Raw genomic sequence first — 57,671 nt, 5'->3', positions numbered from 1 at the left:
AGACTACAACATCTGTTAATCTCAGTGCTTGTTTAGCTGATGCAGGTAAAAAGGTGTTATTAATAGATTTGGATCCGCAGGGTAATGCTAGTTCTGGATTAGGTATTGAAAAAGATGATTTGGAATTATGTATTCACGATGTGTTGATAGATGGCGAAGACATTGCTAATGTTATTCAACCTACAATGCTTTCAAAGCTTTTTGTAGCGCCTGCAACGATTCAATTGGCTGGTGCTGAAGTAGAATTAGTAGGGATTGTTTCACGTGAAACAATTTTGAAAAAATCCATTGCTTCTGTACGTGATGAGTATGATTTTATCATCATTGATTGCCCGCCATCTCTTGGTTTACTAACATTGAATGCTTTCACAGCGGCTGACAGTGTTTTGATTCCAATTCAAACTGAATTCTATGCCTTGGAAGGTGTTAGTCAACTTGTTAAGACGATTACAATCGTGCAACAAACTTCTAATAAAGACCTTGTAATTGAAGGTGTGTTACTCACTATGTTTGATGGACGTACTAATTTGTCTGTCCAAGTGGCAGATGAGGTAAAATCGTTCTTTGGTACTAAGGTGTATAAAACAATTATTCCTCGAAATGTTCGCCTCAGTGAAGCACCAAGTTATGGGGAACCGATTATTGTGTATGATTCGAAATCAAAGGGTGCAGCTGTTTACACTAAATTAGCTAAAGAGGTTATTCGAGATTCTAAGAAAACGAAATAATTGGTATAGAATAGACTAAATAAATATGATTATGTAATGTAAGCACAAACTGTATATTGGTTTGTGCTGCATTTTATATATGCGGTGTGAAAGTACTAATAGATTGGGGATTATTATGGCGATGAAACAGAAAAAGGAACGAAAAACATTAGCAACAATGATGGGAGAGCAGTCCATAGAGACGGCTTTACCTGAACGTGAAGTTCACGAGTTGCCTATAGGGGATGTAATTCCTAATGAGGATCAACCACGTAAGAATTTTGATGAACAAAGTTTAGCTACTTTGGCTGAGTCCATTAAGAATCTAGGCATTTTTCAACCAATCGTCGTTCGCAAGCAAAAGGATAAATACCAAATCGTAGCCGGTGAGCGCCGCTATCGCGCGGCATTGATGGTGGGCCTAGAAACAGTACCTGTAGTTGTAAAAAATTATAATACAGAGGAAATGACAGAAGTCGCTTTGGTAGAAAATCTCCAACGTGAAGGCTTGGATCCTATTGAAGAAGCTTTGGCGTATCAAGGTTTGATGAATACGTATAAGCAAACTCAGGAGATGATTTCTGCACGCCTTGGACGTAGCCGTTCATATATTGCCAATATGATGCGCCTTTTGAAATTAGCTGCATCTGTTCAAAAAGATTTAATTGAAGGCGATTTAACTGTTGGTCAAGCTCGACCTTTGTTGGCTCTACGTAGTGCAGCGCAACAAGTAGAAGCCGCAGAGCGCATTAAAGAGGGCGAGTTAAGCGCTCGTCAAGCAGAACAGCTTGTGAAAGCCATGATGTCTAAAAAGACTAAGTCTAAAGACACTACAGAGCCACATGATACAGCTGAGGTTCGCGCATTGGTAGATCGTTTAAAATTGAGCCTAGGTTCTCCAGTATCTATTAAATTTAGAGCTGGTAAGAAGGTACAAGGTAAAATTGAAATTGCCTTTAGCTCTGAAACTGAATTAGAACGTCTTATTGCATATATGGATGCTCAGGAGAGCACAGAACATGAAGAAACAATGGAGTTTCGCGTATAATGGAACAAACACCAAAGGCGAATCGCATACACATCGGCTTTTTTGGACGTTGTAATGCGGGTAAGTCGACCTTAATTAATATGCTAACGGATCAACCAGTATCCCTTGTGTCTGAAGTGGCAGGTACTACGACCGATCCCGTTAGCAAGTCTATGGAAATATTGCCTCTAGGCCCTGTGGTCATTACCGATACGGCGGGTATTGACGATACATCGGAACTGGGCGCTCTCCGCATTGAAAAATCCGAAGAAATTATCAAAAAAATCAATCTCGCTGTCTATGTGTTGCGTAATGATGAAGCGCCCACTGCTGATGATATGATGTGGCTTAATAAGTTGAAACAAAACAATGTGCCTATCGCATTATTCATCAATGAAATTAACGCTTTTGATAGTGAAAGCACTCATGATAATGATAGCAATGGTAATGATACTAACCTAAATTATGTAGATACATATCCCGATTTGTCCGCTATTGCCACTGTCGTAGGCTCTACGGATTTTACATCGAATCGGGATCGTCTTACATTGCTCGATTTGCTAGGAGGGTTAACACCGCTTGATGTAGAAGGCGAGCAATCTTTATTACAAGGGTTAGTTGATCCAGGGGATACTATCATTTTGGTATGTCCTATTGATTCGGCGGCGCCAAAGGGTCGTCTAATCTTGCCTCAGGTTCAGACAATTCGTGAGATTTTGGACCATAAAGGCCTTGCCTTGGTGTGCCAAACAGAAGAGCTACCGACCATGCTCAATAAGCTTTCACAAAAACCAAAACTTGTCATCACCGATTCGCAAGCCTTTGAAGCGGTGAATGCGTTGACGCCTGCGGATATTCCATTAACATCATTTTCAATCTTAATGGCTCGGTTCAAGGGAAAATTGCAGGATTTAGTAACGGGGGTGAAAGCCCTTAACAACTTGAAACCTGGTGCGCGTGTGCTCATCAGTGAGGGCTGCACACATCGTCGCCAATGCGATGATATTGGAACCGTTAAAATTCCGATGTGGCTTAAAAAGAAGGGGCATACGGATCTACAGCTTGAATTTACCAGCGGTGGTGCGTTCCCTAAGGATGTGAGCAGTTATGATCTTATCATCCATTGCGGGGCTTGTATGTTGACGCGTCGTGAGGTGTTACGGCGCATTGATTGTGCCGTTATGCAAGGTACGCCTATTGTGAATTATGGTGTACTTATTGCGTCATTACATGGTATACTAGAACGTGCTATTAGTCCGTTTATGGACGAATTAGATAGAAAGGGTTTTGAATGTTAGAATCTATACAACCCTATATCGGTGTATTAGGATGCGTATTAGCCGTTATTTTATTGGTATATTGCATTATCCTACACATTAGATTAGGGAGCTTAACGAAGAAGTTCAATTTCTTCATGCAAGGTGAAAATGGGGCTAGCCTAGAACGTAAACTTTCAGTAGAAATCACTGAAATTCGCGAGGCTGCAAAGGGATTGCAGGATATGATTGAGGAACAAACTCAAATTCGCAATATTCAAGGCAACACATTGCAAAAAATCGGCTTTAAGAAGTATAATGCATTTGATAACATCGGCAACGATTTGTCCTTTGCCCTTACATTGCTTGATGGCAATAATAATGGGGTTTGCATTTCCAGTATCTATGGCCGAAATGACTCTCGTATTTTCAGTAAACCGATTGTGAAAGGTAAAAGTCTCGTTAATCTTTCACAAGAGGAATTAGAAAGTTTAAATGAAGCGCTTGGGGAACGTACGAATGAGGAAGCGTTAGCAAGCGTTATCCATTCTCAATAGCCAAATCGCCTTGTCGTGTTCATATAGGACGCACATGCATGATGAGTTGAGGAATGATTAAAAGTAAGGAAGGCATTTTGAAAGTACCAAGTATTTTGAGTTCTGTAGTGTCTCAGAATGGTGATAATTGCACCATTACATTGAGTCATAAACAAGCGAAGATTGTAGCTGTAGTGGCCGTAATCTTATTTGTAGCAGCACTTGTTTTATCCATTTGGGGCATTGCACGACAAGCAGAAATCGTTCAATTGCGTCAACAAACACAATTGCAAACAGAACAACTAAAACTGTTACAACAAAAAACAGAAGTTTTGGATAAGAAAATCCAAAACTTAAATCAAATTAGTGAAGAAAACAAACAAATGTTGAAGGGTGCTGAGTCCGGCACACCATCTAAAGGTGGTAGCGATGGCTCTGACCCAAAGCAGGAAGCCGCTAGCGATGAGATTAGTCCCACGCTAAGTGCGGCGCAACTTTCAGCAAGACTATCTAAATTAGATAAGGATGCACAAAAATTATTGGTTAGCTTCTACACGATGCGAAACATTTTGCGCGATGGTGGGGCTCAAGACATCGCTGCATTGCAACAATTGAACTACACCACAGGTTCTGGTGGATATACGAATAGTACAACGCCAAGCATCTGGCCAAGTAAGGGTGTTATTACATCCCCTTATGGCACTCGTGTCGATCCTGTGACCGGTGCTGCTAGCGCATTTCACGAAGGTGTTGATATCGCTGACGATTACGGCACACCTATCGTTGCTACTGCAGCGGGTACCGTAACATTTGCAGGCTACACCGAAGGAGGTTATGGTAACCTCGTAGAAATCGATCACGGTAACGGATTTGTGACTCGCTATGGCCACAATAGCGCCGTTCTCGTTACACCGGGCATGACCGTAAAACAGGGCCAAGTCATCGCCCTTATGGGCAGCACTGGTAAAAGTACTGGTGCACACGTACACTACGAAGTACGGATTAATGGGTCCGCGGTAGATCCCATGGTATTTTTGCCAATTAGTAATTAAATATGCTATAAGACGGGATACCCCCTGTTCGAAAGCCGACACGCTACTGCGCTTACGCGGAGCCCGAAGTCGTTTTCGAACAGGGGGTATCCCTTTTGGCGTATTACTAATTACTAAACTGGCGGGAGTGGGGAAGCTACTGCGCTTACGCGGAGCCCGAAATCATTTTCAGAAGGGGTCTATCTTTTTTCTATCTAAATTTAGTTGACTAATTGGCATAAAATACCATTGTACAACTTAGCATAAGGGAGAGCTCGAAGTCGTTTTCGAACAGGGGGTATCCTTTTTGGCGTATTACTAATTACTAAACTGGCGGGAGTGGGGAAGCTACTGCTCTTCGCGGAGCCCGAAATCATTTTCCGGAGGGGTCTATCTTTTTTCTATCTAAATTTAGTTGACTAATTGGCATAAAATATCATTGTACAATTTAGGATAAAGAAGTGTACGAGATTGGCTTATATATGCCTTATAAAAAATTAGAACATGAGTGTTCTAATTCTGACTACCTAATATATGTGCCCTAAAAAATAGAACAGGCGTGTACTAATTCTGGGGACCTAGTATATGTGTCTTAAAAAATAGAACAGGCCTGTTCTATTTTTTAAGACACATTATAAGGAATCTATCTAACAAGTATTCATTACATCTCTTCCCAAACGGCTGGGTTGGTAGTAATTCATATACCATAATTGCTACGATTACTGTATAAGGGATGGAATAGATATCCTTTTTGTGAATTAAGGCAGGTAATAAATCTGTTCCTCATATATGATTTGTATACTAATAAAAAGGGTTGAGGGGCCTGAAAAAACGACTTTGGCCCTGCGAAGGCCGTAGGCCGGAGTCAGACCCGGCCGGTGGAGTTTTTTCGGGACCCTCATCCCTTATGTTTATGTATGTAATTGTAATAAGGAACAGATTTTTATGTATTATATTGCATAATAAGGATATCTATTCCTTTTCGTCTATAAATATTGTACAATTATGGTATATGAACGGAGGTATATCTATGAAGGCCTATGTACAAGTTTATACCGGCGAAGGCAAGGGTAAAACGACGGCTGCGATCGGCCTCGCTATACGAGCTATAGGCGCTGGCAAAAAGGTTTTATTTTTACAGTTCATGAAGTCTAAAGTGTATAGTGAACATAATATTTTACCGACCCTCAAAAATATTACATTAGAAACTGTAGGTAAACCGTTTTTTATCATCAAGGAAGGCATGAAGAGCAAGGATGAGCTCGCCAAATGGGGTGATGAGGTGGTTGTATTTGAATCGGGAAATCCGCCTAAGGATTATGTAGCGCTTATTGAAAAGGGCTATGAACGCGCGTTAGAGGCTGTATCTAGCGGCGACTATGATTTGGTGGTTCTCGACGAATATAACATGGCTTTGTTCTTTGAACTCATTGATTGGAAAAAAACGGAGGCTCTATTAGAGGCTCGTAATCCGGAAACCGAAGTGGTGTTTACGGGGCGCGGGGCACCGCAAGAACTTCTTGATGTGGCCGATCTTGTGACGGAAATGAAGGAAGTTAAGCATTATTACATGCAAGGTGTAATGGCTCGCAAGGGCATTGAAAATTAGAGTATACTTTCACAAATCCCATAACCTAAGGAGGTGATGTGGTTGAGTATAGTCGCTATTGTGGCACTCGTCGTAGTGCTTCTCATCGTAGCGCTGATCATGATTATCCTACTAACGCCAATCACATATAGCATCGAATGGAACGGCAGGACGCCGTACCGCGTAGAATTGTCGGTTAAATGGCTGTGGCGCGTATTGTCGCTGCATCTCGCATATTTTCAGGGCAAACCATTTTTTAAACAACTGTATGTATTAGGTATGCAGAAAATAGGCCCTGTGAAAGAATACGATGAATGGATTCAACAACGGGTTGATGACGAATATCAGAAGGCTGTTGACGAATTTGAAAATGATCCGATGGCTGCGCAGGCGGAAGCGATGATGAAAGCCATGCAAGGTGATGGCCAGGGCGGTACTGAACCGACTGAGCCGACGACCGTTGGTGCTTCTGGTGAAAGCCTAGATGCTACGCGCAGTGCAGGGCAAACATCAGATGCACAAGGTAAACAGGTTCGCGTTGAACGTGTTGATACATCTAAGGGTGATAATAAGGGTGCTGAAGCGCGGGCTGCACAATATGATTCAATTCGCGATAACCCGACGATGAAACCTGATGATGAAGTGGTAGAAAAGGTTACTTTCAATAGTGATGGCACCGTAAAAGAGAAGGTATTTACGAAAATAGACGGCTTGAAAGATAGCGTAAAATCGCGCTTTCAAAAACCAGATCCTAATGATCCGGTGGCTAGCTTTAAATCGAAAATCCCGACCTTTTGGTTCATGAAACATGTGACGAATACGGAATTGTGGCGTCAATTGTTGCTTGTTTCTAAGCGGTGTTATGACCATTCTAAACCACGAGATATCGCTGTAGAAGGGCGTATCGGCATCGGTGATCCTTTTAAGGGTGGCATGTTTGCTTCGATGTTGTACAGTATTTGGCCTGAACAGGCTGAACATATCGAGATTGATTATTTGAATTGGCATTTAGAAGGTAGCGGCCACATTAAAGGGCGCATTATTCTAGGCGCATTGGCATGGCACGGCACGCGATTCGTGCTTTCACAACCAATGCGTGCACTCATAGCTGAAACGGTCAAGGTCGTTTGGGTTAAGCGCAAAGAAAAGAAAGAATTAGAACGATTGAAAGCGGAACAAGCCGCTAACGCATAGTTGACATCAGTGGAGGTACTACGATGGAGAACAGTAACGTAAAAGAAAATTTAGAAGTCCTTTTTGAGAAGTTCAAAAATATGATTAAGGTGGAAACTGTAGTCGGTGAAGCGGTGCAAATCGGCGATACTACATTGGTTCCATTTGTGGACGTAACATTTGGTTTCGGCACTGGCACAAACCACAATACATCTGGCAAGAACCATGAATGTGGCGGCGGTGGCGGCGGCGCTCGCATGGAACCAAGCGCTGTGCTCGTGATCAAAGGCGAACGCATCGAGTTGTTCAACATTAAAGGCAATCCTTACAGCAATAGCTTTGATCGCCTTATCGGCTTGGTGCCTGACCTCGTGTCTAAATTGAAATCCGATAAATATATCTATCTTAATGACGAACAATAATAGATAGTAAATTTTTAATAAGGGTTCATGATGAATTCATGGGCCCTTATTATTATTTAATAGTATACAATTTAATTATTAGATGCTATATCTCATCTATGATTTTTGAGGGTTTTTACTTGTGAAAGCAAGTTAGATTTGATATAGTAAAAATAGTGCATTACATGTTTGTGTAATGAAACTTTACTGTTCAGGAGGATCTCAAATGAAATTAACTAAAAAATTGACAACATTGGCTATCGTTGGTGCTATCTCCGCTACCACTGCTGTGGCAAGCGCTGCTAACATTGGTTTAGTGCAAATGAGTCAAGTTGTAAATAGCTATCCTGGTTACGGTGCACTCGACATGAAAATGCAACAAGTAGATGCACAATACCGTCCACAAATTGAAAAGAAAATGCAAGAAATTGACAAAATTAAAGATCAAGCTCAAGCAGAAGCAGAATTCAATAAATCCGTAGCTCCATTGTTACAAAAAGAAAATGACGAAGTGAATAAAATTGCACAACCTATGATGCAAAACATTCATAACGCTATCGAATCCGTTCGCGTTGAAAAGAAAATGGACGTTGTATTAGACGACCCATACACAATCCGCGCAGCTGATGCAAATAGTAACGTTGAAAATATTACAGATGAAGTAATTAAACGTCTAAAAAAATAATATCTTATCTAGCGTTTTAACGTGTGGTAAAAGGGATACCCCTCTGAAAGCCTCCACCGGCCGGGTCTGTTCCTTCGGAACAGGGCCAAAGTCGTTTTCAGAGGGGGATCCCTTTTTTCGTTAATCTCTTTGGATAAAATATTATTTTTTTAGACTGTAGGGGAAAAGGAGCAAGTCGTTTTTCGAGAGGGGGCTGTTTTCCCTATCAGAGATAGATATTAATTTTTTTAGACTAAGAAACAGAGGGGACGCAGGGTGTTTTGTGTTGGTTGGTTTGTTATGGTATGGTATGATTTAGTTGTAATTGAGGGCGGCGAAGGAGGTTTTGTAGATGTCTTTTATGCAGGTTTGTTGGAGTTTGATGCGGTATCCGCGGTCTAAGGGGATTCCGTATATTATGGAGAATGGTACGTTTGATCAAGCTCTAGTTTTTATGTTGCGTTTGTTTGGCATTATGCTTGGTTTGTCGGTGGTGGAAAATGGTATCATATTTTTTATCACGCCTGCGACCATGCTAGATACGATTGTATCGATTTTAGGTTTTATTTTTGCCTGGTTTTTCCTAAAAGGGCTTTGGTTGATATTGGTCTATTTTTATGTGAAAGCCACTAGTAATCGTGATCTTATGTTTAAGGATACGTTCATGGCCGTTTCGTATGCGATGGCCTTTGATTTACCTATAACCGTATTGTCCTTACTCGGTGCGGTACTTGTTATTATATTGAGCCTTGCTGGAGCAGGTATGATTGCGTTTGGTGTTCAATTTATTTTAGGCCTCATTACGTTTGTATTGGCCCTATATTATATACTTTGTTCACTTGGATTATACCGCCAAATGTTAAAGACCACATCAATGCATATTATTATCATTGCTATTGTATATACTGTACTTTTAATAAGTGCATCTATGATGTTACGAGTATAGGTGAAAGTTATTTCATAAATATTAAACAATACAATACGTGAAAGCAAAAAAACGAGCTTAGAATAAATCCAGGCTCGTTTTATTTTATGTGCTAAATGGGCAGATAAAGAATTTAGTATTTTATTTAGTCAATCGATAGCTCATGTCGAGGAGCATTTTTATTTTTTCAGTAGGCACAGAGCCATCCAAAGAAACGGTTAGCCAATTGGCCTTATTCATATGATAGGCTGCATATATGCCTGGTTCCTTACGAAAGGCACCAATCATGGTGGGCTCGCATTTGATGTTTAACACATCGATAGGCCGAATGTTTGACCATCCTAATTTATCGGTAGTAATATTCATGACTAGGGCGAACCATTTATGATTACTTTGATGGCGGTACACCTTGTAATGCGGGAACTGCGTCCAAGGAGTATTGGTGGTAGTATCCTCAAATTGATTGTGAATATAGGTTTCTAAATCTTCGCGTGTCATGTAAATCCTTCTTTCTCTCTTACATAATTAGTATATTCTCTTATGAAAGCAACTGCAAGCGATAATAATATATTCTATAGAAATACAGTTATGAAATTAAGATATTAGGACTAAGAATGTAAAAAAACACCTATATATGGTAATAGTTACTGTTTTATATAACTTACCACTTATAGGTGTTTTTTATATATAGACACTAAGGAGAGGAGGAGGTCATATCTATATAATCTTATTCAGGTTTATGAACGAGGTTTACGATGAATTCGCTATCTTCAACAAGCGTTGCTTGAATGTAGTTATCGCCATTAAATTCGAGAACTTCACCCGGTACGAGTACATGTTCTTCTGTTTCGTTAAGGAATACTTGAACTGTGCCCTTAACAACAGTAAAGATAACATTGGCTTCAGGATGATTATGTTTTTCTACCTTTTCACCTGCTTTGCCACCTTTTTTTACGATTACGTAGTTAGAGCCTTGGAATAATAAACCTAGATCTTTTTTTACTGTGCCTGCCATGATGCTGCACCTCCTATATTTGAAAGTATATGAGTAATGATTTACCTTATGGTTCTATTATAACTGATATTTCTTATCAATTCTGTGTCTATAGCTACACTTTTATAAGGAATTTTAAAATAGAACAGGCCTGTACTATTTTTAAGACACATATACTAGGTCCCTAGAAATAGAACACGCCTGTTCTATTTTTTTAGACGCATATATTAGGTGCCTGGAAATAAAACAGGCCTGTACTATTTTTTTTAGACACATATACTAGATCTCCAGAAATAGAACACGCCTGTTTTAATTTTTTAGACGCATATATTAGGTGCCTGGAAATAGAACACGCCTGTTCTAATTTTTTTAGGCACATATATTGGATCATTAGAAATAAAAAACGCGAGTGTAAAATTTTACACCCGCGCTTTCGTTCGTTTTTTGCACGTTTTCGTCCATTTTCAGTCGTTTTTCGTCCGTTTTAGCGAACGAAATGGTATTTATTTTTTAGCGATTGTATATAATCGGGTGCCATTGTCTTCGGTGGTGATAAGCTCGAATTCAGGATCGATAGCTTTCACAAAGGCCTCAAACCATGTTTGGTATGCGAGCATCATGAATTTAGGATCAACACCTGCAGTGCGCCAGTAGCCAGCTTGTAAGCGGTGATCGCCGACCCATGTGAAACGGTCAGCGCTGTCCTCAACGATTTGGTCGCCGCCGTCGCAAGGCATGCCGTTTACATAGAAGTTTTGAAGGGCATTGTAGATGGCTGGCGCCGTATGTTCTTCGAGGCTATCTTGGGCCACAACGCCGCATGCTTGACCTTGTACAGCGAAGGCATCGAGAATAGCGGTTACTACGTGAATAGCATTTTCATCAGCATTTGTATCGAGCATGTCTTTGATGAAAGCCGCTTCGCGGACGGATGCTATGTTGATTTGGTTGGAGAGCCAACCGTGAATGTTGTTGTGGTCGATAATGTTTTCCAATGGAATGCTAGGGTTAATTGGTTCGCCGTATGTATCTACGGAGATGGAATGCAATTCCTCAGCAAGGTCATCTACGACCTTTGTCGTTTTTTCAAGAATTAAGTTTTCACGCTCTACGAGCAATTGGATTTTGCGGTATAACCAGTAGTGAATGTGGCCTAAAAATGCGGACATGTGAAACTCCTTTATATTAATTATGCACCTTTGCGGGCAGTTTCTAGTTTGTTAAGTAAATCGTACACGTTGACGCCGTGGATTTCAGCGGCTTGCCATAGTGGTTCCATCGTAGAGGATGGACAACCGAGGCAACCCATGCCGATGCTTTGCAGTACAGGTACTGTATTTGGATAGATGTCCACGATATCGCGGATGATTGTATCCGGTGTAATTGGTTGACCTGGTTCAAGGCGTGGCGTCTCAACCTCTGGATCATTGCCGTGACCTGGCAAGTTAACAATAGGTTCTGCTGCTTTTACTTCTGTAGGAGCCCCTTCAAGGTCGCCTAGTACAGCTTCTTTGAAAGCATCTAAGCCGATGCGATCGATGAATTCACCCATTCGTTCGATTTGTGCATTTGCTTTGTAATATTCGATGATGCGGTCCACAAGTGCAAGGGCTTCTTTTTCTGTTGTTACCTCTGCAATGAGGTCGCCAATGCGTGGATGCGCACCACCGCTGCCGCCAGCGTAGACGCTCCAGCCCTCAACAGAACCGATAACGCCAACGTCCTTCATGCGGCTTTCAGTACAAGAATTAATGCAGCCGGACACGCCGATCTTCATCTTGCTAGGCATTTCTTGGGACAAATATTTGCGTTCCAATTGCATGCCAAGATGCACGCTATCTTGTTTAGCCCGTTTACAGAACGTTGTGCCTGGGCAAATCTTGACGCTGCGCACGCGGTTGGACACCATGTACGCCGGCTCCATGCCGAGCATTTCCCACGCTGCGTCTACGTCCTCAGCTTTCAAATTCGTAATCATAATGCGTTGGCTGCCGGTTAGTTTAAGAACAGCGCCAAATTTGTTCGCCACATCAATATATTTTTGCAATTGATCTGGTTGAATAAAACCTGCTGGAATGCGCGGTGTAATAGCATAACGGCGTTGGCCGTTTTTAATTCGTTGTAAATTTCCTGCGATTTGAGCCATTGTAATCCCCTCTAAATTGTAATGAACTACTTATATTCTATCATATATTTTCACTGTGAAAGTCTCTATTAGCACATGCTAGAGATGATGCGTTTCGACGATGATGTACGTCCAAACGATACATGTTCTGGAGAGCTAGTAAGAGATTGTTATGAAATGATTGTTATCATCATTTCAAATTACATATACTAGTATAATTCATTTTACAATAAAATAATGTGTCCCAAGCTACAAAAAAGCAAAAATTTTTGACCCTGTTTCACGTGAAACTAAATACAAAAGTACGGCCCTAAACCTTGATTTGGGGTCGTTTTTTCATGGGGAAAAATATTATTCCTCTTTTTGAAACAAATTTGCTTGTCACGAGCCTCCTTTTGGAATGTATATAGGTGAAAGGAGGTGATCAGATGGCTGAACTAAAACGCACAAAGTTAGTGTTACGTTTTAATATCGGTACGGAAGAAAAACCGAAGTACAAAGACGTCACTTTCACACGCGTCGCTGAAGAAGCTACTGATGATGCGGTCAAAATCGTCGGTACCGCATTGGCTGGTCTCTATGAGAACACCATTGCTGACGTAATACGCGTCAACGAAGTATCCCTTGGTCATTAATGTGCTTTCACTCGTAATAGTTAGCACATAATGGCTGCGTGAAGGTTCGTAGTAATCCAAACCCTGTGGACCTATCGCGATCATTCCCATCCTTATGTATATGAATTAGAAAGGAGTGCCCAACATGGCTGATAAACGTGTGGTATATCTTAAATTTGCTACAGTCGATGGTAAAAGCGCATCGATCACAATTAGTGGACCTCGCACTGGCCTTACTTTGGAGCAAGCTAAAACGGCAGCTAATGCGCTAGTAGCGAACAAGGTAATCTTAGGCTTTGGCGACGCTCCATTGGCAAGCTTTACCTCTGCCAGTGAAGTATCTACGCAAAGTAAAGATTTGCAATAAAACAACATATCGCTAATGCATAGATAATTCTATCCCATCTGTGCTTAGCACAACTATCGCTGTTATGCGATGAATATCTTATCTCTGGTCATATGATAGCCTCGGAACCTGTCATATGACGCCTCCCAGCGGGCCGCTCTTCGGAGTGGCCCGTTTTGTTGTATAATGAACCTAGAATTATCTTGATGTAGGAGGAACGATGAAGGTTCTATACGATACAATTTTGAAAGCAACTTATACAGGTCGTCCCAATCGTTTTGTGGTGACCTTGGATCTTAATGGTGAAATCGTACTTGCTCATTTACCAAATCCAGGTCGTATGTGGGAATTGTTATTTACAGGTGTTACGATGTACATCGTGCCTCATGATAAGCCTGATGCGAAGACGAAGTATCGCGTTGTAGGCATTGAACGTGATGGCGTTGTTATCATGCTCGATACGAATTATAGCAATGATGTAGCAGAGCATTTGATTGAAAACAAACTCATTCCTGGTTGGGAACAATGGCGTGTTGTACGTCGCGAATATACGGTAAAACTACATGGGGCGACATCACGCTTTGATTTACTCCTCACTAACGACGATGGTGAAGAATTCCTGTTAGAGGTTAAGTCCTGCACCTTGTTCTCCAAGACCGGTGCCATGTTCCCCGATGCCATTACAGAACGGGGACGCAAGCATTTATTGCACTTACGGGAACTTCAGGATGAAGGATATCATACGGGCGTGCTATTCCTTGTACAATGGGACCAAGCTAAATGGTTCTTGCCAGACTACCACACGGATCTAGAATTCGCTATGACCTTTAAAGAAGTGGCCCCATTCCTCGACTGGAAAGCCGTTGCTGTGGCGTGGGATGAAACTTTCACCATGCCTACCGTGACGCGCGCCTGTACCTATCCGAGCTATGTTCTCGACAGCGAAGCGCACGATAGCGGCGTATACATCATGGTGATGCACCTTGACCATGAGCTAGATCTCGAAATCGGATCTAAGGGCATGATGCATTTTAATGCAGGTTATTACATGTATGTCGGCTCCGCCAAGACGAACCTTACGAAACGCATTGAGCGCCATAAGAGAAAACGCAAGAAAATGCATTGGCACCTCGATTACTTCCGCGGCCATTGCGAAATGATTGCCGGCGTGCCTATTCGTACGAGCGGACTACCCCTTGAAAGCTGGAGCCTTACTCACGAACCATACCCATCCATGCCGAGCATGCCAGACCCTGATGATGTAGACGTGAGCGTCGAATGTGCTTTAGCTGATGCGGTACGTGCCATTTCCGAGTGGGACGTGCCAAAATTTGGCTGCTCCGACTGTGATTGCACGAGCCATTTGTTTGGTATGACTGAAAATCCAATACATAATAAGGCCTTTATGGATGTGGTAGAAGAATTTAGGATGAATCAACTGGATTCCATAATTGTTGAGAATTAATAAAGTAGCATATCATCAGTAGTTATTTCCAAAATGGAAATAACTACTGATGATATGCTGATAAAAGGACGTGTAAATCAATTTGATTTGCACGTCCTTTATATGTATTGAATTTGTATAATTTATTATTCTATATTTTAATTTACCTATTAGGTAAATTTCCATTTACAATTTGTTACAAAGGAGTATAATAGAATTAACCTAATAGGTAAATTATTATAGATGGCCATTTATATTGTATCTAGTCTCGTTAGATAGAGAGTCGGTGAGGTATTGAAGATACGATATAAGAATAATAAAATACGCAAGGTATGTACGGACATTAATGTAGCACAGAAAAAATATAATCTTAGAATGGCAGTGAAAATAAATGAACGTTTAGATCAACTTACTTATGCTGAATCAATTGAAATGTTAATTTGTTTACGATTAGGAAGATGTCATCCTTTATACGGTGCTAGATTAGGTCAATATGCAATGGATTTAATCCATCCATATCGTTTAATTTTTACTCAGTATGGTGATACTGTAGATATTGTAGAGATTCAAGAAATCGTGGATTATCATTAATTAGGAGCACGAATGATATGAAAATTTATAGGAGTAAGACCTTTATAGCGATTCCACCAGGCATGACTATTAAAGAAGTTTTAGAAAATAGACATATGACTCAAAAAGAGTTGGCTTCTCGTATGGATATGAGTGAGAAACATATTAGTAAATTGATTAATGGTGAAGTACCTCTAACACAGGATGTAGCGTTACGTCTAGAACGTGTATTTGGCGTAGATGCAAGTTTCTGGAATGGCTTAGAAGCTGGATATAGAGAGAAAATACTAAAGGTAGAGTATGAAAATTCTATTGATGAGGAAATAAATTTTGCCAAGCCTTTTGGGTATGCTAAATTGGCTCGGTTGGGCATTGTACCAGAAACTAAAAAGAAAGCGGAACAAGTTAATAATTTACAAAAGTTTTTTGAGGTAGCATCTTTGAAAACTGTGGCTGATGAAATGGTTATGCCTTTGGTATATGAGAATATAAAGGATATGGATAAAGCAAAACAGAGTGCTATTTATACATTGGTACAAATTACAAAAGGTGAATCTCGATTTGTGGAGGTAAATCCTTATGATTGTGAATTACTTAAAGCCTTTATTCCTCAAATAAAAGAACTTTCACAAGAATCTTTGACTGTGGCTAAAGAGCCACTTAAAGATATGCTAGCGGCATCTGGTGTTATTATTGTATATTTGCCTATCATTGATGATATAACATCCACATGTATTACGTATTCTAAAGGGAACTCCATTGTATTGGGAATACCAGCAGATGATAATAAGGATTTTTGGCGCTTATTAGATGAAGCTTTAAAAGGTTTGGTAGAGCGAGATCATCCTCATACGAGTCGTAAATATCGAAATAATGATCCTGTGACTGTAGTGAATTATTAAAAGGGAGCATAGGATATAACTAAGGCTAAGTATAATTGTCGGAGGGAATTATATGAAATCTTTAGAAAATGCGATTACCGGAAATGTTATTGTATATCAAGCAGAGAATGAGTCTGTTTCCACCAATGTGTTATATAAAGATGAAACATTCTGGATGACTCAAAAGGATATGTCGAAATTATTTGATGTTAATCCACAAGCTATATCAAAGCATTTAAGCAATATTTATGCTGAAGGAGAGTTAGAAAAAATTGGAACTTGTTCCAAAATGGAACAAGTTCAAATAGAAGGCTTACGTACTGTAAAGAGGCTTACGGATTTTTATAATCTCGATGCCATCATTGCGGTAGGGTATCGTGTAAACAGTAAAAAAGCAACTCAATTCCGTATATGGGCTACGGGCGTATTGCGTGAATATATTATAAAGGGTTTTGCCCTTGATGATGATATGCTAAAAAATGGACGCGCATTTGGCCAAGATTATTTTAAAGAGTTGCTACGAAGAGTCCGTTCAATTCGTGCTAGTGAACGTCGTATATATCAACAAGTGACAGATATATTTGCAGCGTGTGCAATCGATTATGATGCACAATCACCTATAACTAGAGATTTTTTTGGAACGATACAGAATAAGTTTCATTATGCTATAACTGGTCAAACTGCTGCAGAAATCATTCATAGTCATGCGGATGCTACAAAGAATCATATGGGATTGACTACTTGGGAATCTGGACCGGAAGGACGGATTTATAAAAAGGATGTAATTGTAGCAAAAAATTATTTATCCATTGAAGAGATTGAACAATTAGAGCGAACTATATCTTCGTTTTTTGATTATATAGAGCGTATTATCGAACGACGTGAAACATTTACTATGAAAGCCTTTATTGAAAGTGTTGATAAGTTTTTAGACTTTAATGAGTATCATATCCTAACAAACAAGGGTAATATTTCTATGACACAGGCTCAAAAGAAAGCTGTTAGTGAATATAAAGTGTTTAATACGCATCAGAAGGTAATTTCTGATTTTGATAAGTTTGTAAAAGAACATAGTTAAATTGTATCCAGATAATGGCTGAAATCTTGGGTAAGTGAAATTTTGAATTCTGATTATCCATATGTATCTCCTCTCTGTACATTCTATTTATAAAATTCCATAGAATATAGAATAATGAATAAAAACAAAATTATTGTAACAAGGATAGATATATTTTTAAATAGGTAATTACTATTGTGCAGGTATTCAATTCATAGTCGGATATTAGATTTATATTCATAATTGTGTTTAGGGATTATAATCCATAAACGGATAAAAATATTGGTGAATTGGGATTGTAATCCTTAAACTCGTTAAAATTGTGCGGAATTGGGATTATAATCCCTAAATATATGGGGGAGAGATAAAATTTGTAAGTGTTAGAGTATGCTTTCACTAAAAATCCTGATAACAATAGCGCTAAACCCACAAAAATGCTATAATAATATGATGAATTGTAATCAGTGTTAGTAAAATGAGGTGAGATTGTGGCAGACCAACAATGGTCCCATGGGAATATTCATCCCGTTCAGATTGATAAAGAAATGAAGAACGCCTATATCGATTATGCGATGTCCGTAATCGTAATGCGTGCTCTTCCTGATGTGCGTGATGGCTTGAAACCAGTACATCGTCGTATTTTGTACGCGATGCACGAAACAGGCATGACGCCTAATAAACCGTACAAGAAATCCGCTCGTATCGTCGGTGACGTACTCGGTAAATATCATCCACATGGTGATAGCTCCGTTTACGACGCAACGGTTCGTTTAGCGCAAGATTTCAATACGCGCTACCTCTTGGTAGACGGCCACGGCAACTTTGGTTCCATCGACGGCGATAGTGCCGCTGCGATGCGTTATACCGAAGTACGTATGGCGAAAATTACGCAAGAAATGCTCGCTGATATCGACAAGGAAACTGTTGATTTCATGCCGAACTATGATGAAAGCTTGCAAGAACCAACAGTATTGCCAGCGAAGATCCCAAATCTTCTCATCAATGGTTCTAGCGGTATCGCCGTAGGGATGGCGACCAATATTCCGCCGCACAACCTTAATGAGGTTTGTAATGGCCTTGAAATGCTCATCGATAATCCAGATGTAACTGTGGACGAATTGATGACGCAAATCAAAGGGCCAGACTTCCCAACAGGGGCGCTCATTTTGGGCCGGGAAGGCATTAAAAAAGCGTACTCCACAGGTCGTGGCAGCGTAAAAATGCGCGCTCGTGCAACCATTGAAGAAATGGCGAAGGGCAAGCATAAAATCGTAGTGACTGAGATTCCATACCAAGTTAACAAGGCTCGCGTCATCGAGACGATTGCGAACTTGAGCCGTGACAAGGTTATTGATGGTATCACAGCACTTCGCGACGAATCTGACCGTCAAGGTATGCGCATCGTTATAGAATTGCGCGCTGACGTGCAACCAGATATCGTTCTTAACAAATTATATAAACACACTCAACTTCAAGAATCTTTCGGCGTGATTATGTTGGCCCTCGTAGACGGTCATCCTCGCGTATTGAATTTGAAAGAAGTATTGGGTTACTACTTAGATCATCGCCTCGATGTCATCGTACGCCGCACTCAATTCGAGCTTAACAAAGCTGAAGCGCGTGCTCACATCTTGGAAGGCTTGTTGATTGCCCTCGACCACATCGATGAAGTTATCGCTACAATCCGCAGTTCTCAAACTGATGAAATCGCACGTAACGCATTGATGCAAAAATTCGGGCTTTCAGAAAAACAAGCAGTAGCCATCCTCGACATGCGTTTACGCCGTTTAACAGGCTTGGAACGCGAAAAAATCGAAGAAGAATACAAGGAATTGTTGGCATTGATCGAAGATTTGAAAGCTATCTTGGCTAGCGAAGCGCGTCAACGTCAAATCATCAAAGACGAACTGGAAGATATGAAGAAGAAATACGGCGATCCTCGTCGCAGTGAAATCACAATCGACACGTCCGACCTTGATGTAGAAGACCTCATCGCTGACGAAGAAATGGTAATTACCTTGACGAAACAAGGTTATATCAAACGGATGAACGCGAACGTATATCGCAACCAACATAAAGGTGGCGCTGGCGTTATTGGCATGAAGACGAAGGAAGACGATTATGTAACACAAATTATGCATGTTCGCACACATAATACATTGTTGTTCTTTACGTCTACTGGCCGTACATACCGCCTCAAAGCGTACGAAGTGCCAGAAGCAGGTTCCCGTAACTCTCGTGGTACCGCTATGGTCAACGTATTGCCACTCGCTGTGGGTGAATCCGTTACGACTATGATCGACCTTGAACGCATCCATGAAAATGTAAACTTATTCATGGTTACTGAATTCGGTGTTGTAAAACGTACGGCTATCGAAGAATACCGCAACATCCGTCGTTCTGGCCTCAATGCGATTAACCTTGACGATGGGGACCGCTTGATTTCTGTAATCGTAACCACAGGCAACCAAGATATCCTAATCGGTACGAAACTTGGCATGGCTATCCGTTGCAACGAAGAGGACGTTCGTCTCATGAAACGCGCGGCTCATGGTGTGCGCGGTATCAAATTGAAAACAGGCGACGTTGTTGTAGGCGCTGGTGTTCTTGAGTCTGATGAAAGTGAAGCACAAGTGTTCACTATTTCCGAAGAAGGCTATGGTAAACGCAACGAAGCGGATGCGTACAATGTACAAAAACGCGGCGGCATCGGTACAAAGAACTTCCGCATTAACGATAAAACTGGCGATGTAGTAGCCGTTGAAGTCGTTCACAATGATGACGAAGTGATGCTCATTTCCGAACAAGGTAAAATCATTCGCTTTAACATGAATGACATTGCTGTGAAAAAAGGCAAAGCCATTTCTGGTGTGAAAACACAAAATCTCGACGAAGGTGATAAGGTAGCAAGCATTGCTGTCATTCCTGCATCTGAAATCGAAAGCGAAGACTAATATCGTATATGTCATATAGATTTATTTGTATTCTATATGCAAAGTAACGAAAATATACTATATCTAACATAGATATGCACAATTGGCGATCACCTAAGTGGTCGCCACTCGTGTTATACAGGACGAGCAGTTGCTTTATCTATTAGGCCCTGACGTTCTGTAGAGACCAAACCACAATCATGCCCATATATAGTTGAATGAATAAAGGATTGAATAGGAGAGAATGATGAAAAAATGGTTAGCTGCCATTATGGCAGCAGGATGTATATTTTTCGGTGGCTTTGACGTAGCCAATGCCGCTGATTGGTACTACGTTGATGCGGATACAGACGATTCCGCATGGTTTATCGATAACTCGTCTGTGTTTAAAACAGATTCTATGGCTCGTATTTTGGTGAAAGCCAACAATGTAGAAGGTTATACCTATATCTACACCGTTGAAATCAACCGCCCAGATAGCACTTGGACAGAAGTGAACGCCACTGTGTATAGCCAATCTGGTGTACCGTTGTTGAGTAGCAATGAAAAACAAAAACCTGTGAAAATTGAGAAAGATACAATAGGATCAGAAGTAATGCAGGCCCTTTGGGGAAAATAAAATTTAATTGAATTTGTATGCTTATGTTTCTGAATATTAGCATTCGTATATAGTGTGATAGGAATGGCAGGGATCGAAAACCTCCACCGGCCGGGTCTGACTCCGGCCTGCGGTCTTCGCAGGGCCAAAGTCGGTTTTCGATTCCCTACCATTCCTTTTCTATATTATGAATACAAAATCAGAAACATAAGCATTTTTTATTCCTTAGAATTTTATTTTTCCCAAAGGGCCGGAGAAGGGAGAAAAAGCCTCCACCGGCCGGGTCTGACTCCGGCCTATGGCCTCCGCAGGGCCAAAGTCGTTTTTTCGGCCCCATCAATCCCATTTTGCATCTATCATTTATACAAATTCAGAGAATTGAGTTCTTTTTATCTACAAAATTATTTTCTACAAAGGGCCGGGGAAGGAAGATATATTTTTATTTATTTATCGCCTAAATTGTATTAAAATTAGGGGAGAAATATTCGTATAGGGGAAAGGTGGTGTGGTATGCGTAGTTTTGATTATCGGTGGCTCGAGGATTGTCTGTGGGATGGTGAGGTTGTGTCGTTGATGTCTCAGATTCATGAGTATAAGGGGCGGCAAGATTTGTTTGTGTCGCAGCGGCCTAGTAGTGTGGCGCGGCTTGTGGAGATTGCGAAGGTGCAGAGTGTGGAGTCGTCGAACCGGATTGAAGGGATTGTGACGACGAAGGCTCGTATTCGTTCGTTGGTGGCGGATAAGACGATGCCCCGTAATCGGGATGAGGAAGAGATTATGGGGTATCGCGATGTGTTGAATACGGTGCATGAAAATTACGAGTATATCGATTTGACAAGGCACATTGTACTGCAGTTACATCGTGATTTGTATGCGTATTCCCACAAGGGGATTGGTGGACAATATAAAAATGTACAGAATTTGATAATTGAACGGCTTGCAGATGGTTCTGAGAGGGAACGCTTTAGGCCATTGTCACCATATGAAACGCCGGCTGCTATAGATGACTTTTGCCATAGTATTAATGCGGTTCTTCAAGATAAATCGGTGAATCCATTGCTTGTGATTCCTGTATTTATACACGATTTTTTGTGTATTCATCCTTTCAATGACGGCAATGGGCGTATGAGCCGATTGCTGACGACGTTGCTCTTGTATCAAAATGGGTACATGATAGGTAAGTTCATTAGTTTAGAGCAAAAAATCGAGCGTACAAAGGACAGTTATTATGCGGCGTTAGCTCAATCCGGCGCAGGTTGGCACACAGGCGATGAAGATATAGTCCCTTTTGTCAAATATATGCTTCGCGTTATTTTGGCGGCCTATCGTGATTTTGAAAGCCGTATTGAATTGCTGACTACGTCGTTATCTGCAAAGGATCGTATAAAAATCATAATTAGTGCCACTATTGGTAAGATTACGAAATCTGGAATCCTTGAGAAACAACCAGATATAGCTGTATCTACTGTTGAAAAAGCATTGAAAGAACTTGTAGAAGAGGGCTTTATTGAGCGACATGGTGTAGGACGAAGTACATTTTACGTAAAAGTATCGCAAAAAATTAGCTTTCACGCAAAATACATTTAATATATGGTATAATAAATTAAATTTGATTTTATAAGAGGTGAAATATATGAAAAAATTACTAGGTACATGTTTAGCTGCTGCTGCAATTTGCGCATGCGGTTTTGGTTCTGCTAGTGCTGTTAACTGGCAAGTATTTGGTCAAGATAGTGCTGGTATTACTTGGTCTATCGATCAAGATAGCGTTCAAAAAAGCGATAAAACTGCAACTGTTATGATCAAAGCTCAAGATTCTGAAGGTTACCACTTCATCGCAACTGAAGAATTCAACCACAAAAAGAAAACTGTAAAAGACCAAAAGGTTGTATTGTATAACCCACAAGGTTACGCAGAACGTGAAGATAAAGTTGATGGCAAAGATCGTCCAGTTGTTGCTGGTTCTCCATCCGAAGCAGTTTATAACTTCTTATGGCCTCAACAAGCAAAACAAGGTAAAAAATAATATACACCTTATACGACAAAGCAGCTCGAAAGAGCTGCTTTTTTGTGTTTATATGCAGAGTATGAGTTTGAGTTATAGGACAAAACGTGTGGGTGAAAACCCTTATAACACTAGATAATCACTGGTATGATGAGGGCTGTATCTTGTTTTTGCAATTTAGTATAACGTAATATAGTATATCGTAATATACTATATCGTGTTATACTAAAGAAGATATAGATAGGATATTTGTTGCATAGCGTAATTTAGATTAACGAGGAGGTGCGATATGGTATTTGTAGGCCGTGAACATGAATTAGCTTCTCTGGAGGCGCAATATAATTCAAAACATTTTGAATTGGCTATTGTGTATGGACGCCGTCGTGTGGGTAAGACGTATTTGTTGCACCACTTTTTGGCGTCTCATGATGGCGCGTATATGGTGGGCCTCGAATCTGGTGCGAGTAACAATTTAGAGGTGCTTTCACAAGCTGTATATCGTGCAACGGGGATGATTGAAACCGGTAAATTACAGTCCACATTACCGAATTTTCCAACGATCACGGCGGCGTTGACCCATTTATTTGAGTATAGCTTAGACCATCGTTGTATATTTATTATCGACGAATATCCGTACTTGGCGGAATCGATTCCGTCCGTTTCGTCTGAGCTGCAGGCCTTGATTGATGCATATAAAAATCGGTCTCAGTTAATGCTCATCTTGTGCGGTTCGTCCATGAGTTTTATGGAAAATCAGGTGCTAGGCCATAAGAGCTCTTTGTATGGTCGCCGCACGGCGCAGTATAAAATTAAACCGTTTACGTATATCGAGGCCCGTCAAATGGTACCCCATCTTTCCTATGAGGATAGTGCTATCGCCTTTGGTCTTACCGGTGGTGTGGCTGAATATTTATCATATTTTAGGGATGGTGATTCTCTTGATGAAAGTATTATCACCTTGTTTTTCACGCCTACAGGACGTCTTGTAGATGAGCCATCGAGTCTATTAAAGCAGGAATTACGGGAGCCGCGCCAGTATAATGCAATCCTCAGTGCTATCGCCAAGGGAGCCAGCCGTAATAACGAAATTGCTACTAAGGTAGATATGACGACGGGGGCATTGAATAATTATCTAAAAAGCCTTATTGATTTACAGATCATCGAAAAAATACATCCTGTTGAATCTAAGTCTAATAAAAGTATTTATACCATTAAAGATTCTATGTATACCTTTTGGTATCGTTTTGTAGAACCGAACCAAGGGGCCATTGAAAACTTTAATGGCAAACTTGTATACCATCAATACGTTAAACCTATGCTTTCACATTTCATGGGACTCGTATTTGAAACGATGGCAGCACAATATGTACAGGCGCGCATTCACCGAGGTTCAGTTCCGTTCTTGCCACAACAAATAGGTCATTGGTGGGGCACGGATAGTGCAACGAAAAAGCAAGTTGAAATCGATGTAGTGGCCATGGCGGACATACAAGCAGATCCCAATGCACGGCCTGTACATCATCTATTAGTGGGCGAGTGCAAATGGAAAAATGAACCAGTTGGCCAAGATGTGCTGATATCACTTATGGAAAAGGCCCGTGTATTGCACGGTGAACCATACTATTGGCTATTTAGCAAACGAGGGTTTGGATTTGTCTCAGACGATGAACGGGTAGAGCTCATCGATGTACCGATGATGTATGAACTTTAAAGTTTCCTGTTTATGAAGTCCAATAATCTTTCAATTCCTACTAGCCTAGTACGTTGATTGATGGCCTCCTTATTTGTTATGCTAGTAATATAGGAGAAATTAAAACTTTCACAATAGGTATGATTATACAGAACGAGGAGGTCCTCATGTCCCAATTTGAATTTATCGACAAACGCGTGCCAATCGCGCTCGACAACCCGTCCATTTACCACGATATTTCGAAGTGTAAGAATTGCACCTTGTGCCGTCGCGCTTGCGCCGATGTGATGAGTGTGCTCGATTATTACGATCTTGAATCAACCGGTGATGTGCCAATGTGCATCCACTGTGGTCAATGTGCGGCTGCCTGTCCATTCGATTCCATGCATGCTAGATCTGAGCTTGATAAGGTGAAAGCGGCTATTGCTGACCCTGACAAGATTGTTGTTATCCAAACGGCTCCGGCTGTGCGCGTGGCTATCGGCGAAGGCTTTGGCTACGAACCAGGCACATTCTTAGAAGGAAAAATGGTTAGCGCCCTTCGTAAATTGGGTGCTGATTATGTGGTTGATACGAACTTTGGTGCGGATTTGACTATTATGGAAGAAGCATCTGAGCTTGTAGATCGCCTAAAGAATGGCGGTACTATCCCTCAATTCACATCCTGTTGCCCTGCATGGGTGCGCTTTGCGGAAATCTATTTCCCTGAACTCATTCCAAACTTGTCCAGTACCCGTTCTTGCATCGCTATGGAAGCGGCCATGATCAAGACGTACTTTGCTGAGAAAAAGGGCATTAATCCTGCAAATATCGTGTCTGTCAGCGTTAACCCTTGTACGGCGAAGAAAGCAGAAACTAAGCGTGTTGAGGAAAATGCGGCGGCTCGTTATTACGATGATGAAAGCCTCGGCATGGATACGGATATTTCCATTACCACACGTGAATTTATTCGCTGGCTCAATGACGAAGGTGTTGATTTTGGCAGCTTAGAAGACTCTAAGTTCGATGATTTAATCGGTATGGAAACTGGTGCGTCCATCATCTTCGGTAATACGGGCGGCGTTATGGAAGCAGCTATGCGTACAGCATACAAGCTCATCACTGACAAGGAACCACCTCCATATGCGTTGACTCACCTCGAAGACGTTCGCGGCATGAATGGTGTAAAAGAAGCGACTGTACAACTCGGTGACGACGTAACATTGTCCGTTGCTGTTGTACACGGTGGCAAAAATACCCGTGATTTCCTCAACGCTTTGAAAGAAAATGGCAAACACTATGACTTTATCGAAGTTATGGCATGCCCAGGTGGTTGTATCGGTGGCGGTGGTCAACCACGCACTAAATTACCACAAGCCGTAAAAACAAAAGAAGCCCGCATTGGCGGACTTTACAAAGCTGATGAAGAATACAAATACGTGGCATCCTATGAAAACCCAGAAATCCAAGACCTATACAAAAACTTCTTGGGTGAACCATTAGGACATAAAGCACACGAACTACTTCATACACACTATACAGACCGTAGTGCACAACTAGGGGACCGCAAAGACGTGGTGCCTGAAACATGCCCTACATCACCTAAGTATAAAGGGTAATTAGAGTATAAGCCCCCATGGCATCCTAAAACCTCCACCGCCTTATCGGCTGGCGTAGCCAGCCTGGCAAAGTCGGTTTTAGAACACCATGGGGGCTTTCTCTATGTACGTTTGTGGTTTAGGTGATGTTAGGGCATTGTTTTTTTAGAGAGAATACACCGGACGGGTCTGACTCCGGCCTACGGCCTCCGCAGGGCCAAAGTCGGTTTTGGAACAGATGGGGGCTTTCTCTATGTACGTTTGTGGTTTAGGTGATGTAGTGGCATTGTTTCTGGAGGAGAGAAAAGCCGACACGCTACTGCGCTTACGCGGAGCCCGAAGTCGTTTTGAGGAGCCGATAGGGTCTTTCTCTATGTACGTTTGTGGTTTAGGTGATGTTAGGGCATAATTTTGCATTTATATGGTACGGAATTTACACGTTTGTGATTGTATACTTGTCTTAAGGATGGTATTGTTATTATAAATTGATCGAGTTTTATGTACCGGGTTTGGTTAGGGTAGTTGTTTGTATTATTAGGGGATGCGGAATATGTTTGACGAACGGATCGTGGAGAATAATATTTTTAGTTTTGCGACGAATGAGTTGTCGCAGGATGCCTTTATTTGTTGGTGTTTGAATTGGATTAATATGCCTGTTCGCGACGATAATGCAAGTGGGCGGCAGTTTGGGTCTCAATTTTTATCTCGTTTGTTGAACGGGGCTTATGATGTATCTAAAGTTAATCGGGTATATATTTTTAGGCAGTTGCTTAATATTGATGTACTTGTATTGGTTCCAGAATTACAGGCGGCTTTAATTATTGAAGACAAAACATCATCACAAGAGCATGGCAATCAGATTAATCGGTATAAATGCTTGCTTTCAAAAACATTTAAATCAAATCAATACAATGGATTAGATATATATCAACATCTTTCAGATAATAAAAAGGAACAACAGCAAAAACGTGATGGGACTGCTTGCTGGGGCGCGGTGAATAGTATTCGATGGGCATTACGAGATGAACCGGGAGAATTTGATTTGTCAAAGTATACGATTCATACGGCGTATTTGAAGACGGATTGGTTCAATGATGATGACTGGAATACGGTTCGAGAACTGGAGAAGGATCCAAAGGTTAATACCTATGTGGATGGGCCAGAGTTCTTATCCTTGTTACTGTCTTGTCGTGAGTGGAATAATCCAATTTTAATGAGCTTTGTGGATTATTTGAGCTCTAAAATTAGGGCTACTATAGAGCATAGCTGTTTTTGGGAATACTATAAGGATATTGATGAGCATATTCGTTTTTATATCCAAGATACTGCAATTGCCCAACGGAGATTTTTGCAGACTGTATTTAATCAGCCAAATCATGAAACACTATTTATGACCGACTTGAAACAACACGTTGAGAATATTGACGATTCGTATGTATATGGTCGTATAGATGATGCGTCTCATACTCATACGATTCAGCATGGTAGCAGCTTTGGTACCCCTTGGTCTTTGATGCATTTTTGGCCACGTTCTCTAGACCGAACTGTTGATGCCGATTATTGGGGCTTTCAAAATACAAATGAGGACAATTTAACCGTTAAACCATATATGTTTTGGCGTATTGATAAAATTAAAGAAGGCCCAGTTTTGAGTTTACGTTACTATACGTGGTGGGAAAAGGGCGCCGGTGATAATGGTGAAAGCAATACCTGCTCATATAAAACTCGTGTGTATAACTATATTAAAGAGCATATATTATCATTAGAGAAGATTTCTGCCAAATTGGAGGCTATTAATAAGCTATATTGTTGTACAGCTGATAAGGGAGATATATGCTCTGAAGGTAATTTATATAAGCAATATGAAAACACTCTATTACAATTTAAATTGCATAAGATATTAATTGATTGGAATGATGCGGATAAGCGTGCACAATTTATATCCTTAATACGTGAATTGAATGAAGAATTAACGAAGGCGATGGAAAAGGTGGAATGGGAACGTGTGCGTAAAGGGGAATTGAAATAGAAGAAGGCTCTACTTTAGAAAATCTAAGGTAGAGCTTTTAATGTAGATTAAACTACAATAATTATACTTGAAGTTTTTCATATCTTTATTGACTGGTAATAATATGCATAATATAATTTATTCATGAAATATTCATCTATTGTTGCTTTATGATAATTTTAGTGGAACTATTAATTTATATCTATAGATTTATAGTTAGAGAAATTGAAATGTAATCTATAAATACTCTATTCATAGTTATTTATTATACATGTTATATAATTTGTTAAATACAACATAACTTGGGGGATGAGATATGTTTAAAACGTTAAAAGATATAGCGGGTGCAACTATTGATGCTTATAAAGCTAAAAAAGAAGAGAATAGAGTCAAAGGAATACAAAAAGAGAATGAACGACTAGCAGAGATTGCAGATTTAGAATTACAGTTAGAGCCTAATAAATATAGGGTTGAACAAGCTATTGGGCGACATTTAAAAAGTAAAGAGGAGACCCTTGATAGATTTGATTCTATTGTGGAAAAAGCTTTAGATTCTAAGGCAGAATATAATCAGTTAAAAATTGAATTTGAAAGTATAAAAGCAGCTTATGAGAGATATTGTATTGATATAGAGAAGATTAAAAGAGAATTAAGTCGTTTTTATACTCACATTAATGAATCAAAAGTTCAGTTGGTTAAAGAGATTGAAATATATGATACATTACAAACGTATTATGCTACTAATGGACAGATGTTTGGATATTCTAATAGTGATAATTACTCTTATGTTGGGAATGATATTAGTAACTTATCTGGTGTAGGTAGCATGATAGGTTCTATTGTAAAAGGCATTGCAGGTGGCATTGGAGGCGCTATAGGTGCAGTTGGGCTAGCAACAAGCATTGGCACGGCAGGAACGGGAGCTGCAATTAGTGGATTAAGTGGTGCGGCTGCTACTAATGCAACATTAGCTTGGTTAGGTGGCGGTACAATAGCTTCCGGTGGATTTGGGATAGCTGGTGGTATGGCTGTTCTTGGTGGTATAGCAGCACTACCTGTAATTGCTGGTTTAGGTTATGGATATAACAAGCTTTGTAAAGAAAAAATTAAAGAGCTTAGCGTGGGAATTCCACGAGCGAAATTACAGTTTGTGGAGCTTCTTGATCATCATGATTATCTTTGTGCAGTTAAAGATGTATTAATTGAATATCTAGAATTATTACATCATGCTCATGCTATTTTAAATAACTATAATAGTGTAGTGCTTAACCTTAACGGTGAACCACAAGATATTGATTTTTGTAGAAAATTAGAGGCATTTATTATTGGTGTAGCCAATATATCTATTGAATTGCCTAGCCAAGATGAAGTTAAGCTTACTCGAGAAATTATCAACGAGTTAGAATATAAACGACATGATATTCAGTTGACTCTTGATAAATTGAGAGTGGAGCTTTCTATTCCTACATATAGAGAACAAGAAATTAAGATTCAATTAATCGAAGGCAGTAAAGTTATTGATAAGATTATTGATATATTTAAAACGGCTAAAGAATCTATTTATATTAGTAATCCTTGGGGAATCAATTTTGAGGGATCTATTGGAGGTGCAAAAGATGCAGCTATTAATAGAGGTATTATAGTAAAGATTATAGATGGTATTCCTGATGGTAAAGGTTCATTTATAAAAGAAGCCGCTATTCTTAAAGATGAGTCCTATTTTATTAAGGCTCAATTTGATATTTTATCTGATGATGAAGGTAGTTCTCGTTCTGAAACTGCATTAGAGGTTGATGAAGATTATAGTCGTGCATTATATCTGAAAATTTTCAATCAAGACAATTTAGTATATACATTACGTCAAGCAAATAGTGTTTTAGAGAAAAAAGCAGCGGAGTACGAAGCACAAGTACAATCATTAGCACAATCGATTGAGAACATTCAAAAAGAAGCTAGTGTCACAGAACTAAAGTTAATAGAAGCCAAACAACAACTTTTAGGAGCAGAGAAGAACGCTAAGTCTTTTGAAAGAAAATTAAAGCAAAGTCAGGAAAAATCCTATAAACTACAATCTGAATACGATGTTATTCAATCTAAATTAGAGGATGCGACTATTACTGCGGCTACACGAAAATCTTATGAGCAGAAAATTAATGAATTAGACTCAATGTTAGCTGAAGCTCATAAGCAGAGTACGGTTATGAAAAATGATTTAAAGAAAGCAGAATCGGCATTAAAAGAAATTGTTTACGAAAAAGAGCGCTTAGAAAAGGATTTTACAGATTTATCTGAAGAAAAGAAACGTGTTCATCGTCGTTTAGAAAAGGCACGCAATGATAAATTAGAATTAGAAAAAGAACAATTAAAAATAAAGAAGGAGAATGAAACATATCTAAAAAATGTAGAGAATCTCCAATATGAAAATAAAGAACTTCGAGCACAGATGAATGAATATTTTGAAGAAAATAAACAGTTTAAACATTTACTAGATAATGAAAGTAAAATTCTTGAAAATGCTGCCATCAGACATGCATTTGAGAGTGCTTTACAAACCTCTACGAAGGAAATTGATATATTTGCAGCCTGGATTAATAATCATGTCGTAGACGAGCGTATGTTGGAAACTTTTGAATCTTTATTAGATAAAGGTGTTACAATTAAGATTCGTTATGGTATAGGTGATGAATCTAATCCAGATAATGATAAACGAACATATTGGACGAAGAAAAATGCGAAGAAGATGAAAAAGAGATTCGAAAAGTATGGAAAGCTTTTTCGAATGAAATGGGATAACTCTCATGCTAAACTTTTTATATGTGACGATCAGTTTTATGTTATTTCTAGTTTTAATATTTTATCCTTTGATGGACAATATGAAGATGGAAAAGAGGTCAGTACACGTCGAGAATTAGGTGAATGGTCTAAAAATCTATCTAATCTTCAAGCATATCGTAAGATGTATTTTGATTTTTAATATTGATATAATATCTAGATTAATAAAACCTGAGTGAATTAAACTAATTCACTCAGGTTTTTCATCTATAAATCTCTATGATACGATGCTTATTGTATCGTATGTTTGTTTGATATATAATTAACATAAGATAGTTAGGCGAGGTTGGGCCTCTCTTCGTCATTGAAGGGAGGGGTAAGCCTATGAGTGATTATGAAATCATTATGCTCCTATTACAGGTGATGACCGTGGTTATCGCCTTTGGGGCGTTAATAGCGCTTATTTGTCTAGGAAAAGACAAATAGCCCTTCATTTCCACTAACCCGGAGATTAGTAAAAACGAAAAGGCCATTTCTCAAAATTTTATGTTTTCCGAGATGAGCCTGACGCAACTACTCGTCTGACTATCTTCTTATATTATAACGACGGTTTCATTCATCGTCAAATATAGATGATATATGGAGTTTTAGTATATAGTTTGTTATATAGGAGGTACTATGCGTCACGTTACGATTAGTACAACAGGTGTATTTAATACGATTCGGTCGTCCTTGTTCCCGCCGATAGAGGGAAAGGAAACGACGACGTTTTTGCTTGGCTTGGATTTTAATACAGGCGGAATCATCCCATTTTATGATGAGGAGCAAGATAATGTGGTTGTCAATGGTTCTCATGTTGAGCTGGAACGGCAGCGGATTCGCGCGTTCGTCAAGGCCGTGTGTGAGGAAATGGGCAAGCCCTTTGAGGCCTATCGCAATGCGTTCTTGTTTTCTTTGCCCAAGACAAATGGCGCTACTTTGAAGGCAAACATGGTAACATCTGGGACTTACCAATTGCCGTAGACCCAGAAGCGACACAACCTACACTAACCGAATGGTTAACAAACTATACACCAAAATTCTCTACCATTGACGAGTACAAGAAGGCACTGGTATCTTGGAGGAGCTATGTGTTCCATTAGCATCGTTGCATTGACGTATAGAATATAAAATAGGCACGTTCTCGTGGATATAGTATACTTATACCAATAAGAGAACGTGCCTATTGTTGTTTGAGAGGTGTTGTATGAAACTAAAAACGATATTGCTAGGTGTATCTATGGCGTTAGCTTTTACCATGCCTATTAATGCGGCGCAATACACTGTGACCGAGGGACAACCGCCTGTACCAGGGGCAGATGCAAGTATTCCAGGAAATGTATATCAGAATTATCGGTATGGCAATACTAGTAAAGTACCTGACTTTGAGATTAAGGAATCTCTAAAACTCAGATTTAAAGAGATAGACGACGTTGCAAGTGAGCCTGGAATGAGTCTAGCCAATGCTGATGCATTAAAGAAGGCTAATATTAGGTATATGGACTTGCTTTCCCATGATTCAACGGTCATTTTATTACATGAAAAGGGGTATAATGCTAAACTGACAGCTCCGATTAGGACTGTGGAGGGGATAGTGACCCCTTTAAAACGTGAGGATATTACATCATTTGCCATAGACCGTTATGCAATGGCTTCGCTTTCTGGTACTACGGAAACGCCGGAACAAGCTTTTAATGAAAGTAGCGCTGGACGTAAAGGAACTTTCATATATCCTGGTATACGAGCAGGAACTTGGATAATAACAGAATCATCAAAGAACGATAATAATCCTATGATGCTTGCCCATGTTATATTTGATGACCAGCCAAATCATACGTACATCGCTACGTTGAGTAAGTTTGGTCAATCGGATGTTGTAACGAATTTAGAGTCAGCAATGGCGAATATTGTGATTCCTTCTATGCAATCGTTGGATACATTGGATAGCATCAGCGATCTTATTACATGGGAAAATATTACGTATCGTGTGCCAAAGGGCATGGTGCTAAAAACGAATGATACGAATCATTCCAATTCAAATAAGCGTGTGTATCAGGGGCATGGAATGGAATTCGTTATTGAAAGAGGTCCTGTTACTGATACTGAAAGCCCGATATTGGCATATTGTAATCGTGTTCTACGTGACTATCTCTATGCATCTCCATCACTTCTATTACAAGAGGTACCGATTCAGTCTGCAGTGGTGTGGAATAATGGGGTTCCTTCTTATCTTATGGATCAATATAATTCTGGTAAAAAATCTCGTATGATTCAATTGATACAGGATGATCAGTATGAATACAATATATATCTTACCTATGAAGATGGAAAAGCAAACTATAATCACATCGAACTACGCGATATAATGGAATATTTAGATTTTGGGAACGCTAAGATGCTAAGAAATACAATGCATCAAAACTTAATACATAAGAAAAAATAAGGTTATGATATATCGTCAAATTAAGATGAATGAGGTATAGTGTTTATAACTATAATCTCTAAGAGGAGAGTCTTATGTTAAAACGTATTTTTATAATGTTAGCAGTAGCGTTAGCTTTCACCATACCTAGCCAAGCGATATCGATACAGGAACTCAAGTCGTCACCACAGTTTAAGGTGATGTATGAGGTAACGCCTGATGGTCCTAATGCGGATGAGCATACTACGTGGTATTTAGATACGCGTTCCATAGAGGTATTAGAGTATGCACCACCTATGTATAAAATTAGAGCTACGGTATACAATGCGTATCAATCACCGCGGAAACATGTTATTTATAGTGATTCCTGGATTGTATCCTATGACACTCGTTTGTCGCTGGCGAGTCAGGTATATCATGCAAAACAAGCCGGTGCTTCGTTGACGACGGTTATTGATGCGGCACAAACGAAAACAGGCATGGTGGGAACTGAGGAACCATTAGGCGTATTCTCTTTTGATGGTCAGTCGTTGCCGATTCAGGTGAAAGCCTCTACGCGTGCTATTTTGCGCATGGCTCCGAATACGACGCGTTATGATATAGCGGATACTTTATTCTATGAAGCGTATCGGATGCATTTTGAAGATGTGGTGGTGAAATGAGGCAGATGATGAAAGTATTATATATAACAATGGCATTGGTACTGTCTTGTGTGGTACCAACATATAGCATGTCTATGCAGGAATTACAAAATACTAGCCACTATGAAATGCTTCGTGGCTTTGGTGAAAGCGGCAATGGTGATGGCACCTATATAGATAAGGATTCCATCAAGGCCTCTAACGGGCCGAATGGAACAAAGCAAATTACCATCACACAGTATGTGCTCATGCCTGCGGGTGACACGATTCAGGAAAAGCAGGTTCTTTATACCTTTAATACAAAGCAGTCCTTTGCCAATTTAATTAAGAAATTGGATGCCCATCAATTAGCATCGTATAAAGATCTATGGTTGTCTAAACAAAAGAATTCAGGAATTTCATCTACTATTATTGATTTTAAAGTGTTCCATGTAGATGGAAACCGGTATGATGCACAAAGCGAAGCGAGTGATAGATGGATGGCAACGGCCCCTGTAGACTTTGGCTTTGCAGGATATCTTTTGGCTAACCGCTTGTATGAATATGTGTACGGTATGCAATTTGATGATGTAGTTGTGAAATAGGGGGCGCTTATTTGCCTTACAAAAAGCAAATAGCCCTCCGTTACCGCTTGGTAGCTAGATAAATGAAAAGGCCATTGCTACAAACTTTAAGAGGTGATTCTATTGAAACACTCATTTGTAAAACTCTTGTTAAGTTCTATTTTTATTATTGGTTGTATGGGGCAAACTGCGTTTGCTAAAACTGATGATGCGGGCGTTTTAGCCGGTTTAGAATCTAATTCGGATATGTATTCTTATTTAAACTATTACCATTATTCCTTATGGCTAGCGGATCATCGTTATTCCTATCATGATATGTATATCTCTGCTGACCAATCGGTTATTATTTCACTATGGGATTTGCGTACACAACCGAGTACGATATATATTACAAAATCTGGGTATGCAACTAATAAAGGGGCTATGGTAGGTATGACGCGAAGCGAAGTAGAATCTCTTTATGGGCCGCTTCTTGAGGATACTGAATGGGGACGACCAGCAGAACCATATGGAGATATCTATCATGGATATGATACATATACTGGGTACTATGTGGGTGAATACGTAGGGTATCACAACGAAGGTTTATCTTTTGTATTCAATAAATATACGAATCAAGTCGTATTGATTCGGTACCAACGTGATCGACATGGAAATAGTAATGTGCTAAGTGATGTAAAAGAATATAACTTATTACCTTATTTATTATAGTGAGTAGAATGAAAGAAACAAATGAATAAAGGATGAAAATACATCGTTGACGTAAAAATAAGTAGTGCTTATAATGAAATTATATTGGGGAATATGAGATTTCTTTCAGTATTTATCTATATTCATAAGTACGTATGAATGAGGATCTATAAGGGTTATTTGTGTGTGTTGGATCCTGTAGGTTAGAGGGAGAGTTATCATGAATAAGAGATTATTAGTGTTAACGGGAATTTTGTCTGTTTTGAGTGTGAATGTTATGGGCGCACCAGTGAATGTTGGTACTGATACGATTACTATCGGCAGTATGTCATCAAATAATCGCTTTGATGGTACCACTATTTCTTCAAAGCAGTTTTGGATTAATGATGAGTTTCCAGATGGTAGTAATGAACGTGTCATTATTAAACCGGGCACGTTATCTATGTCGAATCACAATACTAGTATGGATTTTGATGACAATGGATTGAACATTGTTGATGTGGGGGCCGTTAACTCTATTGTGCCAGGGACGGATCCAAGTACTGTGAAAGTGCATGCTACACAAGTTAAACCGACGGGTATAACTATTAGTGATGGTCGACCAGATGGCATTAATCTGACGTATGATGCGGAAGCGGGTATTCATGCAGGGGATATGAAAATTGAAAATGTAGATGATGGTCAAGCAGATACAGATGCTGTTAACGTTCGTCAATTGCGCGCAGCTACTGCGAATGTTAATGTTAGCAATATTATGGGGAACGTAGGCAGCCAAATTAACAAAGCTGGTGCTGTGTCAGCTGCTTTATCTGGCTTGCATTACTTGGACTACAATCCGAATGATAAATGGTCCTTTGCGACTAGCGTAGGCCATTATAAAAATGCAACAGCTGGTGCTATCGGTACGTCTTATCAACCGAATGAAAATACGATGGTTCATCTAGGCGTTGCCTTAGGTAGTGAAAGCACCTTTAACCTTGGTGCTTCCTTTAAATTAGGCTATCAAGATCCTAGCCTAAAAATGAGCCGCTTTGAAATGGCACAGCAAATTAAGGACTTACAAGCTGATAATGCGGATTTACGTGCTGAACTTCAAGAAATTAAATTGGCACTACAAAAAATAAGATAGTATATATTTTATAAATTATAGGCACAGCCTTATTTGCATAGTATACTTATGCTAATAGGGGTGTGCTTATTTATATTGAGAGAGGTTTTTATGATCCGACGTATTTTAATGCTAGCTTTTGTGTTGCTAGTTTTTACCATGCCTACAGAGGCAATTACATTACAAGAGTTACAGACATCGCCGCAGTTTAAATTGGTTCATCACCATGAGTTTAGTAACCCTGTTACAAAAGAGGGCATCTACGTTTACCTAAATACTTATTCTATAGAGCCTTTGCACTATGCACCGCCGCAGTACACATTGCGTGGAATCTATTATATAGCTACGGTTGCATCCTATGGGGTTGGGATTCAAGAGAAACAGCTTACTGTAGAGTATGATACGAATTACTCATTGGCTACGTTGATTCGTTCGTCTCGCACGATGAATCCAAGTCCGTCCATGATTGCATTGATTCAAGCTAGTGAAAGCAATCCTGGCTTATATATGTCTGATGTTGATGTGGCGAGATATGAAGCAGACGGAACCGTGAAATGGACAAAGTACTCAGAGGATACACGTAAGTTCCCAGTGAATCGTAATCATCGAATCCTGTATGATTTAGCAGATACTATGTTTATGGTTACGTATCAGCAACACTTTGATGATATTGTGGTACAGTGAGGTGGACAATGAAACGAATATATTTATGTTTTCTATGGTTATTAGTCTGCCTCGTATTACCGTTGCAAGGTCAAGCCATATCACAGTCTGAATTATTAGATACGGCACGATTCCAACATATCGACTCGTCTGTTGATTCTGGCCGAGGCGATGGAAAATACCTGAATCTTGAGTCTATTAGAACTATCGTAGATTCTAACGGACACCGCCGCATTGAGGCCACTCTGTATGTATTGATGCCTGCATCCAATCTCATTCAAGGCATTCAAATCGAATACGATTACCAGCTTAATCAATCATTGCGCCATCTGATTAATGCGCATGAAAAAGCACTTAAACAGGGCGCCCACACACCATATATTTCGATTTGGCGTGCTAAGGATGAGAATTCTGGGATTACTGGGATGGTGAAAGCCGCAGGTGCTTTTACCAATGATGGTAGCGTTCGCGCCTCACTTCAGCAAGCAAATATAGAGGCCATGATATTGCCTGCTACATTTGGTTTGGAACGTTATACATTGCCTAATTTAATCTACCAGAAGGCATATGGCTTAACTTATGACGATGAACCATAAAATAGTTAGAAATAGGATTCAACATCATACATTTTTTTGAATAAAATGGAATTTAATTTCCTAACTAGTAGGGTTTTAGTGTAAAATTGAAAGTAAGTTATATACTATTGTGTCCGCATGAGAGGAGACCTTTATGTCTAAAAAGAAGATTATCATTGCCGTACTTGTAGCCATTGTGGCTATTGCTCTAGGTTGGTATTTCTTGTACTTTACAAAAACACCAGTCTATTCCTTGAATCTTGCTCGTGAAGCCGTAGAAAAACACGATGTGAATGCTTTCAAAAAACATGTCGATGTAGATTCTATCATCGGTTCAGGCTATGACGATGTTGTAGCTATGCAACTGGAAGATCCTGAAATTAAAGACAACCCACTTAAAGGCCTTGCTGAGGTGATGTTCCAAGGTTTGAAACCTAAGATTGTGCCTATTTTGAGTAATGAAATTTACAATGCCATTGCAAAGCAACCTGAAGATTCAAATCAAAATGCCCGTGAAAAACAAGCAGCTGATGAAATGAAAGAAAAAACTGGTATTAAAGATCTTGAGTTCAAAAGCATTGGTTCTGCCACTGTTGATGGTAATAGCGCTGTTGTGCCTGTTACATTTAATTCCAAAGAACTTAATCAAGACGTAACATTTAACCTTGCTATGAAAAAACTTGATGATGGTACATGGCAAGCCGTTAAAATTAATAACTTTAAAGAATTCCTTGCTCTTGTAGAACAACATGAAAAACAAGGCAAGACAAAATAGAGACCTCAAAAATTCTAAATAGTTGTATAATAACAGAATAGAATACACTACACATACAAACAGCCAGTACTGCGATTGCGGTACTGGCTGTTTGTGTATCTTAAGATAGCAGATTAGTTGTATTTACTTTTCTAGTTAGCGACTCTCTGGAAACACAACATGTTGCTGTAGTTTAAACTCCGGATTATTCGTAGAATCAAAGAACTCAATCATATTCCGTAATTTTTGAACTTCATCAGCACTTAAAAAGTTCGGATAAAAGATGGTATAGATAAAACCATAGGTGCCATCATAGGATTCAAAGTTTAGGATTTGAATATCACTATATGGTTCATAACTATGTATGGATAGGCCAGGTATATTATTATTCCATACAACAGCGTAATTAATATACTCTGGTGTTGAGTGGTACCGGTATATATTCCAGAATGAATGTAAATTCCTACTGAAATTGTAATGCCCATCAATGATAAGATTACGAGTATACGGATTATTAGTAAGATTGATAGTAGAAACAAAAAAAGGTTATGGATCCTTTTTTGTAATATCTAATATCTTGATAACCTTCTTTACTTTCACCTTCGAATAGGGCATCTTTAGGTACGCGATACTGTATGCCATTTAGATTTTCTATGCGTGAATATTCATTCAACTCATTGAGATTTTTCATCGATGGAAGCACGTAATTGGCGAGTAGATTGTCAGTAGGCACCTTATTCAACACCGGTTTATTATTGAAATAGGCGATACCTGCGTGATATAGAGGATACCGTATGGCAAAGCCCATATATTTAAAGTTGATGGTATCCATGGTCATCGTCGTTTTTTGACCGTTTTTCAGGTAAGGCATTTTCATGCTGTCCCAAGTGCTATAGGTAACGGTAGGGTATGAAAATACAGTCGCCTTTATATCAGAAATATGCTTTTCTGGACTCTTCTTTGCTTTATCTTGTAAGAACTTACGAACGTCCTTATCCGTTAGTTTTTCATAGGCAATTTTAGTGTTGCGCCAATCCTGATCTTTGTAATCTGCATAGTCGATTTCTAGATTAAGACTGCCATTATCAGTTATAACGCGATAATCCTCTATGGTGCAATCTGGATTTTTATACCGGCCAATATTATATTCGCTCTTTATGCCTGCTACGGGGAATGAAAGCCGGATTTGGCTGTATCGATTGTGAACGGAAATAACCGTATTGTGGTAATGCTCGCCACGATATATGGAGGCCTCTTTGGCATAGGCTAGTTCGTTTCTACTAATACCGTTGGCTTTATCGGTGCTCTTTAACGTTTCTACATAATTGGCCACATCCTGTTCAATGGCTTGGTTTGTGGCTTGATAATTTATATATGCATTCTTTGGAATTTTAGAATCCGCACCAGGAATGTTGACGTCGATGGCCACTACTGGCGACAGTACAGTGCTCATGATGAAAGCACCCACTATGAGTGGTAATTTTGGCATAATAGCTTCTCCTGCTTACATGCTCCTTTTTATAGGAGCTATAACAATACATAGATCCTCTTTGTTAAGTATAATTATATAACTTTCTTATATGTTAAGCAGTAATGAGTTTGCATACCTCTATGCACTAAATTTTACACATCTACTCATTTATACTAAAGGTGTAAACAGCGTTAGCTTTCATCAAGATTGGTAAGGTAAAAGGGGGATGTCCTATGAATCCAGGTTTAGTGCGCCAAATTAATGATATCGTTAGACCCTATCGAAAAGCGCGGATGGGTCTGCTCATTGTGATTAGTAATCCTGTTGGCCAACGTGGTCCGACGCCACCGTTGGCATGGCAGTATATGATTGGCCGAAATTGGTATAAGCATACGATTCATGGCACGGCGTCCGTGAATGGTGTACATGGACAGCAGCCGGTGGAAATGACCTTGTTTGCATGGCCTGAAAATCGGATTGCGGACTGGCACAGCGTGGGCGGTTGGTATACGCAGCGGTATGGGTATCCTTGCGTGCTCTGCGTGTCGCCTACGGGGCACACCAAGATGCTTCGTTATGATCATGGCAAGATGCGGTATGGCGATAACTTAGGGGACTGGGATCCTCATCAGATTGAGACCTATGGTAGCACTGTTTTAGGTGAAAGCTATGCTTGCACGGGCATTGACGTTGATTATCGGCGTATGCAATTTCCTGAGTTTAATCGTCAAGATGGCATTCATTTTGGTGCTTTATCTGATTATATTGGCAGTGAATATATTTTATTATTCCCCAAAAGGCGTATTAGTTTAGTACGTAGAGGAATATGGCGCCATTCGATTGAAGACCTCGCCAATATATGTAATGTACCCTTTGATATAGTGGAACAAACCTATCTCGATACGCCTGATGATTCAACGGAATATAGAGAAACCTTTTATGCTCTGTATGTGCGAAAATCAAGATTACAAGAAGTATTTGGCGTTTTTAAACGAACCCTTATGTCTAGAGCAATTCCCTGGATGCTTTGTATCACACCAAGAGGGTATATGTATCATATTTCTCCATGTACAAATAGTGATACGGGGCTAACAACCAGCACCTTACCTAACATTGCATATGACCCACATGCCGATGAATTTTTGGCCCTTCTCGCTAAAGATAGATGGGAACTATGTGGTAACTATGGACTATTTTCACTCGATATATACAAATCATTTATGGAAACACAAGATTGCTACATCAAAACGATTTTGCCAGATCCAGAATTTACCTATTGCGCTCCGTCAGTCATGACCGTCATAGCAGGGCACAATATCATTCAGAACTTACTGAAAACACCATGTGTATGGGCATAAAAAACGCTATCTTAGATTTTCTAAGATAGCGTTATATCTATATATTCATATAATATGATAGTTATTGATATCCTTTGGAGCCCTTATAGCGCTTATTTGTCTAGCAATAGCAAAATAGCCCTCCGTTGCCTAGTGTAACTAGATAACTGAAAGGCCATTTCCTAAGATTTTACTATTTTCGAGATGCGCCTGACGTTTCGACTCGTCTGACTATCTTCTTATATTATAGATAGAATTGTATATATCGTCAAATACGAATAAACCATAAAACAATAGGCACAATGCTTCTCAGCATAGTATACTGATGCTGAGAAGCATTGTGCTTTTTGGGGTTAGGTTATTATATTGTTATATCATATAGTTTTGAGAGTTAGATATTTGTGAATATGTGTAAATCAATTATAAAAATTGTTTTAGGCCTCGTTGTAAAGCTATTGCTTTTAGTAATTTGGTGTATTTCTATATATGTTTTTTGTGGCTTAATTTATGATCGTTATGTGTTGGAACTATACCCATTAGGTGATAAAGTTCTAGTACTGATTTTTACGTTTGGTAATATATGGATTATACCCTGGCTGATGTTGTGGTGTAAAAAACTGCATCCATTTTTATCTAAACCTAAGATATATTATTCATGTAAATCTTGGATAGCAGAAAAAAGACAGGCTTCTTTTGCTTTTAAATCTTTATTCCTTATTGTTGAATTAATATTGAAAACCTATGGTATATTATGGATAACCCTTTTAGTTGTTATATTAGCCTTAATTCTTACACCCTTATTATTACAACTGAGGAACCTCCTTTCTTGGATACTAGGATGGGGATAATTTGAGAATTTATCTAGTTTTATAAGTCTTTTATCGTTTATATAGTTTTGAGAGACTAGGAGAGAATAATGAGAACAAAATCTATAGCACTTAGTTTGGGTATTGCTGTATTACTGGCTGGCAATATGAGTTCTGTTGCTGATGCCAGTTGGCTGAGTAAAGCCATGGATCGTTTAGAAACAAGTAATGCTAAACTTTCACCAAGTTGGCCAAAGGCAGAGCAATATCGTCATTATAGACCTGGTCAGGTCATAGGGGCCCATTTGCCTGCGGAAGATATGAAAATTGCAGGTGTGTCCCTTGGTACATCTTTTGATGCGGTAAAGGCTAGCCTTGGTCAGCCGACTAGTGAAAAACGTGATGAGCTTACCTATGGAGGCATTAAATTCGGACATTCCTTGATGCAAGATAGCAGACCTATCGTATGGTATATAACCGTAAGCAATCGCGATGCTGTAACTGCTCGAGGCATTGCCGTTGGCGACAACTTGAAAAAGGTTATGGACGTCTATGGACGCCCTGATTTTATCGACTTTAATAACCGGTGGTTTTATGGATATCTTAGATATAATAGCGATAACATTCGCGGTATATTCTTTGAACATAATGGTAGCAAGGTGACGAAGATTATCATAAGCGATAATTAAGTAGGTGCTATTCCAACAGATGATATATAAAACAATAAATTGAAATTAATCGATATATCTGCTACACTATACATATGAATAATGATTCTTAGTGTTATATGTAGATAAAGGAGTTCCTATGTTATTTGTAGAATATCCAAAATGCACAACGTGCAAAAAAGCAAAGAAGTTCTTAGATGATCATCATATTGAGTACACAGACCGTGATATTAAATCTGAAAATCCTACAGCTGAGGAAATCGCTACATGGTATCCTCAATCTGGTAAGGATTTGAAAGCGTTCTTTAACACGTCTGGCTTGATTTATCGTGAGCAACAATTAAAGGATAAGTTGCCAGGTCTTAGCGAAGAGGAAAAATTAGCTTTGTTGGCATCCAACGGCATGCTTGTAAAGCGTCCAATTTTGGTATTAGAAGATAAGGTCTTGGTAGGCTTTAAAGAAAAAGAATGGATGGAAGCACTAAATTTGTAATTAGCTGAATGACATCGTACCCCATATTCTGATTACTATTATAAACGGCTGTAATAGCATGCGCAGTACATGCATGTTGTTACAGTCGTTTTTTGACAGCATATACAGTTTTTCGGTATACTAATAGATATTTCATTAGTTTTTCATTAATGAATCGTGAACGTAAGATATGAGAGAGTGTATATGCGATTTTTAGTGTATGTGTTGTGTGGGGTATTACTAGCTCCTACTGTGTGGGCCAGTGATACGGCGCCATCTACGAAAAATGGACAAGTGAATACTGAGGAATTTCATATTTCGCCGGCCTATTTGCCGGACCATCAGATTGGTGAAAGCGGACCGTTGGTAATGGATACAACAGAGCGTAAAACGACGCGGTATTCTAATGTTGATGCGGTGAATTCCGCTATCAATGCAGTGGCTGTGTCCAATATCAACAATGATATGCATACCAATGGTAAAGCATGGATGAAACGAACTACCGTGGCGCTTAGCTTTCAGAAGGATTGGAAGCCCCTCTACAGCGCAGAAACGGTGCAGCCTATAGGCCATTATGACGACCAATCCCGCCAAGTTTGGTTTACCCAAGGTTCCGTGGCACGCGCTGCGGACGTTGGTACGACCCTTAACAGCGGTTTTGGCTATCGCCGCATCAGCAGTGATGACCATCATTTGCATGGCGCGAACCTGTTTTATGATCACCGTTTCAAGGGCCAACATAGACGCATGAGTGCCGGTCTTGAGTATCTTTCTGGTGAAAGCGAGTTCCGTTTCAACTATTATCGCGGTATGAGTGATGAACATATGGTCAATGGTGCATTGGAACGTATTACCGATGGCTATACCGTGTCCTATGGAAAAACCTTTAAAAATGCGCGCTGGGCTCGCATCTATGGAGAAGCCTATCATTGGACTCTGGACCGTAGTGCTGATAAAAACGGATTGCGACTTGGCACTGAACTGCAACTAACACCGCGCGTGTCCATTGATATGGGATTCAATAAACCAGAACACTCTTCCGGTAGTGCCTATGGCAAAATCATGTTCCGCCTTGCTGGTACCGATATGGCTTGGTACGGTGGAAAACACAAACTCGATACAGAATCTACAGTGCGATCTAAAATGCTTGAAACAGTGAGACGAGCTAATACGATTGTTGTAGAATAATAGAATGGGGCTGTAACAAACAGCCTCATTTTTAGACTCATCGGAAAATATCCGTGAATGTTATTAAAAAAGATATAAGTGCATAGAAGTACACAATTTAAAATGTAAAAAATATGCTATAATTAATATACTATTTATAATTTAGAGAGAGTGTTTATTATGCATATTACAAAGCCCCTACTATGGCTGTTAGAACCGTATATCGTATACAAAGCCTATTTGTGGGGGCTTCGTTTTTATTCACATCCTGTGACCTGGGAGGGAGAACCTGACTGGTTTTCTTTAACGCTAACCACATTACTTACCATTGATGCCATCGTATTGCCCCTAGTATTGCTATATTTGCCCGCGTGCAATCCAGATAAGGACGTTCCTAGATGGATTTTAAAAATCGTTAGCCCTTTAGATCGTTTTGTGGCTTGGGTTGAAAGTAAACAACTTGGGGCCGTATGGATGAAAATTATCGGTGCCTTATGGGCATTTTTTATATACCTCGTGCCTGTCTATATTGGTGGACAATTAGCTATGGCCGTTGTTGTAGCACTTATTTATGATGTACTCACCTGGGCAACCATGCAGGTATAATCGACTCATATATGGAATATGGTATTCCTTACAAAACTATAAAAATAGAAAAATCGCGACTAGTTAATTAATTTCTAATCAACTAGTCGCGATTTTTTATTTATTAAACACTATTAGGTCCTTCTTAGAAATAGAACAGACCTGTTTTAATTTGCAGAACCATATATAAGGCTCATTAGAAATAGAACAGGACTGTTTTAATTTGCAGAACCATATATAGGGCTCATTGGAATTAGTACAGGCCTGTTCTAATTTGCAGAACCATATATAGGGCTCATTGGAATTAGTACAGGCCTGTTCTATTTTGTAGGACACATATATATGTCTATTGGCCCTTATCTCCAAGTGTGAGCATTAAGAATACGATGGATAGGATAGATGAATAACTGCTCATGTATTTGTGTAATAAACACATGCAAAATTAGAATACAGTTAATAAAATCAGTAATTATCTAGCTTTATCCAAACACATGATGGGTACTATTAAAATTAATCTAAGCTTTGCCCTTATTCTGAATGGTATTGCCATTATCTTAGCCATGATTGGTACGCTTTCACCAGTATGGGGTGCCCTCGTACACAATGGGGAAAGCTTACTCGTAGTACTTAACTCTGTATTATTGTTGTCCTGGAAATATAAAACTAATTCTGACGAAGACAGAAATCCATATGTAGGCAAACTTGTAAGTAATCAATAATCTATATATAGTAAAACTTGTAAGCAATCAATAATTCATAGTAGAATACTCTCAAAAGGAGGTTTATCATGAATACATTAGAATGCATAAAAACACGTCATAGTACACGTAAATTCAAACCTGAACCGGTTGCACAAGAATTGCTCGACACCGTTATCGATGCAGGTCGTCGCGCGCCAACAGGTGGCAATTTACAACCTACACATTTTATGGTCATTACCAATCCGGATGTGTTGAAAGAACTAGTAACCCTTGTCCAAGAAGAGTATGGCAAGACGGAAGTAACGGAACAAACGCCGCCATACATGGTGAACATCATTAAAATGTCCAAAGAGGGCAAATTTGTATTCCACTACAATGCACCGGTGCTCATCGTATTGGCTCATAAACCTGTGCTAGCCAATAATTTCTCTGATACAGCTTGTGCTATGGAAAACATGATGCTTGCCTGCAACGAACTAGACTTGGGATCCTGCTGGGTGAACCAATTACGTCACCTACAAGACAACGAACGCATAATAAAACGCCTTCGCGAACTCGGCATGGGCGATGATGAAAAAGTATATGCAAGCCTTGCCATCGGCTATCCAGACTTGCCAAATGGATTGAATCGTAGAGAACTTGACATCAAAGGAAATCCGGTAACCTATATTGACTAAAAATTACATATGAAAGGGTCGCGTAAGCGGCCCCTTTTGTTTTTAGAATAAAAATGAAAATACACTTGCAAATATACCTATATGGGTATATAGTATATATAATAGTAAATACCTATGGGGGTATAGATATAAATTAGTAATACTATTACTAATGATACAGTTTAGTTGGAGGCAACTATGGCAACGCGAAGCACAATAAAAGATTGGTTTGTCAATCATACGAAACTAATACAAAAGGCAATGAACACACTAGATCATTCAGATGTAGTATCTATGCCTGTTATGCCCATCCATTGGAATAGCGTATCGCAAGAAGCTTTAACCTGGACCATGCTCGTCGACATGGCTGCTGTAGATGAAAAAACAACTCATACAAATTTATATCATAATTAAGGATAAATATATTCCTAATACTAAAGGGTGCATGAGGTTGCACATCGAAAATGAGTTTTTGATGTGCAATCCCATGCACCCTTTTTTCTTATAATCTTTATAAATTCCTAATGGATTCTAATGTAAAATGCTATATTGCGATTAGCTAAATATAGATTAGCGTCCATGGCGGATGTGTGGGTGTTTTGAAGCCGACTTTGGCCCTGCGGAGCCCGCAGGGCGGAGACAGACCCTTGCTTTATGCAGTTTTGTAAATTCTTAAAGCACTTATTGTGTGGAATAGATGAGGGGGCAAAATGACTTCGGCCTCCGCTTGCGCAGTAGCGTGTCATTTTGCCCCCTCATCTATGAGCTTATAAGTTGCTGAAGAATTTACAAAGATGTATTGACCGCTTAATGGAAAATTGTGTACAATTAATTTAGAAATATTAATGTGTGTGTAATGGAGGGCTAGTTAATGGCAAAAATAGGTACATTAGCAGGTTATAATCGCGTTTCAGAGGTTCCAGAAGATGATTATTTAATGTTGGAAAATCAATTGGGATTTCCTTTGTATGTAGTAGCTAAGGAAATCGTAAATGCTTATCGTCCGCATTTGGAACCTTTGAATTTGACATATACTCAATACATTGTCATGATGGCATTGTGGCAATATGGTGAATTATCCGTGAAGGAATTAGGGCAAGTGTTGCGCCTTGATTCTGGTACATTGACGCCGTTGCTTAAGAAATTAGAACTAAAAGGGTTCTTAAAACGTAAACGCAGTCGTAATGATGAACGGGTGGTAATGGTTACTCTTTCAGAAGAAGGCCATACACTTCGCAAGGACGCTATCGATGTGCCTAAGAAACTAGTAGCTAGCACGCAAGAAGTTTTTACTGTTCATGAAGCTGCTGAATTAAGAAAGTTGCTTAATAAATTATTAGATACCATTGATGCAGCGCATGGTGTTATCAATCCTGAAGATATTAAACGATAAATATGATATAATTTAATTAGATATTGTATTATTGGGTCATTGGGAGTAGACCTAGTGTTACCCGTTTAGGGTGGAGGCGAACATTATGAATAAGAAATTAGTTACTACATTTGCTCTTGCAGCAACATTATTGGTTGGTTCCGTAGCTAGCGCTGCTGACTGGAACGGTTTGGCAAATTACCCAGAAGTGCCAAACAGTGCTAACGGTACAGAAACTTACTACTTTGACAAAGCATCTCAATTTAATTTGATCGATGGTAGCCGCAACTATGTATTCGGTATTAATGTAGTAAATATGCATAACAACCAATACGGCGAAGCTACATTGTTCAAATATATTGTGCATCCTAGCTTGCACACTGTATATCGCTTTGCTCCAGATGGTCAATTGTACCAAATCAATCCTGGCACAAATGAATTTAACATGTTCAAAGCTGCTTGGAAAGAAGTATATGGCACAGAGTTTGCATTCCCTGATGTAAATGCTGTTCCTGCAACTGTAAACGTTCATGCATAATAATTAAATACTTATAATGATACGTATAATGGTGAAAGTTCTTTATAAGGGGCTTTCACCATTGTTGTATATATATGAATGTATAGATATCATATAATTATGATGTTGATAGATTGTATGTTAGGTGAAAGTCTATTAATTGTATGTTAGGTGAAAGCTTAATAATTATTTTAGGAGGTAAGGATGGCAAAATCTGAATTTGCGCAGGCCTATACGGAACGCATGTTCCCCGATATTGCATCGCCAGCAGGATATATAGACCCTGAGTTTGAAGATCTATTTGAAAATTTTGCCTTTCACGAGGTCATTATAGAGGATGGCTGTAATGTAGCAGCGCATAGTCGTTTCTTGGCCATTTTAGCTACCTTGGTTGGGGCAGGTGCCACAGATGAATACTCGTTGATGATGCCAGCTGCATTAAATTTTGGTGTCATTCCCGATGAAATCGTGGAACTTATTTATCAAGCGGTACCGTATCTTGGCATCGGGAAGGTGCGTCCGTTCTTTAAGATTACTAATAAGATACTCGATTACCGAGATGAAGAAATTCAAAATCCTCATCGCAGCACGATTACCAGTGAAAATCGCCTTGAAAAGGGCATCGAAAAGCAAGTGGAAATCTGGGGTGAAGGAATGCGTAACTTTTACCAATCGGGACCTGAAGATACGCGTCATATCAATAAATGGTTAGCGAACATGTTCGGTGATTACTATACTCGTAAGGGGCTTAGCACTAAACAACGCGAGCTCATTACCTTTTGTTTTCTCATGGCGCAAGGCGGTTGTGAAGCGCAGCTTAAGGCGCATGTCATTGGTAATTTGAACGTAGGAAATGATAAGAGATTTCTGATTAGCATTGCCTCCCAATGTGTGCCGTATATTGGCTTTCCTCGTGTGTTGAATGCATTGTCTTGCATTAATGCGGGCTTTGCCGAATGGGAAGCAAATCAATAAGTGGAACACAAATCAATAAATGAGAAGCCAATTAATGAATTGGAAATAAATCAATACATGATGTAGTAGCCAAGTGCTATTAGATAACAAGGAGTAGTATGATTCTTTCTGGATTAAGTTTAATTATGATTATCGCGTCCATTCCGGCGCTAATCATTGCTGCTGCAGGGCACGAGTATGCTCATGCTAAGGCAGCAGATTTACTGGGTGACCCTACACCGCGTATGATGGGGCGCCTTACGATGAACCCTTTTGTACACCTTGATCTCATTGGATCTTTGGCCTTGATTATAGGTGGATTTGGCTGGGCCAAACCAGTTGTTGTAAATCCCACCAATTTTAAGGACCCGCGGACCGATGATATGATTGTATCCATCGCAGGGCCTATGGCGAATCTTGTGATGGCCTTTATCGGCTACGTTGTTATGCGATGCTTGGAAGCAGCGAACCTATTGGGCAATGACTCCTTGTACCTCGTATTGTTTCTCATCGTCGTGTACAACATTAACTTTGCCATCTTAAATTTGATGCCTGTGCCACCACTCGATGGTAGCCATATTTTGATGAACTTCTTGCCTCTTAAATGGCAAATTCATGTAGCACGATTTAGCATGGTTTCCTTGCTCATCTTGATCGTTATATTAAATTCACCGATTGCTTCGCACATCTTTGTGCCCTTGCAAAAATCGATTCTCGGTGGTTTTGAAAGTATCGTTAACTTGGTGCTATAACCCAACAAAACAGTCCTTTAAATTTAAAAAAGCTATTAGTTGATTGTATATAATCAACTAATAGCTTTTGTGTTTTAGGTGAAAGGGCCCTATATGAGGTTCTGTAAAATAGAACAGGCCTGTTCTATTTTAAAACAAGGGATAATGTTAAATGCGTCCTTGTTCTTTTAGTTCTGCTAGTAATTTTACGATGCGCGGACCACAGCCTTTGCCACCACAGGCACCAGTGCCTGCTCTAGTCGCTTCTTTGACAGCTGGAAATGTATGAGCCCCATTAAAAATGGCCTCTTTAATCGTTTTGCGTGTAATGCTACGGCATGTACACACCTTTGTTAATTTGTCCAGAATTGCCTCTGGTACTTGGTTATTTTCAAATTCCATATATTCCTCTTTGACTCACAGGAGTCATTATATACTAAATTACATCGAAACTTTACGATATAGTTTAGTATAGCATAGAAAAGGTTGTTTTGTTAAGTACATATAACATGGTCGAAGATGATATACTATAAGCATTATAAATTATACTTGGAGGTTAATATGTTACGACGTATTGTAGCAGCGACTATGATTGGTGCTTTGGCACTCACATCAGGTTGCGCATTTCATAATCCCTTTGCCAAGAAGGCAGAGCCTGTAACCTATGAAGCGGTGGTGCAGAGTGAGCTTTCACCAGAAGAAAAGGTAGATAAGCTTGTGGCTAATATGTCCGATGCAGACAAGGTAGGCCAGCTATTGATGATTGGTATTCACGGCACAACCTTGAATGATGATGCGAAATTTATGCTCAATGAATATCGAGTGGGTGGCATTATCCTGTTCGACCGCAACATGGAGAGTAAGGAACAGGTGAAAACGCTCATTACCGATATTAATAAGGCCGGTAAAAGTGCGGGACTTACGCCATTGTTCATCGGTATCGACCAAGAGGGCGGCGCCGTGGCGCGTATGGAGGACAAGTTGATTAAGGTGCCCCCTGCAGAAGAACTGGGTCAAGGTTCTGTTGACCATGCAGCAAATCTAGCTAAACAAGTAGGGACTGAACTTAAGGACCTTGGATTTAATATTAATTTTGCGCCTGATGCGGACTTGGGATTAACCTATGGTCGCTCATATAGCACGAATCCCGACCAAGTCGTGAAGTTTGCAGGTGCGGTAGGCAAAGCTTATGACGAATCTGGCCTATGGTATTCGTACAAGCATTTCCCTGGCATTGGTAAAACCGATGTAGATTTACATGCAGACACTAGCGTAGTGCCTGTGTCTAAAGATACGTTACTCGCTGAGGATACAAAGGTATTTGTAGACCTTATTAAACAGTTGAAACCGAATACGTATATGATTATGGTATCCCATGCGATGTATCCACAAATCGACCCTGATCATCCGTCTAGCTTATCCAAGAAAATCATCACTGATTGGCTTCGTAAAGATATGGGCTATAACGGCGTCGTCGTTACCGATGATATGGACATGGGCGCCCTTGCCAAACACTATACCTTCGGCGATATGGCTGTTCAATCCATCCAAGCTGGCAGTGACATTTTACTCGTATGCCATGAGTATGAACATATGCAAGAGGCTTATAATGGGCTTATGAAAGCCGTTAAAGATGGCACTATTTCTAAGGAACGTCTTGATGCGTCTGTAAAACGAATTTTGCTCATGAAGATGAATCATGGTTTATAAATACTAGGTTAATCCATAGTATATAGTGTATTCATAACAACGTATTTATCCCCTCATACAGGATTTTTTGATACCGATAGAGAATTACTAAGTATAGTTATTCTCTATCGGTTTATTTTTTATTCGTTAGGAGTGAAGTATATGTCTCGGAGAATTATGTTGAACGGCACGTCGTATTTTGGGCAAGGTGCGATTCAGGAGATTGTAAACGAAATTAAGAATCGCCATTTTAAAAAGGTTCTCGTTACATCTACGCCTGATTTATTTGAGTTTAAGGTTGCTACGAAGGTTACGGATTTGCTTGATGCGGCAGGCATTACTTACGATGTATATGACAATATTAAGCCGAATCCAACCATTGAAAATGTAACATCTGGTGTGGCTGCTTGTAAGGCGGCTGGTGCTGATGTAATCGTTGCTGTAGGCGGTGGTAGTGCTATCGACACGAGTAAGGCTATTGCTACGATTATGACAAATCCTGAATTTAGCGATGTGCGTAGTCTTGAAGGCTTGGCGCCTACAAAACATCCTTGCTTGCCGATTATCGCTGTGTCTACTACATCCGGTACGGCAGCAGAGGTTACCATCAATTATGTTATCACTGACGTGGAAAAGAACCGCAAATTTGTTTGCGTAGACCCTCATGACATTCCAATTATCGCTATAATCGATCCTGATATGTCCGCGTCCATGCCAACCGGCCTATGTGCTTCTACGGGGATGGATGCCCTCGTTCATGCCGTAGAAGGGTATATTACGAAAGGTGCTTGGGAATTAACAGATATGCTTCATTTGAAAGCTATCGAAATCATCGGCCGTTCCTTGCGCAGCGCAGTGGCTGGCGAATATGCAGGTCGCGAAGCGATGTCCGTAGGCCAATATATTGCGGGCATGGGCTTCTCTAACGTAGGCCTTGGCATCGTTCACTCTATGGCCCATCCATTGAGTGCTGTGTATGACATCCCTCATGGTAAGGCTTGTGCCATGCTATTAACAGCAGTATTGAAATTCAACGCCCCTGAAACAGGTGTTAAATACCGTGAAATTGCTCGCGTTATGGGCGTGCCTAATGTGGATGCTATGGATGAAAGCACCTACCGTCAGGCTGCAATCGACGTTATCCAAAAACTAGCCGATGATGTAGGCATTCCTAAATCCCTCAGCGAAGCTGGCGTAAAACGCGAAGATATTCCATTCCTCGCTGAATCTGCTTTCAACGACGCATGTACGCCAGGTAATCCACGAGATGTAACCGTTGATGAAATCATTGGTATTTATGAATCTATATTCTAAATCAATTTAATCAATAACAATATGGTACAGCATCTATATGGTAAATCATTACTCATATAGATGCTGTTCTTTTTTGCTCACGAATTCGTGAGCAAGATATTTACATTATGTAAATATAAGGATATACTGTGAGTAAAGCGGTCAGGAGGTGTGAAAATGAAGCATACTGGGCATACAAAAAATACAGAAAATATAGGGTTGATTGAAGATTTGCGAACGGAATTTAAAAGTGATGTTAAGAAACTTTCAGAAGAAACAATAGTTGAGGCCGTTGTAGCATTGGCAAATACAGAGGGTGGTACATTATATATTGGCGTAGAGGATGATGGGACGATTACGGGCGTGCATAAAAACCACCAGTCTACAGCGGGGTTAAGTGCTATGATTTTTAATCGTACGGTACCTAATGTTTCTGTTAGTACAGATATTATGTACAGTTTTACAAAACCTATTATTAGTATTGCGGTTCCAAAGAGTTATGAGTTGATTTATACGTCGAGTGGACGGGCATTACAACGACGGTTAAAAGGGGATGGCACGCCAGAAAATTACCCGATGTTTTTACGTGATATTCGGCATTATATGGTAAATGCCTATGGTCTAGATGTGTCGGCCTATCCGGTGTTAGATGCGACATTTGATGATTTGTCCTTGCTTGAGTTTGAAAGAATGCGCTCCATGATTTCTAAGTATAGAGGAGATCAGTCGCTACTTGAGCTGGATAATTTAAAATTAGCTCAAGCCTTACAATTAGTACAAACCGTAGATGATACCGTTCATCCAACAATGGCTGGATTGATACTACTAGGTAAAGGCGAGCGAATCAGGGATTTAATACCGACTGCAGAGTCTGCTTTCACCATGATGAAAGGCACTAAATTAATTAGGAATGTATCAGAGCATATCCCTGCACTGCAGGCCATTGAGCGCTGTATTGAATCGTTAGATTTAGTCAATATGATGACGGAGCTATTTCCTGGTCCGGTTGCTGTTCGATTGATGGATATAGACCCTATTTCTTTTAGAGAGGCATTAGTAAATGCTTATTCTCATAGGGATTACACAGAAATGGGACGCATTCGTGTTGAAATTAACGATGAGCAAATATCAATCACGAGTCCTGGCGATTTTATGCAAGGGATTACACCCAATTCCGTATTGTTCGCAGAACCTCGTAGTCGTAATACCGCATTAGCCGATGCTTTCAAACGAATCGGATTGGCTGAAAAGACGGGGCGTGGTGTGGATAAAATTATTGAACCATCGCTATTTGCAGGGCGTCCGGTACCTCGATATGACGAGTCTACAAGTACTTATGTGCGCGTTGTTTTTGATAAGGCACCCGTAGATGATAATTTTGTTACCCTAATTGTACAAAATCAGGTCAAGTCCAATATGGAGCTTAGCTTAAGAGGGTTAATGGTTTTGTATAGTATACGTAAACTCAAACAATCTAATATAGACGATATTATCCGTGATTGTCAGTTATCTCCTGCTATTTGTGAAATGAATGTTAAACAATTATTAAAGATGAATATTATCCAATCGGTCGATATGGATGGTAAGCAGTTGTATTATTTGAATACTGCTGATTATGTATATCGATTACATGGAACCTCACAAGTATATGATGTTACGCCGACTTATGGAAATCCATATATTAAAGCCTTCCATTCGTTGCTCAATGCTGTTGATCAAGTGACGCGTACGGACGTAGCCAATGCACTAGGGATTTCTAAACCGCAGGCGTATCGGCTGATTATGAAGCTATTCAATAAGGGGATTCTTGAAAAAGTAGGAAACGGCAAGTATACTAGTTATAAATATACTGATACGTATGTAGCGGAAAAAATTCGCCTAGAACGGATGACAGAGAAATCGTTATTGCCGTCCATTTAGAGAATCCTACATAGATTAGACTGATGTTCGATATATTTTTCACGAGGAGGAGAATGCATGAAATTATGGAAACTAAATAAACACAGCTCTACCTTGGCAGATATGTCGATGAATCGTATTTTGCTATCTGAACTCATCGTCAAAGGGGCATTAGTAGGTATTATTGCAGGCTTTTTCGGAGCTGCTTATCGGTACTTAATTCTCGAGTCCGAGCATGTTAGGTGGCATTTGATGGGCGATATTTCTATCGAATGGGCCATAGCCTGGCTCATTGCCATGGTAGTGTTTGCTTTTATTATCGATCGATTGTTGACGTGGGCACCATTATCTGGCGGTTCAGGTATTCCTCAAATTGAAGGGGAAATGCTCGGTTTATTTGACATGAAGCCGTACCGTACGCTTATTTCCAAGATGATAGGTGGCGTACTAACCGGCTTTGCTGGATTTTCCGTGGGCCGTGAAGGGCCAGCGGTGCAAATTGGCGGCTCTGCCGGTAAAATCGTGTCCTATTGGATGAACTCTGGATTGCGTGAACAGCGGATTCTTACCTCCGCTGGAGCTGGAGCTGGTCTGACCGCTGCCTTTAGCGCACCTGTATCCGGCGCCATGTTCGTTTTTGAAGAGGTGCACAAAAGTTTTTATCCGTACCTCGTCATTCCTACCTTCGTGGCTACGCTCATATCGAACTACATTACAGTAACTATCTTTGGCCTTACGCCGGCCCTCGGATTTTCTGTAACTTCAGGGATGCCGCTTGATTATTTTCCGGTTCTGCTCGGTGTAGGTATTTTAATGGGGCTCTGCGGTGTATTGTTTTGCCGCATGATATTTGCCTTTAAGCGTTTCTTCGAGTGGATGAAATGCTCTCGTTTCTTAAAACTTGTGATTACTTTTGTGACTGTGGCCGTTATCGGCTTTGATTCCCAGCTTTTATTGGGCGGTGGCAATGATCTAGTAGGCCAGCTAGCCTTTCAATCTCATGGTGTATTGCTTCTCGGTGGCATTGTGCTGGGTAAAATCTTGCTCACTACCTTTTGTTATGGCAGCGGCGCACAGGGCGGCATCTTTCTACCGATGCTTGTTATCGGTGCATCAGCCGGTGCTTTTTGTGAAAGCCTGCTTTCATCGGCAGGGTTAATATCTCCTGATTTTGTACCGCAATTCGTTATTTGTGCCATGGGCGGTATGCTAGCAGCCGCTATGCGGACACCAATTTTAGCTATTCTGCTCGTTCTTGAAATGACAAATAGCTTTTCTAACATCTATGCCATCGGTATTGTTACCATCGTGGCCTACTTGGTGGCAGAACTCTTAAAAGAACCACCTATTTACGATTCCTTATTACAAGCCATGACAGGTCAAAGCAACCTAGAAAATGTTCAAACCTTTTTCCAAACCAAGGTGCCTGTAGTGGCATCCTATGTTGATACACAATTGCAAGACCTCAACTTGCCAGAGGGGACTTTAATCGTTAGCATTCGCCGGAATGGAACATACATCGTGCCTCTAAACGATGTAAAACTACAACCGGGCGATGAACTACAAGTATCGTGCGAACGAGGACGATTAAAAGCAGCTAAATCTTATTTCCAATCTAATTAGTTTTAAATACGTTTGGGACGCGAGGTCCCTCTAAAGAAATCTCCACCGGCCGGGTCTGACTTCGGCCTGCGGCCTTCGCAGGGCCAAAGTCGATTTCTTCAGAGGGACCTCGCGTTTTCGTCTTAAATCTAACATAGATTGGAAATATGATTTTGCTGCATTATTACAGGGGGTAGAGGAAGGGACCCGAAGTCGTTTTTTCGAGGCAGCTCACCTTTTTTATTTCTTCAATTATAGATTGGAAATATGTTTTCTCTGTTTTATTGTGGAGAAGTGTAAGTGGGTGCTAAAAGTGACTTTGGCCCTGCGGAGCCCGAAGGGCGTAGTCAGACCCGGCCGGTGGAGCTTTTAGCACCCCCTTACTCTTATCCCCCTTTAGTTTTTTTGGTATACTTACTATATATAATAGGAGGTGCCGATATGAAGACGTATTCTTTTCCGTATGATTATAAAAGTGTAGATGTGTCTATTGATGAGCGGTTTGTGCAGGGGGTTCTTGTGTCTAATGCGGCGGCGTATGTAGCTGAGAAGAGTCCTGCTGAGCTTGTAGAGGAGGCTCTTGATCATCCTATTAACAGTCCGTCTCTTGAAGAATTGGTTAAGGGAAAACGCAATATGGTTATCATTACGAGTGATCATACGCGCCCTATGCCAAGTAAGGTGACGTTGCCTATTTTACTCCGTCGTATTCGCGCGGTGAATCCGACAATTGATATTACGATTCTGATTGCTACTGGCTTTCACCGGGCCATGACGCACGATGAGATGGTGCATCGGTTCGGCGAGAATATCGTGAATAACGAAAAACTGATCAATCATGACTCTGAGGATGCTGAGAATATGGTGGAAATCGGCACGTTGCCATCTGGTGGCAAGTGCGTCATCAATCGTTTGGCGGTAGAAACGGAATTGCTCATCTCCGAAGGGCTAATTAATCCTCATTTCTTTGCGGGCTTCTCGGGTGGCCGCAAATCCGTGTTGCCTGGCGTTGCCTCCAAGGTGACGGTGTTGGCTAATCATTGTGCTGAATTTATTGAAAGCGAGCATTCCCGAACTGGTAAAATCGATGAAAATCCAATCCATAAGGATATGTTGTACGCCGCACGAAAAGCGAATTTGCAGTTCATCCTGAATGTTATCATCGATAGCAAAAAGGAAATCATCAAGGCTGTAGCGGGTGATTGTGTAGATGCGCATAAGGAAGGGTATGAGTTTATTCGTTCCTTGTCTTCTGTGAAAGCTATACCTGCAGATATCGTTATTACAAGTAATGGTGGATATCCATCTGACCAAAATCTCTATCAATCCGTAAAGGGCATGACTGCTGGCGAAGCATCTTGTAAGGATGGCGGT

At 40.0% G+C, this 57,671-nt stretch carries 55 protein-coding genes and 1 pseudogene (2 of these 56 cut by a window edge); 50 read left to right on the top strand and 6 right to left on the bottom strand.

Annotated elements, in window-relative coordinates:
* The 10 genes from VAHSUH02_RS08490 to VAHSUH02_RS08445 form a co-directional block, all read left to right on the top strand.
* Positions 1–728, top strand: partial view of a ParA family protein gene (locus VAHSUH02_RS08490; protein ID WP_005382828.1) — the 3' portion only. The gene continues 46 nt to the left of window position 1, outside the view; the window shows 728 of its 774 coding nt (coding positions 47–774); its start codon lies off the left edge, out of view; the stop codon is at positions 726–728.
* Positions 729–843: 115 nt separating this feature from the next.
* Positions 844–1,755, top strand: coding sequence for a ParB/RepB/Spo0J family partition protein (locus VAHSUH02_RS08485; protein WP_005382829.1), 912 nt, complete (start codon positions 844–846; stop codon positions 1,753–1,755).
* Positions 1,755–3,032 carry a [FeFe] hydrogenase H-cluster maturation GTPase HydF gene (hydF, locus tag VAHSUH02_RS08480; RefSeq protein WP_005382830.1) on the top strand — a complete coding sequence of 426 codons (1,278 nt, stop codon included), beginning with the start codon at positions 1,755–1,757 and terminating at the stop codon, positions 3,030–3,032. The genes VAHSUH02_RS08485 and hydF overlap by 1 nt, the downstream gene beginning before the upstream one ends.
* Positions 3,026–3,547 carry a DUF4446 family protein gene (locus VAHSUH02_RS08475; RefSeq protein WP_005382831.1) on the top strand — a complete coding sequence of 174 codons (522 nt, stop codon included), beginning with the start codon at positions 3,026–3,028 and terminating at the stop codon, positions 3,545–3,547. Before hydF ends, VAHSUH02_RS08475 begins: the two co-directional genes overlap by 7 nt.
* 53 nt (positions 3,548–3,600) lie before the next feature.
* Positions 3,601–4,578, top strand: coding sequence for a M23 family metallopeptidase (locus VAHSUH02_RS08470; RefSeq protein WP_005382832.1), 978 nt, complete (start codon positions 3,601–3,603; stop codon positions 4,576–4,578).
* Positions 4,579–5,587: 1,009 nt separating this feature from the next.
* Positions 5,588–6,166 carry a cob(I)yrinic acid a,c-diamide adenosyltransferase gene (locus VAHSUH02_RS08465; RefSeq protein WP_005375894.1) on the top strand — a complete coding sequence of 193 codons (579 nt, stop codon included), beginning with the start codon at positions 5,588–5,590 and terminating at the stop codon, positions 6,164–6,166.
* Between the two features lie 42 nt (positions 6,167–6,208).
* Entirely contained in the window at positions 6,209–7,339 is a 1,131-nt protein-coding gene (locus VAHSUH02_RS08460; RefSeq protein WP_005379449.1) for a hypothetical protein, read from the top strand.
* A gap of 23 nt (positions 7,340–7,362) precedes the next feature.
* Positions 7,363–7,740: a GerW family sporulation protein gene (locus VAHSUH02_RS08455; protein ID WP_005379443.1), complete on the top strand. Its 378-nt coding sequence runs from the start codon at positions 7,363–7,365 to the stop codon at positions 7,738–7,740.
* Between the two features lie 205 nt (positions 7,741–7,945).
* Positions 7,946–8,404, top strand: coding sequence for an OmpH family outer membrane protein (locus tag VAHSUH02_RS08450; RefSeq protein WP_005375856.1), 459 nt, complete (start codon positions 7,946–7,948; stop codon positions 8,402–8,404).
* A gap of 331 nt (positions 8,405–8,735) precedes the next feature.
* Positions 8,736–9,329 carry a hypothetical protein gene (locus VAHSUH02_RS08445; RefSeq protein WP_038149084.1) on the top strand — a complete coding sequence of 198 codons (594 nt, stop codon included), beginning with the start codon at positions 8,736–8,738 and terminating at the stop codon, positions 9,327–9,329.
* 120 nt (positions 9,330–9,449) lie between these two features.
* Here VAHSUH02_RS08445 and VAHSUH02_RS08440 read toward each other — a convergent pair whose 3' ends face one another.
* The 4 genes from VAHSUH02_RS08440 to VAHSUH02_RS08425 all read right to left on the bottom strand — a co-directional run bounded on the left by VAHSUH02_RS08440 (position 9,450) and on the right by VAHSUH02_RS08425 (position 12,448).
* Positions 9,450–9,806 carry an MmcQ/YjbR family DNA-binding protein gene (locus VAHSUH02_RS08440; protein WP_005384727.1) on the bottom strand — a complete coding sequence of 119 codons (357 nt, stop codon included), beginning with the start codon at positions 9,804–9,806 and terminating at the stop codon, positions 9,450–9,452.
* A 229-nt stretch (positions 9,807–10,035) separates the two neighbouring features.
* A complete protein-coding gene (locus VAHSUH02_RS08435) occupies positions 10,036–10,323 on the bottom strand; it encodes a cupin domain-containing protein (protein WP_005384725.1) in 288 nt (95 codons plus the stop codon).
* Positions 10,324–10,805: 482 nt separating this feature from the next.
* Positions 10,806–11,471, bottom strand: a complete 666-nt coding sequence (locus VAHSUH02_RS08430) for a hypothetical protein (RefSeq protein WP_005375832.1) — start codon at positions 11,469–11,471, stop codon at positions 10,806–10,808.
* 20 nt (positions 11,472–11,491) lie between these two features.
* Positions 11,492–12,448: a DUF1858 domain-containing protein gene (locus tag VAHSUH02_RS08425; RefSeq protein ID WP_005384723.1), complete on the bottom strand. Its 957-nt coding sequence runs from the start codon at positions 12,446–12,448 to the stop codon at positions 11,492–11,494.
* 407 nt (positions 12,449–12,855) lie between these two features.
* Here VAHSUH02_RS08425 and VAHSUH02_RS08420 point away from each other — a divergent pair, with 407 nt between their 5' ends.
* From VAHSUH02_RS08420 to VAHSUH02_RS08310, 23 genes are all read left to right on the top strand, one after another.
* The gene (locus VAHSUH02_RS08420; RefSeq protein ID WP_005375915.1) at positions 12,856–13,062 is read left to right on the top strand and encodes a DUF1659 domain-containing protein; all 207 of its coding nucleotides are present in this window, start codon (positions 12,856–12,858) and stop codon (positions 13,060–13,062) included.
* A 124-nt stretch (positions 13,063–13,186) separates the two neighbouring features.
* Entirely contained in the window at positions 13,187–13,408 is a 222-nt protein-coding gene (locus tag VAHSUH02_RS08415) for a DUF2922 domain-containing protein (protein ID WP_005384721.1), read from the top strand.
* 199 nt (positions 13,409–13,607) lie between these two features.
* Positions 13,608–14,852: a DNA/RNA nuclease SfsA gene (gene sfsA, locus VAHSUH02_RS08410; protein ID WP_005384720.1), complete on the top strand. Its 1,245-nt coding sequence runs from the start codon at positions 13,608–13,610 to the stop codon at positions 14,850–14,852.
* A gap of 411 nt (positions 14,853–15,263) precedes the next feature.
* The gene (locus tag VAHSUH02_RS09830; protein WP_255308921.1) at positions 15,264–15,422 is read left to right on the top strand and encodes a hypothetical protein; all 159 of its coding nucleotides are present in this window, start codon (positions 15,264–15,266) and stop codon (positions 15,420–15,422) included.
* A 17-nt stretch (positions 15,423–15,439) separates the two neighbouring features.
* Positions 15,440–16,303, top strand: a complete 864-nt coding sequence (locus VAHSUH02_RS08400) for a HigA family addiction module antitoxin (protein ID WP_005384718.1) — start codon at positions 15,440–15,442, stop codon at positions 16,301–16,303.
* Positions 16,304–16,355: 52 nt separating this feature from the next.
* Positions 16,356–17,360 carry a virulence RhuM family protein gene (locus tag VAHSUH02_RS08395; RefSeq protein ID WP_005384717.1) on the top strand — a complete coding sequence of 335 codons (1,005 nt, stop codon included), beginning with the start codon at positions 16,356–16,358 and terminating at the stop codon, positions 17,358–17,360.
* A 467-nt stretch (positions 17,361–17,827) separates the two neighbouring features.
* Positions 17,828–20,293, top strand: coding sequence for a DNA gyrase subunit A (gyrA, locus tag VAHSUH02_RS08390; RefSeq protein ID WP_005379377.1), 2,466 nt, complete (start codon positions 17,828–17,830; stop codon positions 20,291–20,293).
* 226 nt (positions 20,294–20,519) lie between these two features.
* On the top strand, positions 20,520–20,891 hold the full coding sequence (locus VAHSUH02_RS08385; protein ID WP_038149083.1) for a hypothetical protein: 372 nt from the start codon (positions 20,520–20,522) through the stop codon (positions 20,889–20,891).
* 489 nt (positions 20,892–21,380) lie between these two features.
* Positions 21,381–22,457 carry a Fic family protein gene (locus VAHSUH02_RS08380; protein ID WP_005384715.1) on the top strand — a complete coding sequence of 359 codons (1,077 nt, stop codon included), beginning with the start codon at positions 21,381–21,383 and terminating at the stop codon, positions 22,455–22,457.
* Between the two features lie 46 nt (positions 22,458–22,503).
* Positions 22,504–22,896 (top strand): hypothetical protein, encoded by a 393-nt coding sequence (locus VAHSUH02_RS08375; RefSeq protein ID WP_005375898.1) that lies wholly within the window; start codon positions 22,504–22,506, stop codon positions 22,894–22,896.
* Between the two features lie 268 nt (positions 22,897–23,164).
* Positions 23,165–24,586 carry an ATP-binding protein gene (locus VAHSUH02_RS08370; protein ID WP_005384714.1) on the top strand — a complete coding sequence of 474 codons (1,422 nt, stop codon included), beginning with the start codon at positions 23,165–23,167 and terminating at the stop codon, positions 24,584–24,586.
* Positions 24,587–24,732: 146 nt separating this feature from the next.
* Entirely contained in the window at positions 24,733–26,163 is a 1,431-nt protein-coding gene (locus tag VAHSUH02_RS08365) for a [FeFe] hydrogenase, group A (protein WP_038149082.1), read from the top strand.
* A 529-nt stretch (positions 26,164–26,692) separates the two neighbouring features.
* Complete coding sequence (locus VAHSUH02_RS08360; protein WP_038149081.1) at positions 26,693–28,171, top strand: PD-(D/E)XK nuclease family protein; 1,479 nt, start codon at positions 26,693–26,695, stop codon at positions 28,169–28,171.
* A gap of 295 nt (positions 28,172–28,466) precedes the next feature.
* Positions 28,467–31,124: a phospholipase D-like domain-containing protein gene (locus tag VAHSUH02_RS09730; RefSeq protein ID WP_172460856.1), complete on the top strand. Its 2,658-nt coding sequence runs from the start codon at positions 28,467–28,469 to the stop codon at positions 31,122–31,124.
* A gap of 476 nt (positions 31,125–31,600) precedes the next feature.
* Positions 31,601–31,945 (top strand): hypothetical protein, encoded by a 345-nt coding sequence (locus tag VAHSUH02_RS08350; RefSeq protein WP_005384710.1) that lies wholly within the window; start codon positions 31,601–31,603, stop codon positions 31,943–31,945.
* A 223-nt stretch (positions 31,946–32,168) separates the two neighbouring features.
* Complete coding sequence (locus VAHSUH02_RS08345) at positions 32,169–33,404, top strand: hypothetical protein (RefSeq protein WP_005384709.1); 1,236 nt, start codon at positions 32,169–32,171, stop codon at positions 33,402–33,404.
* A 74-nt stretch (positions 33,405–33,478) separates the two neighbouring features.
* Positions 33,479–34,045, top strand: a complete 567-nt coding sequence (locus VAHSUH02_RS08340; protein WP_005384708.1) for a hypothetical protein — start codon at positions 33,479–33,481, stop codon at positions 34,043–34,045.
* 8 nt (positions 34,046–34,053) lie between these two features.
* Positions 34,054–34,608 (top strand): hypothetical protein, encoded by a 555-nt coding sequence (locus tag VAHSUH02_RS08335; protein ID WP_038149080.1) that lies wholly within the window; start codon positions 34,054–34,056, stop codon positions 34,606–34,608.
* A 102-nt stretch (positions 34,609–34,710) separates the two neighbouring features.
* A complete protein-coding gene (locus VAHSUH02_RS08330; RefSeq protein WP_038149079.1) occupies positions 34,711–35,298 on the top strand; it encodes a hypothetical protein in 588 nt (195 codons plus the stop codon).
* Between the two features lie 199 nt (positions 35,299–35,497).
* Positions 35,498–36,406, top strand: coding sequence for a YadA-like family protein (locus tag VAHSUH02_RS08325; RefSeq protein ID WP_005384703.1), 909 nt, complete (start codon positions 35,498–35,500; stop codon positions 36,404–36,406).
* Positions 36,407–36,496: 90 nt separating this feature from the next.
* Positions 36,497–37,069 (top strand): hypothetical protein, encoded by a 573-nt coding sequence (locus tag VAHSUH02_RS08320; protein WP_038149078.1) that lies wholly within the window; start codon positions 36,497–36,499, stop codon positions 37,067–37,069.
* An 8-nt stretch (positions 37,070–37,077) separates the two neighbouring features.
* A complete protein-coding gene (locus VAHSUH02_RS08315; protein ID WP_005384701.1) occupies positions 37,078–37,644 on the top strand; it encodes a hypothetical protein in 567 nt (188 codons plus the stop codon).
* Between the two features lie 133 nt (positions 37,645–37,777).
* The gene (locus VAHSUH02_RS08310; RefSeq protein ID WP_005384698.1) at positions 37,778–38,398 is read left to right on the top strand and encodes a hypothetical protein; all 621 of its coding nucleotides are present in this window, start codon (positions 37,778–37,780) and stop codon (positions 38,396–38,398) included.
* A 135-nt stretch (positions 38,399–38,533) separates the two neighbouring features.
* Here VAHSUH02_RS08310 and VAHSUH02_RS08305 read toward each other — a convergent pair.
* Positions 38,534–39,866 (bottom strand): annotated as a pseudogene (locus VAHSUH02_RS08305) (hypothetical protein).
* Positions 39,867–40,081: 215 nt separating this feature from the next.
* Here VAHSUH02_RS08305 and VAHSUH02_RS08300 point away from each other — a divergent pair.
* The 12 genes from VAHSUH02_RS08300 to VAHSUH02_RS08240 all read left to right on the top strand — a co-directional run bounded on the left by VAHSUH02_RS08300 (position 40,082) and on the right by VAHSUH02_RS08240 (position 49,835).
* Entirely contained in the window at positions 40,082–41,206 is a 1,125-nt protein-coding gene (locus VAHSUH02_RS08300; protein ID WP_005384693.1) for a hypothetical protein, read from the top strand.
* Between the two features lie 895 nt (positions 41,207–42,101).
* Complete coding sequence (locus VAHSUH02_RS08290) at positions 42,102–42,680, top strand: hypothetical protein (RefSeq protein WP_005384689.1); 579 nt, start codon at positions 42,102–42,104, stop codon at positions 42,678–42,680.
* Between the two features lie 118 nt (positions 42,681–42,798).
* The gene (locus tag VAHSUH02_RS08285; RefSeq protein ID WP_038149077.1) at positions 42,799–43,152 is read left to right on the top strand and encodes a Spx/MgsR family RNA polymerase-binding regulatory protein; all 354 of its coding nucleotides are present in this window, start codon (positions 42,799–42,801) and stop codon (positions 43,150–43,152) included.
* Between the two features lie 183 nt (positions 43,153–43,335).
* Positions 43,336–44,319, top strand: a complete 984-nt coding sequence (locus VAHSUH02_RS08280) for an inverse autotransporter beta domain-containing protein (RefSeq protein WP_005384686.1) — start codon at positions 43,336–43,338, stop codon at positions 44,317–44,319.
* A gap of 159 nt (positions 44,320–44,478) precedes the next feature.
* The gene (locus VAHSUH02_RS08275) at positions 44,479–44,904 is read left to right on the top strand and encodes a hypothetical protein (protein WP_005384684.1); all 426 of its coding nucleotides are present in this window, start codon (positions 44,479–44,481) and stop codon (positions 44,902–44,904) included.
* A gap of 470 nt (positions 44,905–45,374) precedes the next feature.
* Positions 45,375–45,602 carry a hypothetical protein gene (locus VAHSUH02_RS08270; protein ID WP_005384679.1) on the top strand — a complete coding sequence of 76 codons (228 nt, stop codon included), beginning with the start codon at positions 45,375–45,377 and terminating at the stop codon, positions 45,600–45,602.
* 68 nt (positions 45,603–45,670) lie between these two features.
* Positions 45,671–46,261, top strand: a complete 591-nt coding sequence (locus VAHSUH02_RS08265; RefSeq protein WP_005384678.1) for a nitroreductase — start codon at positions 45,671–45,673, stop codon at positions 46,259–46,261.
* Positions 46,262–46,438: 177 nt separating this feature from the next.
* Entirely contained in the window at positions 46,439–46,654 is a 216-nt protein-coding gene (locus tag VAHSUH02_RS08260) for a hypothetical protein (RefSeq protein WP_005384677.1), read from the top strand.
* 457 nt (positions 46,655–47,111) lie between these two features.
* Positions 47,112–47,633 carry a MarR family winged helix-turn-helix transcriptional regulator gene (locus tag VAHSUH02_RS08255; protein WP_005384676.1) on the top strand — a complete coding sequence of 174 codons (522 nt, stop codon included), beginning with the start codon at positions 47,112–47,114 and terminating at the stop codon, positions 47,631–47,633.
* A gap of 85 nt (positions 47,634–47,718) precedes the next feature.
* Positions 47,719–48,150, top strand: coding sequence for a hypothetical protein (locus VAHSUH02_RS08250; protein WP_038125086.1), 432 nt, complete (start codon positions 47,719–47,721; stop codon positions 48,148–48,150).
* 183 nt (positions 48,151–48,333) lie between these two features.
* Complete coding sequence (locus tag VAHSUH02_RS08245; RefSeq protein ID WP_005384674.1) at positions 48,334–49,104, top strand: carboxymuconolactone decarboxylase family protein; 771 nt, start codon at positions 48,334–48,336, stop codon at positions 49,102–49,104.
* A 98-nt stretch (positions 49,105–49,202) separates the two neighbouring features.
* Positions 49,203–49,835, top strand: coding sequence for a site-2 protease family protein (locus VAHSUH02_RS08240; protein WP_005378174.1), 633 nt, complete (start codon positions 49,203–49,205; stop codon positions 49,833–49,835).
* Between the two features lie 147 nt (positions 49,836–49,982).
* On the opposite strand, the gene VAHSUH02_RS08235 is transcribed toward VAHSUH02_RS08240, so the two are convergent.
* On the bottom strand, positions 49,983–50,216 hold the full coding sequence (locus VAHSUH02_RS08235) for a (2Fe-2S)-binding protein (protein ID WP_005378014.1): 234 nt from the start codon (positions 50,214–50,216) through the stop codon (positions 49,983–49,985).
* Positions 50,217–50,375: 159 nt separating this feature from the next.
* Between VAHSUH02_RS08235 and VAHSUH02_RS08230 the strand changes: the two genes are divergently transcribed.
* The 5 genes from VAHSUH02_RS08230 to larA form a co-directional block, all read left to right on the top strand.
* Positions 50,376–51,524, top strand: coding sequence for a glycoside hydrolase family 3 N-terminal domain-containing protein (locus VAHSUH02_RS08230; protein ID WP_038149076.1), 1,149 nt, complete (start codon positions 50,376–50,378; stop codon positions 51,522–51,524).
* A 141-nt stretch (positions 51,525–51,665) separates the two neighbouring features.
* On the top strand, positions 51,666–52,817 hold the full coding sequence (gene fucO / locus VAHSUH02_RS08225) for a lactaldehyde reductase (RefSeq protein ID WP_038149075.1): 1,152 nt from the start codon (positions 51,666–51,668) through the stop codon (positions 52,815–52,817).
* A gap of 156 nt (positions 52,818–52,973) precedes the next feature.
* Positions 52,974–54,716, top strand: a complete 1,743-nt coding sequence (locus VAHSUH02_RS08220) for an RNA-binding domain-containing protein (protein ID WP_005384671.1) — start codon at positions 52,974–52,976, stop codon at positions 54,714–54,716.
* A gap of 57 nt (positions 54,717–54,773) precedes the next feature.
* Positions 54,774–56,318, top strand: a complete 1,545-nt coding sequence (locus tag VAHSUH02_RS08215; protein WP_005384670.1) for a ClC family H(+)/Cl(-) exchange transporter — start codon at positions 54,774–54,776, stop codon at positions 56,316–56,318.
* A gap of 420 nt (positions 56,319–56,738) precedes the next feature.
* On the top strand, positions 56,739–57,671 hold the 5' portion of the coding sequence (larA, locus tag VAHSUH02_RS08210; RefSeq protein WP_038149074.1) for a nickel-dependent lactate racemase. 342 nt of this gene lie beyond the right edge of the window; 933 of the gene's 1,275 nt are visible here — the first part of the coding sequence; the start codon lies at positions 56,739–56,741; its stop codon lies beyond the right edge, outside the window.

The organism is Veillonella atypica KON (genome assembly GCF_002959915.1).
Lineage (GTDB): Bacteria > Bacillota > Negativicutes > Veillonellales > Veillonellaceae > Veillonella > Veillonella atypica.
This window is presented reverse-complemented; position numbering and strand designations above follow the sequence as displayed.

Bases quoted from the DNA above. Each gene is read 5' to 3' on its own strand.
- VAHSUH02_RS08335 (WP_038149080.1), top strand. From the start codon at position 34,054: ATGAAAGTATTATATATAACAATGGCATTGGTACTGTCTTGTGTGGTA.
- VAHSUH02_RS08450 (WP_005375856.1), top strand. From the start codon at position 7,946: ATGAAATTAACTAAAAAATTGACAACATTGGCTATCGTTGGTGCTATC.
- VAHSUH02_RS08465 (WP_005375894.1), top strand. From the start codon at position 5,588: ATGAAGGCCTATGTACAAGTTTATACCGGCGAAGGCAAGGGTAAAACG.
- VAHSUH02_RS08310 (WP_005384698.1), top strand. From the start codon at position 37,778: ATGTCTAAAAAGAAGATTATCATTGCCGTACTTGTAGCCATTGTGGCT.
- VAHSUH02_RS08245 (WP_005384674.1), top strand. From the start codon at position 48,334: ATGGCAAAATCTGAATTTGCGCAGGCCTATACGGAACGCATGTTCCCC.
- VAHSUH02_RS08280 (WP_005384686.1), top strand. From the start codon at position 43,336: ATGCGATTTTTAGTGTATGTGTTGTGTGGGGTATTACTAGCTCCTACT.
- VAHSUH02_RS08300 (WP_005384693.1), top strand. From the start codon at position 40,082: ATGAATCCAGGTTTAGTGCGCCAAATTAATGATATCGTTAGACCCTAT.
- VAHSUH02_RS08375 (WP_005375898.1), top strand. From the start codon at position 22,504: ATGAAAAAATTACTAGGTACATGTTTAGCTGCTGCTGCAATTTGCGCA.
- VAHSUH02_RS09830 (WP_255308921.1), top strand. From the start codon at position 15,264: ATGTTAATTTGTTTACGATTAGGAAGATGTCATCCTTTATACGGTGCT.
- VAHSUH02_RS08455 (WP_005379443.1), top strand. From the start codon at position 7,363: ATGGAGAACAGTAACGTAAAAGAAAATTTAGAAGTCCTTTTTGAGAAG.
- VAHSUH02_RS08420 (WP_005375915.1), top strand. From the start codon at position 12,856: ATGGCTGAACTAAAACGCACAAAGTTAGTGTTACGTTTTAATATCGGT.
- VAHSUH02_RS08425 (WP_005384723.1), bottom strand. From the start codon at position 12,448: ATGGCTCAAATCGCAGGAAATTTACAACGAATTAAAAACGGCCAACGC.
- VAHSUH02_RS08285 (WP_038149077.1), top strand. From the start codon at position 42,799: ATGTTATTTGTAGAATATCCAAAATGCACAACGTGCAAAAAAGCAAAG.
- VAHSUH02_RS08370 (WP_005384714.1), top strand. From the start codon at position 23,165: ATGGTATTTGTAGGCCGTGAACATGAATTAGCTTCTCTGGAGGCGCAA.
- VAHSUH02_RS08235 (WP_005378014.1), bottom strand. From the start codon at position 50,216: ATGGAATTTGAAAATAACCAAGTACCAGAGGCAATTCTGGACAAATTA.
- VAHSUH02_RS08270 (WP_005384679.1), top strand. From the start codon at position 45,375: ATGATGGGTACTATTAAAATTAATCTAAGCTTTGCCCTTATTCTGAAT.
- VAHSUH02_RS08325 (WP_005384703.1), top strand. From the start codon at position 35,498: ATGAATAAGAGATTATTAGTGTTAACGGGAATTTTGTCTGTTTTGAGT.
- VAHSUH02_RS08315 (WP_005384701.1), top strand. From the start codon at position 37,078: ATGAAACGAATATATTTATGTTTTCTATGGTTATTAGTCTGCCTCGTA.
- fucO (WP_038149075.1), top strand. From the start codon at position 51,666: ATGTCTCGGAGAATTATGTTGAACGGCACGTCGTATTTTGGGCAAGGT.
- VAHSUH02_RS08260 (WP_005384677.1), top strand. From the start codon at position 46,439: ATGGCAACGCGAAGCACAATAAAAGATTGGTTTGTCAATCATACGAAA.
- VAHSUH02_RS09730 (WP_172460856.1), top strand. From the start codon at position 28,467: ATGTTTAAAACGTTAAAAGATATAGCGGGTGCAACTATTGATGCTTAT.
- VAHSUH02_RS08415 (WP_005384721.1), top strand. From the start codon at position 13,187: ATGGCTGATAAACGTGTGGTATATCTTAAATTTGCTACAGTCGATGGT.
- VAHSUH02_RS08445 (WP_038149084.1), top strand. From the start codon at position 8,736: ATGTCTTTTATGCAGGTTTGTTGGAGTTTGATGCGGTATCCGCGGTCT.
- VAHSUH02_RS08400 (WP_005384718.1), top strand. From the start codon at position 15,440: ATGAAAATTTATAGGAGTAAGACCTTTATAGCGATTCCACCAGGCATG.
- VAHSUH02_RS08395 (WP_005384717.1), top strand. From the start codon at position 16,356: ATGAAATCTTTAGAAAATGCGATTACCGGAAATGTTATTGTATATCAA.
- VAHSUH02_RS08320 (WP_038149078.1), top strand. From the start codon at position 36,497: ATGATCCGACGTATTTTAATGCTAGCTTTTGTGTTGCTAGTTTTTACC.
- VAHSUH02_RS08485 (WP_005382829.1), top strand. From the start codon at position 844: ATGGCGATGAAACAGAAAAAGGAACGAAAAACATTAGCAACAATGATG.
- sfsA (WP_005384720.1), top strand. From the start codon at position 13,608: ATGAAGGTTCTATACGATACAATTTTGAAAGCAACTTATACAGGTCGT.
- VAHSUH02_RS08440 (WP_005384727.1), bottom strand. From the start codon at position 9,806: ATGACACGCGAAGATTTAGAAACCTATATTCACAATCAATTTGAGGAT.
- VAHSUH02_RS08475 (WP_005382831.1), top strand. From the start codon at position 3,026: ATGTTAGAATCTATACAACCCTATATCGGTGTATTAGGATGCGTATTA.
- VAHSUH02_RS08230 (WP_038149076.1), top strand. From the start codon at position 50,376: ATGTTACGACGTATTGTAGCAGCGACTATGATTGGTGCTTTGGCACTC.
- VAHSUH02_RS08345 (WP_005384709.1), top strand. From the start codon at position 32,169: ATGAAACTAAAAACGATATTGCTAGGTGTATCTATGGCGTTAGCTTTT.
- VAHSUH02_RS08240 (WP_005378174.1), top strand. From the start codon at position 49,203: ATGATTCTTTCTGGATTAAGTTTAATTATGATTATCGCGTCCATTCCG.
- VAHSUH02_RS08350 (WP_005384710.1), top strand. From the start codon at position 31,601: ATGCGTCACGTTACGATTAGTACAACAGGTGTATTTAATACGATTCGG.
- VAHSUH02_RS08430 (WP_005375832.1), bottom strand. From the start codon at position 11,471: ATGTCCGCATTTTTAGGCCACATTCACTACTGGTTATACCGCAAAATC.
- VAHSUH02_RS08340 (WP_005384708.1), top strand. From the start codon at position 33,479: ATGTTAAAACGTATTTTTATAATGTTAGCAGTAGCGTTAGCTTTCACC.
- VAHSUH02_RS08265 (WP_005384678.1), top strand. From the start codon at position 45,671: ATGAATACATTAGAATGCATAAAAACACGTCATAGTACACGTAAATTC.
- VAHSUH02_RS08360 (WP_038149081.1), top strand. From the start codon at position 26,693: ATGTTTGACGAACGGATCGTGGAGAATAATATTTTTAGTTTTGCGACG.
- VAHSUH02_RS08470 (WP_005382832.1), top strand. From the start codon at position 3,601: ATGATTAAAAGTAAGGAAGGCATTTTGAAAGTACCAAGTATTTTGAGT.
- VAHSUH02_RS08275 (WP_005384684.1), top strand. From the start codon at position 44,479: ATGCATATTACAAAGCCCCTACTATGGCTGTTAGAACCGTATATCGTA.
- VAHSUH02_RS08435 (WP_005384725.1), bottom strand. From the start codon at position 10,323: ATGGCAGGCACAGTAAAAAAAGATCTAGGTTTATTATTCCAAGGCTCT.
- VAHSUH02_RS08380 (WP_005384715.1), top strand. From the start codon at position 21,381: ATGCGTAGTTTTGATTATCGGTGGCTCGAGGATTGTCTGTGGGATGGT.
- VAHSUH02_RS08365 (WP_038149082.1), top strand. From the start codon at position 24,733: ATGTCCCAATTTGAATTTATCGACAAACGCGTGCCAATCGCGCTCGAC.
- hydF (WP_005382830.1), top strand. From the start codon at position 1,755: ATGGAACAAACACCAAAGGCGAATCGCATACACATCGGCTTTTTTGGA.
- VAHSUH02_RS08215 (WP_005384670.1), top strand. From the start codon at position 54,774: ATGAAATTATGGAAACTAAATAAACACAGCTCTACCTTGGCAGATATG.
- VAHSUH02_RS08255 (WP_005384676.1), top strand. From the start codon at position 47,112: ATGGCAAAAATAGGTACATTAGCAGGTTATAATCGCGTTTCAGAGGTT.
- VAHSUH02_RS08220 (WP_005384671.1), top strand. From the start codon at position 52,974: ATGAAGCATACTGGGCATACAAAAAATACAGAAAATATAGGGTTGATT.
- VAHSUH02_RS08290 (WP_005384689.1), top strand. From the start codon at position 42,102: ATGAGAACAAAATCTATAGCACTTAGTTTGGGTATTGCTGTATTACTG.
- VAHSUH02_RS08385 (WP_038149083.1), top strand. From the start codon at position 20,520: ATGAAAAAATGGTTAGCTGCCATTATGGCAGCAGGATGTATATTTTTC.
- VAHSUH02_RS08250 (WP_038125086.1), top strand. From the start codon at position 47,719: ATGAATAAGAAATTAGTTACTACATTTGCTCTTGCAGCAACATTATTG.